45 protein-coding genes, 1 tRNA gene and 4 pseudogenes (2 of these 50 cut by a window edge) are annotated in these 57671 nt (G+C 44.0%); 22 read left to right on the plus strand and 28 right to left on the minus strand.

Annotated features, from left to right (window positions below; genetic code table 11):
* Positions 1 to 4383 carry the 5' portion of an AAA family ATPase gene (locus tag QZW82_RS11815; protein ID WP_293148256.1) on the minus strand. The gene continues 1500 nt to the left of window position 1, outside the view, so only the first 4383 of its 5883 coding nucleotides appear in the window; it begins with the start codon at positions 4381 to 4383; its stop codon lies off the left edge, out of view.
* Positions 4384 to 5350: 967 nt separating this feature from the next.
* Here QZW82_RS11815 and QZW82_RS11820 point away from each other — a divergent pair.
* From QZW82_RS11820 to QZW82_RS11845, 6 genes are all read left to right on the plus strand, one after another.
* A complete protein-coding gene (locus tag QZW82_RS11820) occupies positions 5351 to 5851 on the plus strand; it encodes a peptidoglycan-binding protein (RefSeq protein ID WP_293148258.1) in 501 nt (166 codons plus the stop codon).
* A 292-nt stretch (positions 5852 to 6143) separates the two neighbouring features.
* Positions 6144 to 6569, plus strand: coding sequence for a photosystem I reaction center subunit II PsaD (locus QZW82_RS11825; RefSeq protein WP_293148371.1), 426 nt, complete (start codon positions 6144 to 6146; stop codon positions 6567 to 6569).
* A gap of 340 nt (positions 6570 to 6909) precedes the next feature.
* Positions 6910 to 7773, plus strand: coding sequence for a GNAT family N-acetyltransferase (locus QZW82_RS11830; protein WP_293148283.1), 864 nt, complete (start codon positions 6910 to 6912; stop codon positions 7771 to 7773).
* 20 nt (positions 7774 to 7793) lie between these two features.
* Positions 7794 to 9341 (plus strand): anthranilate synthase component I, encoded by a 1548-nt coding sequence (trpE, locus tag QZW82_RS11835; protein WP_293148285.1) that lies wholly within the window; start codon positions 7794 to 7796, stop codon positions 9339 to 9341.
* A gap of 201 nt (positions 9342 to 9542) precedes the next feature.
* Positions 9543 to 10427 carry a PhzF family phenazine biosynthesis protein gene (locus QZW82_RS11840; RefSeq protein ID WP_293148287.1) on the plus strand — a complete coding sequence of 295 codons (885 nt, stop codon included), beginning with the start codon at positions 9543 to 9545 and terminating at the stop codon, positions 10425 to 10427.
* A 238-nt stretch (positions 10428 to 10665) separates the two neighbouring features.
* The gene (locus QZW82_RS11845) at positions 10666 to 11163 is read left to right on the plus strand and encodes a hypothetical protein (RefSeq protein ID WP_293148289.1); all 498 of its coding nucleotides are present in this window, start codon (positions 10666 to 10668) and stop codon (positions 11161 to 11163) included.
* Here the strand turns inward: QZW82_RS11845 and QZW82_RS11850 are convergent.
* The 4 genes from QZW82_RS11850 to QZW82_RS11865 all read right to left on the minus strand — a co-directional run bounded on the left by QZW82_RS11850 (position 11160) and on the right by QZW82_RS11865 (position 15674).
* Entirely contained in the window at positions 11160 to 11963 is an 804-nt protein-coding gene (locus tag QZW82_RS11850) for an alpha/beta fold hydrolase (RefSeq protein WP_293148290.1), read from the minus strand. The two genes, QZW82_RS11845 and QZW82_RS11850, sit on opposite strands and share 4 nt — an antisense overlap.
* Before the next feature lie 459 nt (positions 11964 to 12422).
* On the minus strand, positions 12423 to 13739 hold the full coding sequence (locus QZW82_RS11855; protein ID WP_293148292.1) for a homoserine dehydrogenase: 1317 nt from the start codon (positions 13737 to 13739) through the stop codon (positions 12423 to 12425).
* Positions 13740 to 13948: 209 nt separating this feature from the next.
* Positions 13949 to 15316 (minus strand): IS4 family transposase, encoded by a 1368-nt coding sequence (locus tag QZW82_RS11860; RefSeq protein ID WP_293148294.1) that lies wholly within the window; start codon positions 15314 to 15316, stop codon positions 13949 to 13951.
* A gap of 196 nt (positions 15317 to 15512) precedes the next feature.
* Positions 15513 to 15674, minus strand: coding sequence for a hypothetical protein (locus tag QZW82_RS11865; protein ID WP_293148295.1), 162 nt, complete (start codon positions 15672 to 15674; stop codon positions 15513 to 15515).
* 97 nt (positions 15675 to 15771) lie between these two features.
* Here QZW82_RS11865 and QZW82_RS11870 point away from each other — a divergent pair.
* Positions 15772 to 15892, plus strand: a pseudogene (locus QZW82_RS11870) (DUF4277 domain-containing protein); the annotation flags it as partial.
* Between the two features lie 557 nt (positions 15893 to 16449).
* On the opposite strand, the gene QZW82_RS11875 reads toward QZW82_RS11870, so the two are convergent.
* The 3 genes and pseudogenes from QZW82_RS11875 to QZW82_RS11885 form a co-directional block, all read right to left on the minus strand.
* Complete coding sequence (locus QZW82_RS11875; RefSeq protein ID WP_293148373.1) at positions 16450 to 16884, minus strand: CAAD domain-containing protein; 435 nt, start codon at positions 16882 to 16884, stop codon at positions 16450 to 16452.
* Between the two features lie 444 nt (positions 16885 to 17328).
* A pseudogene (gene gltX / locus QZW82_RS11880) lies at positions 17329 to 18762 on the minus strand (glutamate--tRNA ligase); the annotation flags it as partial.
* 73 nt (positions 18763 to 18835) lie between these two features.
* Positions 18836 to 18976, minus strand: coding sequence for a hypothetical protein (locus QZW82_RS11885; RefSeq protein ID WP_293148296.1), 141 nt, complete (start codon positions 18974 to 18976; stop codon positions 18836 to 18838).
* 208 nt (positions 18977 to 19184) lie between these two features.
* Between QZW82_RS11885 and QZW82_RS11890 the strand changes: the two genes are divergently transcribed.
* A complete protein-coding gene (locus tag QZW82_RS11890; protein WP_293148297.1) occupies positions 19185 to 20699 on the plus strand; it encodes a serine/threonine-protein kinase in 1515 nt (504 codons plus the stop codon).
* A 10-nt stretch (positions 20700 to 20709) separates the two neighbouring features.
* On the opposite strand, the gene QZW82_RS11895 is transcribed toward QZW82_RS11890, so the two are convergent.
* Together QZW82_RS11895 and QZW82_RS11900 are read right to left on the minus strand one after the other, a co-directional pair.
* Positions 20710 to 23370: a serine protease gene (locus QZW82_RS11895; protein WP_293148298.1), complete on the minus strand. Its 2661-nt coding sequence runs from the start codon at positions 23368 to 23370 to the stop codon at positions 20710 to 20712.
* Between the two features lie 108 nt (positions 23371 to 23478).
* Positions 23479 to 23964 (minus strand): COP23 domain-containing protein, encoded by a 486-nt coding sequence (locus QZW82_RS11900; RefSeq protein WP_293148300.1) that lies wholly within the window; start codon positions 23962 to 23964, stop codon positions 23479 to 23481.
* Between the two features lie 302 nt (positions 23965 to 24266).
* Between QZW82_RS11900 and QZW82_RS11905 the strand changes: the two genes are divergently transcribed.
* Both QZW82_RS11905 and QZW82_RS11910 read left to right on the plus strand, forming a co-directional pair.
* A complete protein-coding gene (locus QZW82_RS11905; RefSeq protein ID WP_293148302.1) occupies positions 24267 to 24746 on the plus strand; it encodes a thiol-disulfide oxidoreductase DCC family protein in 480 nt (159 codons plus the stop codon).
* Positions 24747 to 24828: 82 nt separating this feature from the next.
* On the plus strand, positions 24829 to 25038 hold the full coding sequence (locus QZW82_RS11910) for a hypothetical protein (RefSeq protein ID WP_293148304.1): 210 nt from the start codon (positions 24829 to 24831) through the stop codon (positions 25036 to 25038).
* Positions 25039 to 25096: 58 nt separating this feature from the next.
* Here the strand turns inward: QZW82_RS11910 and QZW82_RS11915 are convergent, their stop codons facing one another.
* The 4 genes from QZW82_RS11915 to QZW82_RS11930 form a co-directional block, all read right to left on the minus strand.
* Entirely contained in the window at positions 25097 to 25759 is a 663-nt protein-coding gene (locus tag QZW82_RS11915) for a Uma2 family endonuclease (protein WP_293148306.1), read from the minus strand.
* Positions 25760 to 25837: 78 nt separating this feature from the next.
* A tRNA-Asp gene (locus QZW82_RS11920) sits at positions 25838 to 25911 on the minus strand.
* Positions 25912 to 25968: 57 nt separating this feature from the next.
* Complete coding sequence (locus QZW82_RS11925) at positions 25969 to 27096, minus strand: esterase-like activity of phytase family protein (RefSeq protein WP_293148308.1); 1128 nt, start codon at positions 27094 to 27096, stop codon at positions 25969 to 25971.
* 66 nt (positions 27097 to 27162) lie between these two features.
* Complete coding sequence (locus QZW82_RS11930; protein ID WP_293148310.1) at positions 27163 to 28920, minus strand: TM0106 family RecB-like putative nuclease; 1758 nt, start codon at positions 28918 to 28920, stop codon at positions 27163 to 27165.
* A gap of 242 nt (positions 28921 to 29162) precedes the next feature.
* Between QZW82_RS11930 and QZW82_RS11935 the strand changes: the two genes are divergently transcribed.
* The 3 genes from QZW82_RS11935 (at position 29163) to QZW82_RS11945 (ending at position 34301) form a co-directional block, all read left to right on the plus strand.
* Positions 29163 to 30410: an aminotransferase class V-fold PLP-dependent enzyme gene (locus QZW82_RS11935; RefSeq protein ID WP_293148312.1), complete on the plus strand. Its 1248-nt coding sequence runs from the start codon at positions 29163 to 29165 to the stop codon at positions 30408 to 30410.
* A 218-nt stretch (positions 30411 to 30628) separates the two neighbouring features.
* Entirely contained in the window at positions 30629 to 31960 is a 1332-nt protein-coding gene (locus QZW82_RS11940; RefSeq protein WP_293148314.1) for an ATP-binding protein, read from the plus strand.
* A gap of 4 nt (positions 31961 to 31964) precedes the next feature.
* Positions 31965 to 34301, plus strand: a complete 2337-nt coding sequence (locus QZW82_RS11945; protein WP_293148316.1) for a tetratricopeptide repeat protein — start codon at positions 31965 to 31967, stop codon at positions 34299 to 34301.
* Between the two features lie 175 nt (positions 34302 to 34476).
* Here the strand turns inward: QZW82_RS11945 and QZW82_RS11950 are convergent, their stop codons facing one another.
* Positions 34477 to 35679, minus strand: a complete 1203-nt coding sequence (locus QZW82_RS11950) for a ferrochelatase (RefSeq protein WP_293148318.1) — start codon at positions 35677 to 35679, stop codon at positions 34477 to 34479.
* A gap of 461 nt (positions 35680 to 36140) precedes the next feature.
* Between QZW82_RS11950 and QZW82_RS11955 the strand changes: the two genes are divergently transcribed.
* Both QZW82_RS11955 and QZW82_RS11960 read left to right on the plus strand, forming a co-directional pair.
* Complete coding sequence (locus tag QZW82_RS11955) at positions 36141 to 36725, plus strand: hypothetical protein (RefSeq protein ID WP_293148320.1); 585 nt, start codon at positions 36141 to 36143, stop codon at positions 36723 to 36725.
* Complete coding sequence (locus tag QZW82_RS11960) at positions 36718 to 37440, plus strand: DUF3120 domain-containing protein (protein WP_293148322.1); 723 nt, start codon at positions 36718 to 36720, stop codon at positions 37438 to 37440. Before QZW82_RS11955 ends, QZW82_RS11960 begins: the two co-directional genes overlap by 8 nt.
* Before the next feature lie 171 nt (positions 37441 to 37611).
* Here the strand turns inward: QZW82_RS11960 and QZW82_RS11965 are convergent, their stop codons facing one another.
* A complete protein-coding gene (locus QZW82_RS11965) occupies positions 37612 to 38079 on the minus strand; it encodes an aspartyl protease family protein (RefSeq protein WP_293148324.1) in 468 nt (155 codons plus the stop codon).
* 158 nt (positions 38080 to 38237) lie between these two features.
* Here QZW82_RS11965 and QZW82_RS11970 point away from each other — a divergent pair, with 158 nt between their 5' ends.
* Complete coding sequence (locus QZW82_RS11970) at positions 38238 to 39086, plus strand: alpha/beta hydrolase (protein ID WP_293148326.1); 849 nt, start codon at positions 38238 to 38240, stop codon at positions 39084 to 39086.
* A gap of 108 nt (positions 39087 to 39194) precedes the next feature.
* The gene (locus tag QZW82_RS11975; protein WP_293148328.1) at positions 39195 to 40277 is read left to right on the plus strand and encodes a pentapeptide repeat-containing protein; all 1083 of its coding nucleotides are present in this window, start codon (positions 39195 to 39197) and stop codon (positions 40275 to 40277) included.
* A gap of 230 nt (positions 40278 to 40507) precedes the next feature.
* Here the strand turns inward: QZW82_RS11975 and panD are convergent, their stop codons facing one another.
* From panD to ggt, 3 genes are all read right to left on the minus strand, one after another.
* Positions 40508 to 40951, minus strand: coding sequence for an aspartate 1-decarboxylase (panD, locus tag QZW82_RS11980; RefSeq protein ID WP_293148330.1), 444 nt, complete (start codon positions 40949 to 40951; stop codon positions 40508 to 40510).
* Positions 40952 to 41987: 1036 nt separating this feature from the next.
* Complete coding sequence (locus QZW82_RS11985) at positions 41988 to 42917, minus strand: choice-of-anchor L domain-containing protein (protein WP_293148332.1); 930 nt, start codon at positions 42915 to 42917, stop codon at positions 41988 to 41990.
* A 413-nt stretch (positions 42918 to 43330) separates the two neighbouring features.
* A complete protein-coding gene (gene ggt, locus QZW82_RS11990; RefSeq protein ID WP_293148334.1) occupies positions 43331 to 45058 on the minus strand; it encodes a gamma-glutamyltransferase in 1728 nt (575 codons plus the stop codon).
* A gap of 1528 nt (positions 45059 to 46586) precedes the next feature.
* Between ggt and QZW82_RS11995 the strand changes: the two genes are divergently transcribed.
* On the plus strand, positions 46587 to 47618 hold the full coding sequence (locus tag QZW82_RS11995) for a glycosyltransferase (protein WP_293148336.1): 1032 nt from the start codon (positions 46587 to 46589) through the stop codon (positions 47616 to 47618).
* Between the two features lie 543 nt (positions 47619 to 48161).
* On the plus strand, positions 48162 to 48935 hold the full coding sequence (locus tag QZW82_RS12000; protein ID WP_293148338.1) for a DUF1350 family protein: 774 nt from the start codon (positions 48162 to 48164) through the stop codon (positions 48933 to 48935).
* 15 nt (positions 48936 to 48950) lie between these two features.
* Here QZW82_RS12000 and QZW82_RS12005 read toward each other — a convergent pair whose 3' ends face one another.
* Positions 48951 to 49460 (minus strand): anti-sigma regulatory factor, encoded by a 510-nt coding sequence (locus QZW82_RS12005; RefSeq protein WP_293148340.1) that lies wholly within the window; start codon positions 49458 to 49460, stop codon positions 48951 to 48953.
* A 111-nt stretch (positions 49461 to 49571) separates the two neighbouring features.
* Entirely contained in the window at positions 49572 to 49703 is a 132-nt protein-coding gene (locus QZW82_RS12010) for a hypothetical protein (RefSeq protein ID WP_293148342.1), read from the minus strand.
* Positions 49704 to 49994: 291 nt separating this feature from the next.
* Between QZW82_RS12010 and QZW82_RS12015 the strand changes: the two genes are divergently transcribed.
* On the plus strand, positions 49995 to 51131 hold the full coding sequence (locus QZW82_RS12015) for a SpoIIE family protein phosphatase (protein WP_293148344.1): 1137 nt from the start codon (positions 49995 to 49997) through the stop codon (positions 51129 to 51131).
* 134 nt (positions 51132 to 51265) lie between these two features.
* On the opposite strand, the pseudogene iscB reads toward QZW82_RS12015, so the two are convergent.
* The 7 genes and pseudogenes from iscB to QZW82_RS12050 form a co-directional block, all read right to left on the minus strand.
* Positions 51266 to 52555: pseudogene (iscB, locus tag QZW82_RS12020) on the minus strand (RNA-guided endonuclease IscB).
* Between the two features lie 247 nt (positions 52556 to 52802).
* Complete coding sequence (locus QZW82_RS12025) at positions 52803 to 53129, minus strand: STAS domain-containing protein (protein WP_293148351.1); 327 nt, start codon at positions 53127 to 53129, stop codon at positions 52803 to 52805.
* Between the two features lie 231 nt (positions 53130 to 53360).
* Positions 53361 to 54017, minus strand: coding sequence for a helix-turn-helix domain-containing protein (locus QZW82_RS12030; protein ID WP_293148353.1), 657 nt, complete (start codon positions 54015 to 54017; stop codon positions 53361 to 53363).
* Positions 54007 to 54138: a hypothetical protein gene (locus QZW82_RS12035; RefSeq protein WP_293148355.1), complete on the minus strand. Its 132-nt coding sequence runs from the start codon at positions 54136 to 54138 to the stop codon at positions 54007 to 54009. Before QZW82_RS12035 ends, QZW82_RS12030 begins: the two co-directional genes overlap by 11 nt.
* A gap of 43 nt (positions 54139 to 54181) precedes the next feature.
* Entirely contained in the window at positions 54182 to 54730 is a 549-nt protein-coding gene (dps, locus tag QZW82_RS12040; protein WP_293148357.1) for a DNA starvation/stationary phase protection protein Dps, read from the minus strand.
* Between the two features lie 111 nt (positions 54731 to 54841).
* Positions 54842 to 55102 (minus strand): sulfiredoxin, encoded by a 261-nt coding sequence (locus QZW82_RS12045; protein ID WP_293148359.1) that lies wholly within the window; start codon positions 55100 to 55102, stop codon positions 54842 to 54844.
* Between the two features lie 29 nt (positions 55103 to 55131).
* Entirely contained in the window at positions 55132 to 55269 is a 138-nt protein-coding gene (locus QZW82_RS12050; RefSeq protein WP_293148361.1) for a hypothetical protein, read from the minus strand.
* Positions 55270 to 55556: 287 nt separating this feature from the next.
* Between QZW82_RS12050 and QZW82_RS12055 the strand changes: the two genes are divergently transcribed.
* A complete protein-coding gene (locus tag QZW82_RS12055; protein ID WP_293148363.1) occupies positions 55557 to 57080 on the plus strand; it encodes a hypothetical protein in 1524 nt (507 codons plus the stop codon).
* A gap of 51 nt (positions 57081 to 57131) precedes the next feature.
* Positions 57132 to 57671, plus strand: a pseudogene (locus tag QZW82_RS12060) (IS701 family transposase) (it continues 727 nt past the right edge of the window).

The raw sequence follows: 57671 nt of genomic DNA on the forward strand, positions 1-57671 counted from the left end.
AATTGGCGCGCACAAAACTGACTTCGGTTGCTGATGCTGAATGTATGTATCGAATTGGTAAAGTGTTTCTTTAGTTGCATCGATTAGTACCAGAGGTTCCTGAGTTCTTGCTACATAATTGACGATAGAAAGAGGGACTTTGTAGTTATTTTTGACTGGGTGCAATTCTTCAAATATTGCATAATTCTGCGGGTCGCTATCCGACACTTCAACGAACAAGTATCCGTCTCGTTCCAAAAGAATACACCCGGTTTGAGCGCCTGCATTTTCTAAAATAATATGCAGCAGTTTTTTTAACAATTTTTCTAAGACGATTTCGCTAGAAATAGCCTGAGAAGCTTTGATTACTGTTTTCAAATCAAAAATATTGGCATCAGTGGCGGTAGTCGCAGTTGTATTTATAGCGATCCGATCGTCGCTGATTTTGTTAAACCAATCTGGATGAGATTGTTCTAGTTGATGAACTTTGGCGGTTGCACCCCACTCGACATAGCAAAAACGGGCATCATTGAGATAAATTTTGGCGAGATTGGCACGATTTTGTGTTATGTAAAATCTGGCAGCTAATTCATTGGCTAGGGCAGCATTTTGGACGAAGCCATTTTTGAGGGCGGAGGCGATCGCCCAATCATAATGTTGTGCTGCTGTATGGCTGTCTCCTGACAACCTCGCGATTTCTGCCTGAATTAATGAATATTTGTGCAGATAATTTGCAGGACAGTGTTCTGCCAAATCTCGAAAATTCTCCAGACTAATATTGAGCTGTTTTCGGTATAGTTTGTAGTCTGTATTATTGGCGTTTGTGCAACCAGCAGCTAGGGCGATCGCGTGATGGAACCGAAAAACCGGGTTGACAAAATGACCGGCACCGCCTTTCAAAAATTCCGCGCCGAAGAGAGCATATTCTAAGGCGCGATCGATTTCGCCAAACCAATTAGCATGGGTGAGCTTGTAAAGATAGATGACAAAAGTAGTGGTAAGATCGGCTGAGGATTTGGCAAATTCTAAAAGCTGGTGTTCGTCGATGAAGGTTTCCGGCTCTGGGTAGGTTTCTGGTGAGCTAGTCAGTTGGGCGATCGCATTTTTGGTCAGCAAGTGATAAGCTAGCATATTGCGATCGACCTTTGAGAGCGCTGGAATAAATTGATCGGCAATTTCTGTAGCTTTGATCAAAGACTCGTTGCCAAAAAAGCAGACCCATAGATAATTAATCGAAGCATATCCCGACCATTGATAACTACCTGTTTCTAAACCGCTCTTGAAAGCTTTTAGCATAAAAGGCTTGCACTCATCGATATATTTCATATAATGTAAAGTTAAAGCCCCCCACATATGAAAAATACAAGTACCTAACTCTTTATTGTCACAGCGTTCGTAGAGATTGAGCGAGAGTTCTCCGGCGGCGCAGCCCGCCTTGATTTCGCGATATTTGTTGACCAAAGTAAAGGCGTACAAAGTATAACCAAAGGCGGAAAATGGTGAATTTCCGTACATAATGCTCGTTTGTACAAACTTCATCGCGCAGAGATATTGAGCGTTGGGACTGGTAAAATAGGCGATCGGGAAAAGTTCTTTTAAAATTCGATGAGCGGCCAGTTTTAGCGGATCGGTAAGTTCTGGTAAATCTGCTAATATATCGATCGATCGCCCGATCATCCTCTTCGTCTCTGCTAATTCTCGGGCTAGAAATTCATCATCCGGGTAAGGTTCAATCTCAACCCCCAAACAATTTAACGTTTCAATCCCTAACTGATAAGCGGCAGATAAGTCATTCTTCATCCGCAGACAAGTTATTTGCAATTCTGCGATCGCACACTGTTCCAACAAAGTATGAGTTTTGGTCAGAATCTGGTCAAAAACTGCTAGAGCTGCATCATTGTTGCTATTTAAATATTCTGCTTCACCCAGCTCTAAATTTAGCGCGAAACTCAAGCTATAATTATCTTGCCAACTTGAGACAGGCAAACAGTCGCACCCAGCTTGGAAAAAAGTAAGCGCATCTTCAAAAGCCGAAGCAGCTTTAGCAGTTTTACCTGCTTGTAAATTTAATTGTGCTAATTCAGAAAGTTCTTCAGGATTAGCAATGAATTCGCGAGCAAAGTTCAAATGATTGACAATATCAAAAATCTGTTCTTGACGTTCAGCTTCATTGCTCCCCTCCAACAACAAACGTCCCAGCTTCCAGTGAACGGATTGTTTTTGCGACTCAGGAATCATCACATAAGCGGCTTGTTGAACCCGATCGTGCAAAAACTTGTAGCGCACTTTGCCAATTATTGGAGCCAACTTTTCTAATTCCCATTGCTCAAATACTTGTGGTACTAGATAGGCGTCATCTACAGGCAAAATCAACCCTACTTCTAGCGCTTCCCACAAATATTGTGCTGTTTTAGTCAAAGATTGTTCGCTCACCACAGATAATATATCCAGACTAAATTCGTTGTTTATACAAGCAGCTAATTGTAAAATAGCCTGACTTTGTTCAGACAAATGTCGAATTTTATGAATCATTAAGTCAACCACATTTTCCGAAATATTATGCTGTTTAATTTCTTGGGTATCCCATTCCCATTCGGCAATTTCTATATTAAACATCAAAAATTTTTCTTGAGACAATGACTTCAATAACTGCTTTAAAAAGAAAGGATTACCGTGAGTTTTTTCGAGCAGCAATTGTGCCAAGGATGCGACCTTTCTAGGAGAACAGTTTAAGCTGTCAGAAACCAATCGATTTACTTCATAAATTGCTAAGGGTTCCAGGTGAATATGGGCGATCGCAATTCCTGTGGCCCTCATTGCCTCATTTGCCAACATAAAGGGATGGCTCGGACTTACTTCGCTATTTCGATAAGCAAGAATAAGCAGGAAGTAAGGATTTTCTTCGGTGCAGTTGTGTTGATACAAATTAACGCTTCCAGCATCCATCCACTGACAGTCATCGAGAAACATTACCAAGGGATGTTCGGCTGTTGCAATTGCTTGGATAAACTTCTTCATCACTCCGTTGAAGCGGTTTTGAGATTCAATAGCACCGAGTTCGGGTACGGGAGGTTGTTCGCCCAAAATCAATTGTAACTCCGGGATAGCATCGATCGCAATTCGAGCATTTTTCTGCAAAGCGTTGAGTAGTCTTTGTCGCCATGCTACTAGCTGAGTTGGGCTTTCCATCAAAATTTGCTGCACGAAGTTACCCATAGCTTGAGTGAAACAAGCGTAGGGAACATTCCGCTTAAACTGGTCGAATTTACCGGAAATGAAATAGCCGCGCTGCTGCGTTATATCACGGACAATCTCATGAACTAATGCAGATTTACCGATGCCGGAATAGCCACTGACTAGGACAATTTCACCGCTGCCTTTGCAGACACGATCGAAGACTTCTAATAATTGCGCTATTTCTGTGTTTCGTCCGTAGAGTTTCTGAGGAATTGACAACTGACTCAGGGCATCTAGTTGTCCGGGAATAAAGTTACAAATTGTCCCTGAATTCTTTATTTGATTTTGGCAGCGTTCTAAATCTGCCAATAATCCTGTGGCAGTTTGATATCTAAGTTCGGCATTTTTTGCCATGAGTTTTGCCACAATTTGGGTCAACACTATGGGAATTTCTGGGTTGAGTTGTTGCAGGGGAACTGGTGGTTTGGCTATGTGACAGTGTACCATTTCTAACGGGTCACTGCTGGTAAATGGTAATTGTCCTGTCAGCAATTCGTAAAAGGTGACGCCGAGAGAGTAGAAATCGCTGCGGTAGTCGATGGAACGGTTCATGCGCCCGGTTTGTTCGGGGGACATATATGCCAGGGTTCCTTCTAGGCGATCGGAATTTTTTGAGTGTGTTTGTTCTTTTCTCAACCGCGAAGCGATGCTAAAATCAGTAAGTTTTACTTGCTTTGTTTGGGGATTTATGATAATATTATCCGGTTTAATGTCTTTATGTATGATTTGATTTTGATGCAGCAATACTAAAGCTTTTGCCAAGGATACGGCTATATTTAAAAAATCGGCAATCGATAATTGGTAATGCGTGGCATTCGCCTCTAGATTGTCGGTTTCGGACTCGGCTAATTCTGGTTGATGTTCTAAGTTTTCGATCCAATATTTCAGGGATACCCCTCCGATATCTTCTAATACTAACACTAAGCAAAAAGGATGGATTTCGAGTCGATAGACTTTGATGACATACTCTGAGTCGATATGTTTTGTGATTTGATATTCGTGTTTTAAACTGGCGCTCTGTTCTAGGGTCGGGCAGTCGGTGTTTAAGACTTTGAGAATGACTAATTGTTTTTCTGCTGTCGATATGGCTCGATAAATAACTGTGTTAGTTCCTTGGTGAATCAGCTCTTGTAAGTTGTAACCAGAAATTCCTGAAGCTGGCAGCATAGTACATATTTCCCAGTTGATTTTATAATCAATGCCTAATTAGAGCATGGCACATACGAAACTCTGATGAATGGCGGGCGATCGCTACTTTACAAACCCGCAGGTTGGATCGATGTATCGAACGATCGCACAATTTAAAAATTACTTACGTATTTAGCAGGTATTTGTTTTAAGAGGTCTAGCGACCTAGAAATTGCAACCCTTGATTTTTTTATTGTGGAAGTGTTACAGCCTTTAAATGAAATCATACAGCATCCCACCATCATTGTAAATGACTTTATTAAATTTTAATAATAAAAGTTAGGGCGTAGATAAATAGCTGGTCGCGGGTCGTTGGGGAAAGCAATTGCAGGATTGGGAGATTTCTGGACATAACAAAGAATCACAGAAACACTTGGTTTTTACACTTGCACAATCAATATGATTGTAGGTACATATTGTGGACATTACCGAGGACTTTAATATCATTTGATCGTACAGGCTGTGGATATTACTTAGCTATAAACTATTTTTGTAGGCAGTTAGTAATGTAGATCAACAAAACTTGCGTAAAAACTCGGTTTTTAAAGAAAATATTGGTTCGCTGGCTGGAATAAAGTTACAAAGTTTTCAAAGCAGAACTCGCCTCCGCTGCTATACCCCTCTCACCCCGCGAGATAGCTTTTACAGGTGATGCAACCAGGCGGTGTTGGGCCTTAGGATCGAAAGTATCAAAGCAGATTCAGGACGTGCTTGCGTCTTAAACCCGGCTTTTAGGCAAAATAAAGGGTTGGGCGGCAGAGCACTACCGGGATATTGGGAGCGTTAAGTCGGAAGGGCCACAAGTCTGGAGAGGGCTTGCAGTCGATCGAATCTGTTGAGACATGGGCGGGCGTCAGTGTTGATTCGTGAAAAGTTGAGGATGCCCATATTTCGCCCGGAAAAACTTTTTTGCGATCGGAATACTCAAACCTAGAGGAAAATCAATATGTCATTTACAACCAAGATGAAATCTACCCAACAAGCTATTACTAAGCCACAACTGCAATTAGGTTCTCAAGGTCAAGCGGTATTGGAACTAGAACAAATGTTAACCAAGTTGCGGGTTTACCGGCAGCCTGTAAAAGGAATTTTTAACTCATCAGTTGAATTTGCGGTGAAACTGTTTCAGTATCGGGTTTTCTTGTCGCCGGACGGCATTGTCGGGCCGCTGACTTGGGAGGCGCTTTATACTGAAGCTCCTGTGAATATGCCGGTACTTAAATTCGGCAGTTCTGGGGAAGCAGTCACTACTGTTCAAGAAGTTCTGACCATTTCCCAGCACTATCGGGGCTCTATTGACGGTCAATTTGCCACTTTGACGGATCGGGCTGTTCGCGCATTTCAAAAAAGCTTTGGGATCGAGGCCGACGGGATTGTCAGCCAAGAAACTTGGACTGCTTTGAGTCAAATTCCGCGCGGCTATGACCCTAATTGGTTCTTGACTTAGGCTTCGATAAATTGTGCGATGTGTGTGTGGGGAATTGGGGGAATGTGCGATGCTTCGGGTGCGCTATCAGCACCCGAAGCATTCCTATTTTTTTGATTGTTTTTTCGGGATTTGTGAAGATAGAATTCTATTTTAGAACTTTGGTTAAAAATCCCAATTATCAATTATTAATTACTAATTACCAATTATCAGAAAAGATCGATCGCCAAAAAACTGTTAACTTTCCTTACAATTTCGAGAACAGGGTACAGTGACGATGATAGGATGCCGTAAAAATCCTTTGGATATATCTATGGCAGAAGAACTGACTGGACAACCCCCCATCTTCGGCGGCAGCACCGGCGGCTTGCTGACCAAGGCGCTAGTTGAAGAGAAGTATGCTATCACTTGGACTAGCCCCAAGGAACAAGTGTTTGAAATGCCTTCGGGTGGCGCTGCAATTATGCGTCAAGGCGACAACTTGCTGTATCTGCCCCGGAAGGAGCAGTGCATCGCTTTGGGCGGCCAGCAACTGCGGGCGAAATTCAAAATCTCGAACTACAAAATTTACCGCGTTTTTCCTGACGGTTCTACTGAGTACCTGCATCCCAAGGATGGCGTGTTCCCTGAGAAGGTGAACGAAGGTCGTGTTGCTAATGGTAGTGTTCCTCGCAATATTGGCAGCAATCCCAATCCGATCAAGGTGAAGTTCACAGGTAAGAAGACCTACGATCCTTAAGCGATCGCTCTATTGCTGAGCAAAACATAAGTAATATTGCTTATTTGGGACTCAGTTAAGACTGATCCCCCCTAGCCCCCCTTAGGTCGGGGGGGACAAGAGTATTCTCTTTCCTCTCTCTTGTTAAGGAGAGGATAAGAGTATTCTCTTTCCTCTCTCTTGTTAAGGAGAGGATAAGAGTATTCTCTTTCCTCCCCCGACCTAAGGGGGATTGAGGGGGATCGGGACTCGGTTATAAACGAGAATACAAAGGTTTTTAGGGTTAATTGGGCAGCAATGGGCAGGGCTCAGCTATACTTCCAACTTCCCATCTAATTAAGAATTAATCGTTAAAGTAAAAATGAATGTCGCAATCAGGCGATCGCAGATTTCTGATATCGATGTTTGCGCTCGCATTAATTATGAAGCTTTTAAAAGTATTTCCGATCGCCACTGCTTCCCTCACACAGATTTTCCGACGCTAGAGTTTTCAACTGAGATTATTGGCCTTTTGATCGAAAGTCCGTCGTTTTTCGGCATAGTAGCCGAGAGTGACGGTGCGGTTGTCGGCTGCGGTTTTATGGACGAACGCAACCCGATTCGCGGTATTGGGCCAGTAAGTGTAGATCGCACTTTTCAAGGCCGCGGTGCAGGGCGGGAAATGATGAAAACCTTACTGGAACGGGGACAGGATGCTGTAGGCATTCGTTTGGTGCAAGAATCTTTCAACATGGGCTCGCTGTCGCTGTACTCTTCTCTGGGCTTTGAGGTGAAGGAAGCTTTCGTGTTAATGGAGGGGAAGTTTCGCAGCCCGCCGCAGTATGGGTTTGAGGTGCGGCCGATGGCTAGTGAGGATGTGGGCGAATGCGCGGCTTTGTGCGAAAAAGTCTGTGGGTGCGATCGAACTTCCGACATTGAAGACGCCCTAAATAACTATTCTCCCTTAGTTGCGTGCCAGCAAGGTCGGATTGTGGCCTATACTTGTGCGGTGTCTGCTTTGGGTCACAGCGTCGCCGAAACCGAGGCAGATATGCAGGCTTTGCTCTTGGGGGCTGCTGCGTACAGTTGCGAAGAAGTGCTGGCTTTTCACTTGCCGCTGAGGTATGGAAGTCTGTTTCGCTGGTGTTTGCAACAAGGGCTGCGCGCCGTCAAGCCGATGGCGGTGATGGCAGTTGGCGAGTACCAATCGCCGGAGGGATGTTGGTTTCCGTCTTTTGTTTATTGATTGTATAGCAAAGTGAGTATATGATATTTCCCGATTTCTCACAATTCTGCGAACTGGCAAAACAAGGCAATTTTGTACCCGTGTATCAAGAATGGGTGGCTGATTTGGATACGCCTGTGTCTGCGTGGTATCGGGTTTGCGCCGGTCAACCTTACAGTTTTCTGCTGGAGTCGGTGGAAGGTGGGGAGAAGGTTGGGCGTTATAGTTTGTTAGGGTGCGATCCGCTGTGGATTTTGGAGGCTAGGGGCGATCGCACAACTCAAGTTTACCGCGACGGTTCCCAAAAAGTATTTGCGGGCGATCCGTTTGAGGCTTTAACCGAGTGTTTGCAGCCTTACAAGCCAGTGAAATTGCCCCAGTTACCGCCGGGAATTGGCGGGTTGTTCGGTTTTTGGGGTTACGAGTTAATTAAGTGGATTGAACCGCGAGTTCCGGTGCATCCGGCGGGCGAGAATGATTTGCCGGATGGATTGTGGATGCAGGTTGATAATTTGTTGATTTTTGACCAGGTGAAGCGGAAAATTTGGGCCGTCGCCTATGCGGATTTGCGCGAGACTGGCGTTGATTTGGCCCAGGCCTATGGGGTGGCGTGCGATCGGGTTTCTCAGTTAGTTGATAAACTGAAATCGCCACTTTCACAACAATCTACTCTGATAGAATGGACTCCGCCGAGTTACGGGCAAGATGCCAGTTCCACAACTGAAAATACAGAATTAGCTTACAGCAGCAATACCACCCGCGACAAGTATTGTGAAAATGTATTGAAAGCCAAGGATTATATCAAAGCCGGAGATATTTTTCAGGTAGTAATTTCGCAGCGGCTGGAAGCAGAATACAGCGGCGATCCTTTTGCACTTTACCGCTCTTTGCGCCTGATTAATCCTTCTCCGTACATGGCTTATTTTAATTTTGGAGATTGGCAGATTATCGGTTCCAGTCCAGAAGTGATGGTGAAGGCAGAAAATACTGTTGACGGCAAAAAGATTGCTACTTTGCGGCCGATTGCGGGTACGCGCCGCCGGGGTCAAACTCCCCAACAAGACGATGCTTTAGCTGCTGAATTACTGCAAGATCCGAAGGAAATTGCGGAACACGTGATGTTAGTTGATTTGGGCAGAAACGATTTAGGCAGAGTTTGCCGGAATGGTACTGTCAAAGTTGACGAATTAATGAAAATTGAGCGTTATTCTCACGTGATGCACATTGTGAGTAATGTAATCGGAGAATTGGCTGAAGATAAGACAGCTTGGGATTTGCTGAAAGCTAGTTTTCCTGCTGGTACGGTTAGCGGTGCTCCGAAGATTCGGGCGATGGAAATTGTCCACGAGTTGGAAGGTTGCCGTCGCGGCCCGTATTCTGGGGTTTACGGGTATTATGATTTTGAGGGACAGTTGAATAGTGCGATTACAATTCGGACTATGGTTGTTCGTTCTCAGGGAGGTGGCAAACATTCGGTTTGTGTGCAAGCCGGTGCTGGTTTGGTGGCGGATTCTAACCCGGATATGGAGTATGAAGAAACTCTCAATAAAGCACGGGGTATGTTGCAGGCTATTCGCTGTTTGAAGTAGCAAGTCAAAAATCTTGTCGGTGTCGATAAGAGTCGGCGATTAAAATCGCGTCTATACAAACAATGTCCGCCTCCGCGGACAAAGAGAAAAAGAGAAGATGACGTAATTTTAACCGTCTGGTATTCAACCCGCGGAGGCGGGTTTTGTTTGTATAGACGCGATTTCAATCGCCCGGTGTTCTAAATCTTAAAAGAGGGAAATATGAATTTTTATATAGTTGACGTGTTTGCCGAGTCAAAATATGCTGGCAATCAGCTAGCTGTATTTTGTGGCGCGGGAGTTGCGGAACTCTCAGAGGCCGAAATGCTGCTGATAGCGAAGGAAATCAATTATTCGGAAACCACGTTTATTCGATCGCCCGAACCGCAAAATAACGGCTATGACGTGCGTATCTTCACGCCCAAGAAGGAATTACCGTTTGCCGGTCATCCGACGCTGGGGACGGCGTTTGTGTTACAGCAAGAGGTAATTGGCGAAAAGGTCGATCGGGTAATTCTCAATTTAGCCGTGGGTCAAATTCCTGTCACCTTTAATTATCGCAACGAATCCGCAGATATTTTATGGATGCGACAAAACCCGCCAACATTCGGTCAAGTTTTGCCAACCGAAACTCTCGCCAACGTCCTAAATTTACAATCCGATGAAATCGATACAAACTTCCCAATTCAAGAAGTTTCTACCGGAGTACCGTTTATAATTGTCCCTTTAAAAACCCTCGCAGCCGTCAAAAAAGCTCAAGTCAAATTAGATAAATATTTTGAACTAATTAATACCACAGAAGCCAAAGAAATTTTGATATTCTGCCCAGAAACTTACAGCGACATTAATGATTTAAACGTCCGAGTTTTCGCTTATTCCTTAGGAATTCCCGAAGATCCGGCGACGGGGAGTGCCAATGGCTGTTTGGCTGGATATTTGGTACAATATGCTTATTGTGGGGAATCAAAGATTGATGTGAGAGTCGAACAGGGTTATGAGATTGGTAGACCTTCGTTGCTGTTTTTGAAATCTCAAAAATTTCAGGAAAAAATAGAAGTTTTGGTGGGAGGTAAAGTAGTGATGGTGGCGAAAGGAGAATTTGTTTAAAATATTCAAATATAGCTTCCTATATAGGTTCGTAGTGAGGACTTTAGTCCTTCTTTGTTGCGGACTAAAGTCCTCACTACGAACGATTCAGCTATAGGTTCGTAGTGAGGACTTTAGTCCTTCTTTGTTGTAGACTATAATCCTGACTACGAACCTATTCAGCTAATATGAGGTAGCTCATATTCATTGCTGTCGGTTACTGGCATAGTGAAAGCATCATTTTTCTGAGATACTTCCAATGTTACCAACATTTTCGCGCAGTTTAAATTTATCCCTTGACGATTCCGAAGCCCTGCTTGCACTTCCATTAACCAGCTTGCTGGATTCACCGGAATTCAATCAACTCTTGGAAAGTCTGGATACTGCTTTGCTTAAAGAAAGTTTGCCTACTGCTGGGGCTGTATTATCCCAAAAACTCCCAGCTTTTTATGATTGGTTGCAAACAGAATTGGGAATTAAAAATGTCCCAGATAGTCCAGATCATGCTACGCAATGGGTAGTCAGTTTTCTAAAGAATCAAGAGAGTTTAACTCGTTTAGTTGAGATGCACAAATCGATTCCAAGACTTGCATTAGATCGATCGATTCCTCGGTTAGTTAGCGCCTTTGATGGGGTTCAACCCACCGCCGTCAAAGAAGAGTGGCAAAAAGCGATCGCAGCGCTTTGTCTGGTACTCGCCGTCGCAGCGCGGGAAAACCAGTCACCGGGCGCATCAAAGGCTTTGGTAGGGGTTTAGGTAAAGCGGTTTTTGCGGAAAATTTGCAGTTGCGCGCGATCGATCTCAACGACTACCGGCTTTTTCTTGTTGAGGACGATCGCATTATGCCGATTTAACAACAGCCACTGAGCCAACATTACCACCAAAACTCGCCTTTTGCGAAACTTACCTTCAAAACGGGCCATTCGGACGATCGCCTCTTCGATTTTATACCACCAGTTTTTCCCTTTCTGAGAAATCACAAAAATCCTTCCCGGTATGTAATCGCCTCCATTTGCCCAGAAAGCATACCTTTCGCCTAAACTAAAGTAGTGAAAAACATTTGTAGCGGTGCAAGTTTGAGCTAACTTTTCCGCAACCCCCAAAGAATTGAAAATTACAATGGAGCGAATATAATCCGGGTATTTTGCTACAATTTGCTGAGCAACTTTGCCGCCCAAACTTTCTCCGATGACATCCGCCGGATTTCCGCTGCGAAATTGCTGTTTAAGCCAATCTATAGCGCCTACAGTTTCCGCAGCTTTTAACTGGCGTTCTAGTTTTGCCACAAATACATCGGGCGTATCTTCCAAAACGCGATCGAAAGGATACCACGAACCGTATCCGCGAATCACGAGCACGGGCGGATTATTCCCAGAAACCGGAAGGCGACTTTCAGCATAAAAACCAGTGCGAAAGTCTTCAAAGACTTTTTCTATGGTATAATTTTCATCAACAACTTGCCCCTCTGCGTGCCGAACATAAATTGACGGATTGCTGGGATCCTCAGTATCGTGGAGTTGGGGTTTGGCAAACTTTTCGTAGAGGGAATCTAGCAAGTGCCTTCCTGTAGGGCGATCGACAAAATCCAAGTTTATTGATCCATACTAAATTAAAAACAATCTAAAAATGGTTCGTAGTGAGGACTTTAGTCCGCATTCATGAATGACTAAAGTCTGAACGCTCAAACCTCTATTTCGCGTTTTAAAAGGTTCGTAGTGAGGACTTTAGTCCGCATTCATGAATGACTAAAGTCTGAACGCTCAAACCTCTATTTCGCGTTTTAAAAGGTTCGTAGTGAGGACTTTAGTCCTCAGGAAAAGAAGGACTAAAGTCCTCACTACGAACCTCTACTTCACGTTTTAAAAGGTTCGTAGTGAGGACTTTAGTCCTCAGGGAAAGAAGGACTAAAGTCCTCACTACGAACCTCTACTTCACGTTTTAAAAGGTTCGTAGTGAGGACTTTAGTCCTCAGGGAAAGAAGGACTAAAGTCCTCACTACAAACCTTGTGCAATTATTACAAAACTCGCAACGTGCTCGCAATACTATCGACTGCTTCCATCGCGCGAATTTCATCGAGTGCTTGTTGAAAATTACCTTCCCGAACATCGTGAGTCACCACAACAATTTCTGCTAAATTGCCGTGAATTCCCGTTTGCACAATTGACTCCAAACTCACTTGGTGGTTGCCGAAACAAGTGCCAAGTTTGCCAATTACCCCCGGAGTATCCCGCGTCAGAAAACGCGCGTAAAAGCGAGTCACAAGTTCCTGCATTTCTGCTATTTTGCAGTAGTGTTGGTGAGTGCAACTCAGCAAAGGATGGGGAATCGGCACAGTTTCGGTTTTCAGGATAGCAGCCACATTCAAAATGTCGGATACTACCGCGCTGGCTGTGGGCCCAGCCCCCGCACCGCGACCGTAAAGCATCAATTGCCCGATCGCATCTCCTTCGACTAAAATTGCATTGTAAACGCCGTTCACACTCGCCAGCGGATGAGCTTTTGGCACAAAAGTAGGATGCACCCGAATCGAGAGGAGTTCCCCTTCTGCATCCCCATTATGTTCGGAAATTTTGCTAGTTTCTTGAGCAATAGCTAGCAATTTGATCGTAAATCCCAGCTTGTCGGCGTAGTCAATATCAGCCGCGCTAACTTGCCTGATACCTTCGCAGTGAATATCTGCTAAATTGATGCGTCCGCTAAAAGCTAACGAAGCTAAAATAGCAATTTTATCAGCAGCATCTAATCCATCCACATCTGCTGTGGGGTCAGCTTCAGCATAACCTAATTGCTGAGCGTCCGCGAGCACTTCGCCAAAGTCTGCGCCTTCACTCTGCATCCGCGTCAGGATGTAATTAGTTGTGCCGTTAACGATACCAGTTACACTTTTGATGCGGTTTGCACCCAAAGATTGTTTGAGGGTTTGAATGACCGGAATGCCGCCACCCACAGCAGCTTCTAGCATTACATAAACGCCTTTTGCGTTAGCAGCCTCGAAAATTTCATTACCGTAGCGGGCGATAACTGCTTTGTTGGCGGTGACTACGTGCTTCCCGTTGTCGATAGCTTGCAGAATGAGCGATCGCGCCGGTTCCAATCCGCCAATCAGTTCTACTACAATATCAATTTCCGGGTCAGTGGCGATCGCCTCTAGGTCAGTTGTCAGCACATTTTCTGGCAATTGTAAAGACCGAGTTCGAGAAATATCGCGCACTCCCACCCGATAGATTTCCAATTCCTGCAATAGCGGATGGCGCCCATCTGCGGAGAGCAAAATCTCTGCTGTGCCCGCGCCAACCGTACCCAAACCTAGCAAACCAATTTTGAAAGCCACGACTTTGACCCGTAGAAAATCACTTAATCTACAATCATTGTATGATAACAGCGCATTCATAGAATACCCAGATACCCGACTTCTTTAAAAAGTCAGACTCTATATCAGATCGTGTCGAGTCAATCACTCGCAATAAAAACAGTTCGTAGTGAGGACTAAAGTCCTCATAATTAAAGGACTAAAGTCGAATGGCACTGAAAAAGGCTTAATCACCTTCGTAGTTTAGCTTTCAAGACAGAGCGAGGTTCCTGCATTCGAGAATACGGTTTCGGCCTTCGTTTTAAAACTCTGGGCTCAGAACGCCCAGGTCGAATCGTAAGTAAATTAGTTGCCACCTGTTCCAAAAGTAATTGACGCCATTGTCGCTGTTGGCGTTTTCCTGTAGTTGCCAACAGCGTCAATAACAGATTAAACTGTTGCCTAGTTGATTGGAATGAGAGTTGAAAAACTGTATTTTCTGATGAAGATACAGCCTGCCACATAATGGTACGTAATAAATTGTAAGCTAATAAGTGTGTCCAGATTTCTTTTCTCACCATCACCGGAGTTTTAGCTGTTAACATCTCCATTTTTAACGTGGTTTTGAGATAGCGTAAATTGACTTCGGCTGCTGACCAACGTAATCCATATAAAGCAGTCAATTTTTTGACAGTGTACCGCTTGGCATCCACCAATGTTGTGACTACAATTATCCGCTCATCTCTAAAACCACGGTGCTTAATTCGCAAGCATACTTCTCGGACAATGAAACTAGACGGCAATGCCTCGAATTCCTCATTGGTCATGTGGTTGGGACGCTGTTGAGGCTTATTCCAGACAACTTTATGGTCGCCTATTCCTAACTTTTTGCCCCGTCTAAAGTCTGTTTTGCGGAGATGATTTTTACGAAAAACAGCGTCGGCTCCTTGCTGTTTTACTAAAACTAAATCGACATAATTACCGTAAGCTTGATCTGCTAATACTACATCCTCGGGGACTAAATTTCCATAAATCAAACGGCTCATCACAATCTCACTCACCGCCAAGGATGCTATGCCAGCGGATACCACAGCCCCAGTTAGTAATGAAAACATTACCACCATTTTCGCAATGGGAAATCCACATCCTGGTTTTTGATTGCTGTGTTGCGGATACTCGGCTTGATTTTCATCCGTATCACTCATCAATACTGTTGTCCCATCTAATACTCGCACTCGTCGTCCACACCATTGTTTTTCTATGCTCCCTTCTTTTTCTAAGGCCTCTGCGACTATGGGTACTAACTGTTGAACAAGTTGTTCTGGTAGTCGTTTACGAGCTTTACTATATGCCCCTGTGTCAGAAGAAGGAGGCTTGGCTCCGGCTGCACTCAGCCACGTACTCATCCGCTTCACGGCTTGACTCAAACTTTTGTCGGGATCTAGTACCTGGGATACCATCGCCCACAGGGTGACGGATGGTGTGTAGATGCTTTGGTAGTAGGTGATCTTCTCTTTCGCTAGAAGCTCTTGGATTAAGGCATCTGGCAGCAGCTTTTCCCAAGGTGAGGCAACGCTTTGCAAAAATTGTTGTTTGAGAATGGACGCACGATTTGACATAATGGAAAGACATATTTTGGTTTGTAAGGCAATTATCTATGTATATCTTGCCTTACAGATTTTTTTTTGGTCACTTTTTCAGTGCCATTTGACTAAAGTCCTCACTACGAACCAATATGATTGTGATTGTTATATTCAGAAACGATCTCACAAATTAATCCAGACCTTACATCAGGCTTTGCATGGTCATTTAAATTTATGTATCCATATTTTCTCCCAATTCTCGAAGCCGCTGCGCCAATCTTTCGGATCGCTGCCTTTCTGAATTAACTTGCTGTTCTAGTTGCACATTTTCCTGTTCTAGCTGCTGTAGATGTGCTTCTTCTGCTCGAATTAAATCTTCTAATATAGCAGTCATAAATGAGTCGTAAAGTTTTTTGCCCACCCCAACCCTCCCCGCGAGTTCGGGGAGGGAGTAAGAAATTTACAAATGATTTAGGATTGCTATAGACGAGATGGAATTAGTAGAAGAATTCAACTTTCATAGTAGGAACAAGAACCCAAGAAATCCTGAACCCAGCACAAGTCATGAAAGCAATGATTTTGAATAAATTAGGATTTTTAAGCGCGCCATTATAGCCTTTCTCAAAAAGATGAGGTATAACTGACAGCTTATATAACCGCTTAAACCAAGAGGGCCCAAGCCCAACAACGTCCGCGAATCTTTGTGAGAACCGCTATATACATATTCGAGTAATTTTTCGTAGAAAAAGCAACATCACATCTAATCGGAAAGGTAATATTACCCGAACATCTAAACAGCGACGCACCAGACAATTCATAACGGGGATGAATAACCAGGATTTGGTATGAAACGATAGTTAAGCAAACAAGACAAACAGTTGTTTTGTTTACAGTCTGCTCGCTATGGCTGGTGCGTCGCTGTCAGATTCTCGGTTTGTATTGAGGGATTTTTGTCAAGCGATGCACCTACTTCTTCCTTCATCCTTCATCCTTCTTCCTTCTTCCTTCTTCCTTCATCCTTCTTCCTTCATCCTTCTTCCTTCATCCTTCATCCTTCTTCCTTCATCCTTCATCCTTCTTCCTTCTTCCTTCATTAAAAAACCCGACACTGACAACATATTTAAACTTGTCAGTATCAGGTACAAAATCAACAAATTACCAACAAAAATTTAGGACTTTTTGCCAAAAACTTGTTCTTTCAAAGCTTGAATTTCTTGACCTAATTGTTGGCGGTTGGAAGAGCGCAGCAAATAGCGGTAGATAAACCAGGCTGTATATCCGATACCAATTAGCTCGAATGTGGGTGCTAGCAGGGGGATATCGTTTAGTTCGTCTACAATGCCCAAAAGCACTTTCAAAGAAACAATCGAGGCTAAAATGACACCTACAACTGTCAAAGGACTTTTGTACTGCTCGTAAAAGCTGCCGATGTAAGCAGGAAACTCCGACAAAATTGAAATAATTTGTTCTTTGATCTGCTGTGTCTGATCTGGTGGTTCTTCGGTAATGATAACTTTTGTGCTACCGCTCGAACTGTCTGCTTCATTTTCAGCAGGAATTTCGGTGATGATAACTGTTGTTTCTGGTTCGTTTGATGAAGTCATTTCTCCACTCGCAATAGTTTTTTGCTGATTGGCGGCAGGTATTTCAACTGCTGCTGCGGCTGTTTCAACTGCCGAAATATCGACTGCTGAAACCTCCGTTCCGACTGTTGAAACAGCCGGTGTTTCGACTGCTGTAACTTCCGCTGCTGGTTCAAGAGTCGGCGTTTCGACTGCTGTAACTTCCGCTGCTGGTTCAAGAGTCGGCGTTTCGACTGCTGTAACTTCTGCTGCTGGTTCTACCAAAGGCGTTTCGACTGTTTCAAGAGTCCGTGTTTCGACTGCTGAAACCTCTGCTGCTGATAGCTCAACCGCCTGTGTTTCGACTGTTGAAACCTCGACTGCTGGCTGTTCCCCCTCGGAAATTTCGGCGGGAGTTTCGGCTTTGGGTTGTTCTAGGCTAGGAGTTTCGGCCGCAACACCAACTGCCGGCAAATTCAAGTTGCTAATGGCATCAAGCAAGCGGGTTTTAGCCGTCCCCCGCTGGTGAAGGATTACCCAAGATTCTATCAGGTCGGGGCCGTGCATTGCACCTGTCAGAGCGGCTCTGAGCGATCGCATAATCAGCCCTTTGTTAAGATTTTTCTCTTTACTGAGCTTTTTAGTGATTTTCTGAGCTTCTGCTGCTATTAGGGTGGGATGACTTTCCAGAGCTTCTTGAACTGCTTGTAAAGCCTGTGCAGCGCCTGATTGCTGCAACTGTGCGAGTGCTTCTTCTTCGTATTCCAAAGTTGGCAAGAAGAACAACTTGCACATACCGACAGCATCGGTTAAGCGAACGAGACTCGGGCCGATTAAAGCAGCTATTTGTTCGAGCCAAGGGCGATCGGCCTTAGAATCAAACTCATAACCGGCTTTCTGCCAATAAGGTATCAGCAAATCTGTCAATTGCGGCACAGGCATCTTGTGCAGGTATTGACCGTTAAGCCAGTTCAGTTTATCCCAATCAAATTTTGCACCGGCTTTGTTGACTCGATCGAATGTAAATACTGCCGCAGCTTCGGACAATGTAAATATTTCTTGCGTTGAATCCGGCGCCGTCCAACCCAGCAAAGTCATGTAATTGACTAAAGCTTCGGGGACGAAACCCATATCTTTGAAGTCAGAAATCGAGGTAACGCCGTCGCGTTTGGAAAGCTTTTGCCCTTGCGAGTTCAAAATCAGGGGCGTGTGGGCAAATTCTGGGATTGTCGCGCCCAAAGCTTCGTAAAGCAATATTTGTTTCGGAGTATTGCCGATGTGATCTTCACCGCGGATGACGTGGGTGATGGCCATGTCAATGTCATCGACAACTACGGCGAGGTTGTAAAGGGGCTGGCCGATGACGCCGCCGCTGGATGCCCGGGCGATTACCATGTCGCCGCCGAGGTCGCTACCTTTCCAGGTTACGGTGTCGCGCACCATGTCATTCCAGGAAATAGTGCGATCGTCCTCAATAATAAACCGAATCACAGCTTGCCGCCCTTCGGCTTCAAAAGCTGCGCGCTGTTCCTCCGTCAGGTGGCGGTGGCGGTTGTCGTAGCGGGGGGCCTGTTTGTTGGCTTTTTGCGCTTCCCGCATCTCGTCAAGTTCTGCTGAGGTGGTGTAGCAGCGGTAAGCGAGTCCTTTGTCGAGAAGGGTTTGGACTGTTTGGCGGTAGATTTCCAGACGCTGGGACTGAAAACTCGGGCCTTCGTCCCAGTTCATACCCAGCCAGGTGAGTCCTTCGAGGATGTTGTCGGTGTATTCGCTTTTAGAACGTTCTACGTCTGTGTCTTCTACCCGCAGGATGAATGTTCCGCCTTGGTTGCGGGCAAACAGCCAGTTAAATACGGCGGTTCTGGCGGTACCGATGTGGAGGTTTCCGGTGGGACTGGGGGCTAGACGGACTCTGACGTTCATTTATCTTTTTGCTTTGAGATTGGGGGCAATTTACTGGTTGGGGGATTTGCTGTGGCTGTGACTACAAATTTTATTATATTTTGTTGCCGATGTGAAATTTGCGATTGCCGCTGCTTTGCCTCAAATAGTTTAATAATAAGGCATCGAGCGTTCTGGCTACACTTTCCGGCAAGGCAGCAGATGGAATAATGATACTAGCATTAGGGGCTGTCATTCCTTAATTAACCTTTTGGACTATTTTTCAAGGCAGGAGTAACTGCCCGCCGACTGGCAATGCGGGCCCAGTATTCGTCTATACTGAAGAGGATGCTATGAGATAGTTCAATCGCGATCGGTCTATTCACTTAAAAATTCCTGTAATATTTTCGATTTAGCCTTGCCAGTCTTTTCGACATCATCGGTTTTCTTAGCATAAAAAAGAGATGAATGCAACTGTTCTACGAGACCGTTATCACATTGTTAAACCTCTGAGTGCTGGGGGGTTTGGGCAGACCTTTTTAGCGGAAGATTGGGATTTGCCGAGTCACCAGATATGTGTGGTAAAACGCTTTCAGCCTCAGTCTAATGAACCGTTTGTTTTACAACAAGGTGCGCGGTTATTTAATCAAGAGGCAGAAATTTTACACCGCTTGGGAAATCACGATCGCATTCCGCGTTTATTAGCGCATTTTGAGGAAAATCAAGAATTTTACATGGTTGAGGAGTTTATTGAGGGGGATGTGTTAAGTAATGAGTTGACTCGCGGGATGCAGAAGGGCGAAGATCAGGTAATTTCGCTGTTGCAGGACATTTTAGAAGTTTTGGCGTTTGTTCACGGTCAGGGTGTAATTCACCGGGATATCAAGCCGGCTAATTTGATTCGGCGTCAGTCGGATGGAAAAATTGTTTTAATTGATTTTGGGGCTGTTAAAGAAATTGGGTGTTTGTCTGTGAATATGCAGGGTCAACTTACGCCTACAATTGCGATCGGCACTCACGGTTATATTCCAGATGAACAGGCTAATGGGAAACCACGTTTTAGTAGTGATGTTTATGCGGTGGGGGTAATTGCGATTCAGGCGTTGACGGGTTTAAATCCCGAACCGAATTTTGGGGGGTTTCCTGAAGATGCGGTAACGGGGGAGTTTCAGTGGCGGGATGCCGTGTCCGTGAGTGGCGAATTGGCAGATGTTATTGATAAGATGGTGCGTAAGGATTGCCGACAGCGTTATGCTTCTGCGGTGGAAGTTTTGCAGGGTTTAGATGTTTTTTTGTCGAATACAAAAAGTAAAACTTTGATTTCAGCAGCACCTATTTTAGCATCAACTCAAGTTTCTCAACCCCCTGTTTCTTTTATGTCTATTTTATCTTGGTTTCGCTCTCGGAAAGAGACCACTGCGCTTGCAATCGCACTCACTGCGGTAATCATTGCACCGTTTAATGAAGACTGTCGTAAGTTTTTTGTTAAATTTATGTTTAGCTATTCATATTATGAGGATGAAAAAATCAAGATCAAGTATCCTGCTGAATGGCAGCCATCAACTTCTGTCACTGGAATAACTCCTGATAGGATAGTCTTCAAGTCGCCTAAAGATAATGGATTTCAAGAAATTGTGACTGTTTATTCTGAAAAATTATCTCCCCAGATGTCGTCGTCTCAAGACTATTATGAAAAAATATTGAAGCCGGAAATCAATAAACAAGTTAGCAAAGATCTACTCCCAAACACTCCACAAAAAACAAACTTGGCAAACAACTATCCAGCACAAATGCTTGTTTTTATTACAAAACAAAAAGACTCGGCTGGAAAAAACGTTGTCCCAATAAAGCATAAATTCATTTGGACTGTGAAGAATAATCAAGCCTATATTCTGACCTATAAAGGTGAAGATAGCAATTTTTTAGAAGATGAACAAAAAGTTATTGAACCCATGAAACAATCTTTTGAAATTCGTTAATTTCCAAAACTCACTCAGTATTTTTTTGAAGCCTTTTTAGGTTATTTTTGGGTTCTTCGCAGCTTAAGGTTCCCTTGCCACAATGTTCTGATGATTTTTGGAAATCAGCAATGGCTATATCTATATCCTTCATATTTTCATGAGCAAGCCCCCTACTGTTGTAAGCGTAGGCATTTTTAGGATCTAATTTAATCGCTGCATCGTAATTTTCAACAGCTTTTTCATTCTTGTCTTGTTCCTTATAGACATTCCCGATATACACATAGATATCAGCATTTTTACCATCTAGCTTAAGAGCTTCATTGTAATTATCAAGAGCTTTTTTATAATTTTGCTTTTGATTATAATATATATACCCCAGAATTATATGAGTATTGGAATCCTTATAGCCTAACTTAATTGCTTTATTATAATTTTCAAGAGCTTTATCGTAGTCCTTTTTGCCGTCACCATAATATATATCCCCAATTTTGCGGTAAACCCTAGCATTTTTATAACCTAATTCAATGGCTTTATTATAATTTTTAAGAGCTTTGTCATAGTCTTTATTATTATCATATACATAACCCTTACTGCTATAGGCAATGGCATAATCAGGTTTTAATTTAGTTGCCTCATTGTAATCTTTAAGAGCGTTATCATTCTCTCCTGTGTCAGAATATACAACTCCCCTGTTGTGGTAAGTATAGGGATGTGGCCGAAGTTTTATAGATGCAGTATAAGCGTCGATGGCTTCTGGATAACGTTTTAATTCGTGCAGAACAACACCTTTCCACAAGTACAAAACAAAATCTTCTTCCTTTTGTTTTTCTGCTTCTTCAATGGCTTTTTCGTAAGCATTCAAGGCATCTTTGTACTCTCGTAAACTATAATGTGCATCTCCTTTTTGACGCCAAGCTGCATAAAAATCTGGCTTGTATTCAACTGTGTTACTAAAACATCTAACAGCTTCCCTATAATTATCTTGAGCCCTTGCCGCCAATCCCCCTGCATACCAAGCAAGATAGGAATTAGGATTAATACGAAGGACTGTGTTGAAAGCATCAATCGCATCCGAATAGTTGCCGAAGCGCCATGATTGATTACCATAGTTTATCCAATCTTCCTCCTGGGCCTCGCTTGATGGCTTTTTTATAGTTCGTGACATCTGGAGAATATTGGTAAGTTCTTTTGTTGTAGGAAATTCAGGTGTAGACGTTTCTACTGCCAACCCTTCCTGAACCCCTAAGTTATTTATCAAACTTAAAATTGTTTTACTTGGTATCCCTAAACTATAACCTATATTAACGCCATCTTGTGTTTCGGTTTTTCCATGAATGCCTATAACTCGTCCTTGAGTATCAAAAACAGGGCCTCCACTCATCCCTCCTTGCGTCATATTGGTGTAAGTCAGTTCATAGCCATCTTGCAAAGAAAAAGCATCTTTTGCATCGTATATCCGAGTTGTTTCGGGAGACAAAAACCAGCCAGCAGTCAGGAGAGAACTGGGTTTTATATAGTTTTTAGATACAGGCCAACCAAAGACGAAAATGTAATTTTTATTTTTTAATTCATAATTTCCCAGAGTGGCGACTGAATAGTTGATTTCGCTAGTAAATGAGACGACTGCAATATCTAAACCTTCTAATTTTTTCTCGGTTCCGGACTTGATCGTATATCGTTGGTTATCTGGAGCAATAATGGTATAATCCTGTTCAGTTTTTGTGAGAACATGAGCAGCGGTAAGGACGTAGTAGGTATATTTGTTTTCCTTTTCGGTTTTATTCTTGGCAATAATCACACCTGAACCACCCCCAACTTTTCGTTCGATTCGCACTGTAATTTGTTTTGCTTTTGTCTCAATCTCACTGGGTAAACCTGTTAGAGTTTGTGAAGGTGGGTTGACGAATTGCGAAGCAGTTTGTGCTAAAATTTCTACAGGCACTCCCCAACTCAAACGAAGCATTTTTTCGCGTTCTTTTTCGTTAGGGCGAGTTCCATCTTGAAACACAAATGGATCACCAAAAGGAGGATGAGAGTGTCTGCCATTTAAGCCAATTAACTCTCCCAAATGGTTCACAATAGGGCCGCCGCTCATTCCTTTTTGGATAGCATTGGTATAGCCAATTCGGTAGCCATTTTTAAAGTTTTTAGGTGGAAAAAGCTCTATAGTACCCGTTGTAAAATTCACTTTTTTATCGTCATCAAAAGGAAAACCTGTAGCATAAACTTTTTCACCAGTATTCACATACTTGCTTTGATTAATATTTTTTAAATCAGGAAAATTTGCCGTCTCATAGTTTGCATCAGAGAAAAACTCTAATAACACCAAATCATTATTGTCACTAAATTTAACACTTTCAACAACTGAGCCGGAGTAAGTTTTTTTGTCTGGGGTTTCGATCCGATAAGGTGCTTCATCTTCACCAAGAATGTGAGCATTTGTCAATACGGTGTAACGAGAACCATCTTTACGAATCAAGGTTCCTGAACCTCCGCCGGATTTATTTGTAGTCACGCGCACGGTGATCGATTCAGAGAGTTCTTTTAATTCTGCTTCCGGTAATTTTGCAATTCCAGTTGACTGGAATTGCTGTACAAAACTATTAATTCGTTCGCAGCCAGACAGAACGGGTGAAATGAGCAAAAAACCGCTCAGACAAGTCAGGATAAAAAGATGTCGGTTTTTCATTTTTATATTTTTTGTGTTTACTGAAGGTGGGAAAGGAGGGCGGGAAAACACCAGCCCTCTAATTTACTATTAGTTTTGAAATGGTAACAAAGCTTGTTTAGAAAGTTTTTACGGGTTGCGAAGTTCTGTGATAGCAAGGTAAGGTTTACCACCGCTTTGTTCAAGTGGCTTACTTGCATTAGGCTGTAATTTACGAAGTACGCTCTCTACGGTATCTGGCGGTGTTACGTCAAATAGTTTCAGATTACAAGTTCCGTTTTCTTTGTCAGAAATACAAATCACTGACTGCTTGTTTTGCTTTTCTGATATAAGATATCGAAGACCTCCGTTACTTGCTGCTTGTTGAAATCTGAGAGATACCTGTTGACAGCGTGTTTCAGGGTCATATCCGGCTGCTGTAAAAATTTCTGATTTCCAGCGAATCACAGGCTGGGTCTCTTGAGAAGTCTCAACAAACGTAGTGGGAATACCATTTTTGTCCTTCTCACAGAAAAACCTTCCTTGATCCACCGGGAGTATCCTCCGATCGCAGCCACTCATCATCCCTACCAACAGACAACCAACCAAACATCCTGGGAAAAATCGTTTTTTCATTTAGAACTTCATCGGCATGGAGAGGAACAAATTATTTTCTCTGACCTTACGCTTATAATAGCAGAGCTATCAGGTCGATCGCTGGTGTCAACAAAAATTTAATAACACAGGACTTACGCACAGCGGTCAAAAAGCCGGTTTCTGAGTCAACATCTTGAGAAAAAACTAAGATTTTTGGAAGAAAACGGGTTTTTTGCGTAATTCTTATACAAGATGACCACTAACAGCAGATAGCACAATTCGAGTTGACTCTTGTAAAATACTGATGCGAGTCTGTTGTTCCTCGCGATCGCCTTTTACCCATGTCTACTGCACAAACTGAATTTCCCGAATCTTTAGAAATTAAGCCATCTTGGCAGATTGAGCTTTTGTACGACGGTGAATGTCCGCTGTGCGTGCGGGAGGTCAATTTCTTGAAAAAGCGGGACGCGGGCCGAGGTTTGGTGTCGTTTGTGGATATTGCCGAAGATGACTACAACCCCCAAGCCCACGGCGGAATCGACTACGAAACGGCGATGGGCCGGATTCACGCGGTGTTACCCGACGGTACGGCAATTAAAAATGTTGAGGTTTTTCGCCGGATTTATGAGATTTTGGGAATGGGCTGGATTTATGCGGTGACTAAATTGCCGATTATTGGGTCGATCGCAAATTGGCTGTACGGAATTTGGGCCGATTGGCGGCTGCCTTTGACGGGAAGACCTAATTTAGCTACTGTGATGAGCGATCGAACTGCACGGATCGAGTGCGAAACAGAAGGCCGCTGTCGGGTTGACAGTTGACAGTTGACAGTTGCATCGAATCTGGTCAATCCAAAAAAGATCGAACTAATCTCAAGATAAATTAATAAAGCAGCATAAAAATATGGAAGATGCAGGATATACAGTCTTCATGGGCTTCGGATTGCTCTGGGTACTGATGGGAATTGTGGCTGTGATTACCCTCTTCAAGTCCGACGGCCAAAAACTGCGGTTTGGTAAATGGGGACTGTTAGTTGCGATTCCGATCCTAGTGCCGATCGCCCTGGTTTTAAGCTATCAGATATTCCGGCCGTTTATTATTCAGCACCTTTGAGCGCTGCTGGGAGTCGATCGTCCGCCGGAGAAAAGAGTTAGTTAAATTAAGTTAAACATTATTGCTGATTTTCGGGCGATCGCAACTGCTCCCTCACCCATTGACGCAAAGACCGAATTATGGCATTGTCATCTTGAGTTTCTGCCATCTGCAAGAATTGATTGAGCATTGCTACAGAAAGGATGGGAAATGTCGGACTGCGATCGCAGGTAATATATTCCCGATTTTGCAATTGATAAATTTGGACAGTTTGTCCCCGATACCGCCAAACTTCAGGAATTTCTAACTGCTTGTAAACTATAAATCGATTAGAAGAAGGACTGCTAATATCAACTTCAATTACTAAGTCTGGGGGAGGATCGGTTGAGATGTCAAGTCTTTTCCCTAGAATGCGATCGACATTTTGGATATAAAAACATGAATCTGGTTCTGCACCTTGTGCTAAATCTTCACGATTGAGAGTCGTCGAACCAAATCCCTTAATCTTCAAGTCCAACTCTTCAGTCAAAGCTGTAACAATCCGTTTCAGCAAACAGTTAACTGTTTCATGCAAATCTGAGGGCATGATAATTTCTAACACTCCTTGAGAATAAGAAAACCGCGAGGCTCTCTTGTCTCCGGCTTCTGCTAACAAGCTTTCGTAAGTCTGCCAACTGATGTTAGATAATACCACCCGTTGCGTAGTTTTTTCTGGGGAGGGGTTAATGAGGGTAACTGTCAAAATTCCCTCCTCCTTACTTAATTCATAAAATACTAAAGCCCTAAAATTTTTATTTTAGAAAGTCTACTTTCGAGGGAACGGGACAGACGGGGCTCGAACCCGCAACTTCCGCCGTGACAGGGCGGTGCTCTAACCAATTGAACTACTGTCCCTCGTGTTTGCCTTTGTTTGAGGCACAATTTCTATTATGCAGATAACTGCACCGTTTGTCAAGAGGTTTTTTGAACTTTTATTTGGAAGCCCAAAATTTGAGTCTCTTGCAGGGGACTGAAGTTGTTGTCGCTTACCAAAATCAGACCTCTGGTACCATCGGCTAAATCGGGGCCAAATGTCAAGCCCTCAATGTTGTCTAGGGGAATTTTCAGAGTTTCCAAATCTAGCAGCAGCCGTTTTTGGGCGGGGGAAACCTCGCTGATACGTGTTTTGAGGCTTTCGATTGCTTCAATGCGATCGGCTTTTTCCAAAGAAATCTCAAAAATTCTGATCGTCGTGCCGGTTTCCAGGGAGAAAGCGCGCTCTAAACTCAGCAAGCGCTTGTCGTCGATCGCCAATAAATCCACTAAACCGTTGCTAGTTAATTTTCCCACAGGATTCGCACCAGGGGGTAGCGGTTCGGTAATGTAGGCAAAGGAGGCGTCAGGATTGCCAGTCGCAGCATCGTACCGCAAAATCCGGCACGGGCTGCCTTTTTCCAGGGAAGTTACGGCACCATCTTGAACTGTAGCGTTTTCGGTGGCGGTGAATAGGTATTTGCGATCGTCCGTTAGAGTCAAGCTTTCAAAGGCGAGATTGTTGCGGATGCCTTTGGTGCCTTTGGCGTCGGGCAAAAATAGGTCAGGAATTGGTAGCGTTTTGAGCAGTTTACCATCCAGGGAGAATTCTTTGATGAAGGGATTGATTTGGCGATCGACATCTCCCTCAGAAGAAACAAACACACTGTTGCCAGTAAAAGTTATCCCTTCTGGATCTAAACTTAATTCGGAAAAACTTTTACCGTTTTCATCCAATAAAGTCGTCACACCAGTAAATTCAATCTTTTCTTTTTCCAGCTTACCCGATGCCAAGTTGATTTTTAGAGAATAGAAACGCGCCGGAGCCTTACTGCTGCGGTCATCAGAAATGGCATAATAAATTTGTTTCTCGGCATCATAGGTAATTCCCGAAAGTCCGCCAATTTCCGTCCCCTGAAAGGGAGAACCTGTTGGAAATATTGCCCTGCCGATAAAATCTATTTTGGTAACAGCGAAAGATTGGGCTGACAAGTTTACCAAAACAGCAACAGTTGCTGCTATCAAAAAACAGGCAATAAATATAAGTAGCTTCCCTAAATTGTGCATTTTACTATCTTCTTCTCTTTCTTACTTCGCGGCCTTTGCGTCTTCGCGGTTCGTTCAATCAGAAAATCACTGCTTCTGACTCAACAAAAAATTAGTCAACCAATCTTTAACGATGTAAGTAGCGCGACAGTCGTCCTCATTGTAGCGGACGATCGCCTCCAAGAGATCGCGATCGCCCGTTTTGAGCCAATCATCGTACCAACAGACACACTGAGCACCGTTAGCCTTAGCATCGCGCCAGTCAAAACCCAACCAGCGCGCAATTGGTTTGAGTGCGTAACTTTCCACCGGCATAATTGCTTGTTGCGTCACTTGCTTGTGAATATCGACAAACCGTTTCAGCACTGGCTTCCACAAGTAAGCTGGAGTGTTGTAAAGTTTAGCTAGCCGTTTAAAAGTCTTGACTTCGTAGTCGCAAAAGTGGAAAATCGGAGCAATGGGATAAGCCCACATTAGTTCTAAAAATTGCTCCCAGATTGCACCTTCCTCAGCAGGTGATTCGGCGAGAAAACCGTGGAATTTTTCGGTTTTATTGTACCTATCGACAACTAATACTCCGTGGAGATAGTCTAGATTTAACTCCGGTTCGGCTTCGATGTCAAAGTAGAGTTCGATTGGGGCGATCGGCAAAAAGACAGATTGAGAATAAGGAATTGGCTTGCTGCGGAGAATTGGCGCTGGTTTAGAAGGTGAAGCAGGCTTATTTTCTGTATTCTTTACCAGCTCAATTTTAGGAATTACTAAATTATTATTTGCCTTTTCTGGTATTCTTATAAACTGACTAACCGCTGCTACTGCCGAACCTACATCCGTTACATCCGCTACAAAATCCGTTGCCGAACTTCCTTCTTCTCGCAACAGCGGTTGATTTAACAAGTGAGATTGAGCTTGTCGCACCACATCAAAAGCAACTCTGTCAGGAAATTCTGGATAATCTGCCAGCAATTCACAACTAGCATTTGCCAGAGATGTAACATCAGTAATTTCGAGAGTCTTTAATCTAGCATAGCGGCCGGCAGTAACTCCGGGCAATAACGAAAGATGTTTAATAGATTCGGCTTCCGCGTGACAGACAGTATACCAACCGCAAAGATTGCACTTTTGACGAGAAATGAAAACCTCCGGCTTATCTCGATTTTCAATCATCTGGATGCAGTCGTCTAAAAGCTCGAACATCTCAGGAGTTCGCCGATCGAGATTAACTTCCCACAGCCCTTTTTTTCGCAGCAGCAGCCACGCATTATCTGGCATTCTTTCTTGCACGGAAGCTAACACTTGGGCGTGAAAAGCTGCGATAATTTGATAGTCTAGTTTTGGTCGCTTGCTAAGCCAAATATCCGCAGTAGCATAACTCCAATCGCCAAACTTAGATTGTCCCGGCTGCTTGATTAATAAATGCGGGCGGCTGATGAGGGTAATATTTGAAGAGTGAAGGGTTGAGGATGAAAGATGCACCGGAGTTTCGTGAATTTCTTCGCCAAATTCGGGGAAGTATTGACTGTCAATTCCTACCAGAGAATCTGTTGCGCCGCTGATTTTGCCGAATTCACCCCGGATGAGCACTCCTCGATAAATGCGATCGACTCCTTGCTGCATTAAACTTAAGGTAGCCGCCGCCCCAGCTTGCCAATCCCCTCTAGGATATGATGGTTGTTGGTAAGTCTCGTGTTCTAGAGCCTGCTGCTGATACGTCCCGCTGTCGCGCATCAGTTTCAACAGAAAATCGCTAGGAGGATCTAATTGTTTCCAGTCTCCGCAGGTGTCTAAAAATGCTCGGAGATGGCATCGTTGATAGGAAAGTAAGAGTTTGTCAGTTATTAACATTTAGTATTCGCAGAAGGAAGTTCGGCAACGGATTCGCTCGACGGATGTAACGGATGTAAAATATAGAAAGAACAAGGCTTTTTGAGAGAGGTTTTTGACATTAATATTTATTCAATCAGTCATGCGCGCACATAGTCCATATATAGTGTTTTGTAGGGGCAATCCCCCCGTGGTTGCCCATCCATAGGATTATTGTGTAAGTTCTATCAATATTAACGCTATCAATAATTCCCCAGAAAAGTATGACAAAGGACAATCACCGGCAACAATTCCCAGCTTTGGCCAATAAAGCTTATTTTAACTACGGCGGACAAGGGCCGTTGCCTGAGACTGCTTTAGAGGCGATTTATGAGGCTTACAAGCGGGTGCAGCTTGGGGGGCCGTTTTCGGGGGAGGTGGGGGCTTGGGTGGTTCAGGAGGCGATGCTGACGCGACGGGCGATCGCTCGCGAGTTAGCTGTCCCTCCTGAAACGATCGCCCTGACTGAAGATGTCACTGTCGGCTGCAATATTGCGCTGTGGGGCATTGACTGGCAAGCGGGCGATCGACTGCTGCTTTCAGATTGCGAACATCCGGGCATTGTAGCTAGTGTAATGGAACTTCAGCGCCGTTTCAACATTGAGGTTGATGTTTGTCCGTTGGCGGCGACTTTGAATGAGGGATCTCCGGTGCAGGTAATTGCTGATTGTTTACAGCCAAATACTCGCTTGTTGGTAATCAGTCATATTTTGTGGAATACTGGCCAAGTTTTGCCTTTGGCTGAGATTGTTAAAGTGTGTCATGAATTCCATGAACCCCCCCTAACCCCCCCTTGCCAAGGGGGGGGACAAGAGGATTTGTCTGTGCAGAATCGCAAAGTTAGAGTATTAGTTGATGCGGCTCAATCTGTGGGAGTTTTGCCTTTAAATTTGATTGAGTCTGGGGTTGACTTTTATGCTTTTACTGGTCACAAATGGTGGTGCGGCCCGGAAGGTTTGGGCGGACTTTATGTAAGCGCTTCAGCTTTGGCAGATTTGCATCCGGTGTTTATCGGTTGGCGGGGAATTGTGACGGATTCTAGTGCTAAAGTGCTTGGATGGAAGCCTGGATCTCAACGTTATGAGATTGCGACTTCGGCTTATCCTTTGTATTCTGGTTTGCGAAGTGCGATCGCCCTTCAACACACCTGGGGTACGATCGAGGAAAGGTATGCAGAAATTTGTCGTTTGAGCAAGTATCTCTGGGAGCGTTTGTCGGAACTTCCCGATGTAGAATGTTTGCGGACATCTGTGCCGGAAGCGGGTTTAGTTTCGTTTCGATTGATGAATGGGATGCCGCACAAACAACTGGTTGATTTGTTGGAGAAGCAGGGAATTATGGTGCGGACAATTCTGAATCCTGATTGCGTGCGGGCTTGCGTTCACTATTTTACCACTGAGGCGGAGATTGATAAGTTGGTGGGGGCGATCGCAATTCAATCTGAGAATGCGATCGACAATAGGATAGATTAATCCAAAGAAACCGGGTTTTTTACCGAATCTGCGGACTGTAACGAAGTATTCTCGCAAAAACCCGGTTTCCGATCGCCCCTGCGTAAGTGAAGTCAGCCGGAGAACCATCGAATCATGCTAAAATAAACATCGGTGTTAGCGCAGAATTAGCAGTAGAGGGGTGAGATTACAAGGCATTGTGATAAACTAAGAGTTACAGTCTATATAATATATTCCCTATGACTAACCAGCGCCTAGCATCCTTCCAAACAGCCTTCCAGAATCTTCAGTTACTTGATTTAGTCACCGTAGAGCAACTGAATAAATTTCATGTGGAATATGGCACTGAGATTTTAGAAGAATTGGAGCATTTGGTTGAAGATTGCTCACCAGATAATAACAAAATCATTTTTACAGGGCATCGTGGGTCAGGAAAATCGACATTACTGGGTCAATTTTGCCGGAATACGCAGGCTCACTACTTTGTAGTATTCTTTTCAATTTCTGACATGATTGAAATGTCGGATGTGAATCATGTCAACATTTTGTTTGCTATGGCAGTAAAGCTGATGGAAGCAGCAGAAGAACGCCAGATCAAAATCGGTTCTACAACAAAAAAAGCTTTTTATAAATGGTTTAGCAAGCATACTCGAACTGAGGGAAGTTCATTTGAGTCGAGCATTGGGAATGAAGCGAGTGTAGAAGCTGGTCTCAATGCTTGGTTTGTGAAATTTTTTGCCAAAGTGAAAGCGACTTTGAAAGCTAACTCCGTGATTCGTGAGGAAATTACGACTGAGTTTGAGAGACGGATTTCAGACTTAATCGATACCATCAACGATATCGCTATTGCGATTCAAGCGGCGTGCGGACAAGAAATTCTGGTCGTTATTGATGGCCTTGATAAACTAGATCTAGAAATTGTCGATAAAGTTTATCGAAATAATATCAATGCGTTGTTTGGGCCTCAATTTAGGATCATTTATACAATTCCAATGGCAGCGACACGAGATTTGTCCTTGCGAGGAATTATTCAGAATGCTACGAATAATAAAATTCAATCCATGTGGGCGACAAAGTTGTTTCCCCGTGGAGAAGATAGAGTTCCCAATGCCTCTCCTGTCGCAGAAGCTGTAAAATTATTTGAACAAATTCTTTATAAGCGAATCCCCAAGGAGTTGATTGCACCGGAAGCAACTCAGATGATGATCGTTAAAAGTGGTGGTGCATTGCGAGAATTTATTCGTTTGGCTAGTATGTGTTGTGGGTTATGTTTGAAGCAGTTACGTCGCACACCAGACAACCAAAATTTGAAAATTACGCCTGAGATTTTGGAAAATGCGATTAAAGACTATCGGATTATTTTAACAGAACCTCTTGGACAAAACCGCTATCAAATTCTAGTGGATATATACCAAAATTATTTACCCCAAGATGGGATGGATCAGGATTTTTTAGAGTTATTGCACACGCTTTACATCCTAGAATATCGCAATGACGATTTGTGGTTTGGAGTTCATCCAGTGGTTCAGGAAATATTGCAGCGACGTGGCTTAATTGGAGCGGGGAGTTAATTAAATGCTTGACAGTGAAATCGTGGACTATGAATCGATCAATGAGGATAGTTACGATGGTCTTGTTTCTTTAATTGAAGCAAGTCAAGGTGTATTGTCATTGTTGATTGCCTCCTGTAAACCAGGAGATTTTCAAACTCAGATCATTAATCGTTACGAGGCTGAACTTACTCCGAATATCCCCTGTTATCGCGTGGTGTTGAATCAACAAGAACCGAGTCTAAGAGCTGCATTGGAGCAACTGGTTCAGGATTGCCCAGAGTTACAAAAAACCCACGCATCAGCCGTAATTACTGTAACGGGAACGGAGGCTTTGATGGATTTTGTGTCACAAGGTGACTCTAATAATCGATCGGAGTTAAGCCGTTTTTTCGGCTATTTGCAATGGACGCGAGAGGGGTTGCGAGAGTTTCCTTATCCCATTGTAATTTGGGTTACGCCGAAGATTTTGAGTCGTTTGAGTATAAAAGCACCGGATTTTTGGAGTTGGCGGAGTGGCGTATTTCGCTTTGTAGCACCGGCGGTGGAAGCAACGGGTGTGGTTAACCAGACTGGGGAAATTTCTCTGCTGATTGAGTCTGAGAGAAGAGAGACTTTACCGCTAGATGAACTGTTAGATCAGGTAGAAAGTCTGGAACAACAAGCTATGGAAACTCCTGCATTAGCAACGCTATACAATCGAGTTGCTAATAGTTATGCAAACCGGGTAAAGACGGGCCAAACACAGGATGATACACAGGAGATCGATCGGGCAATTCTTTTCTTTGAGAAGTCACTTGTTTTACAAAGAGAATTGAACTTACCCCAGGCGGAATCTGACACTTTGTTACAGTTAGGTGATATTTACCGTGACTTAGGATTGTGGAAACGGGTATTCGATCTATATGAGCAGTCTTTGGAAATTGCTAGGAGTTTAAAGGATAGCCTACGAGAGGCGGCTGCTTTGGGGCGACTGGGGAATCTTTACCAACAATATCCTCTAGGCGATCGTGCGAATAATTTGGAAGGGGCGATCGCATCTTACGACGAAACCCGCACCCAAGCCTATCTGCAACTGATTCAGACACTCTTGGCTTTCCCCAACGGAGACGAACCGCAGATATTACAGAATAACTCAGAATTATTAGATCGTGGATTTCTGGAAACTTGCGAGTCAGTAGCGGCAACTTTGGCAGGGAAAGGACAGGAAAATCCAGCGAGTTTCTTGCGAAATCTGGCTAGTCAGCTAGGGCAATTCTTGGATCCGAGGGATCAGGGAGATAGCGATGACTCTGAAGGTGAAAATTCGCAAGAGTATGCAAACTTTATCCTAGAATTATTGCAAGCAGAACAAGATAGCAATAGTGATATAAAAATAATTTACGCCATGCTGGCCGGACGGCAACATCTCCTCAATCACCGTTTTGCCGAAACTTTATATCAAGTGGCAGAGAAGTTAATTGCCGAAAATCCAGAAGCAATTGAGTCAATTCTCGCCACGCTTGAAAGTTTGAGTATGGATATTAGTAACTTTCCGCTGGGAAGTAGAGCGAATAATCTGGAAATTGCGATTACTGGTTATGAAATAGTTTTAACTAATCGGGAACCGGGAAGCGAAAAGTTTGCTCAAACCCAAAATAATCTGGCAGTAGCCTACAGTAACAGAATCAGGGGAGAGAAGGCTGACAATATCGAACGGGCGATCGCATCTTACAATGCTGCATTAACCGTCTACACCCGCGATGCTTTTCCCCAATATTGGGCAATGACTCAAAATAATCTGGCAGTAGCCTACAGCAACAGAATCAGGGAAGAGAAGACTGACAATATCGAACGGGCCATCGCATCTTACAATGCTGCATTAACCGTCTACACCCGCGATGCTTTTCCCCCATATTGGGCAATGACTCAAAATAATCTCGGAAATGCCTACTATTCCAGAATCAACGGAGATAGGGCTGATAATATCGAATGGGCGATCGCATCTTATAATGCTGCATTAACCGTCTACACCCGCGATGCTTTTCCCCAATATTGGGCAATGACTCAAAATAATCTGGGAGAAGCCTACAGTAACAGAACCATGGGAGATAAAGCACAGAATATCGAAGTTGCGATCGAATTTTACCAAAATGCACTACAAGTTTATACCCTTGAAGCTTTTCCCGAATATTGGGCAACGACGCAAAATAATCTGGGATTAGCCTACAGTAACAGAATCAGGGGGGATAAAGCACAGAATATCGAACTGGCGAAAAAGTGTTATGAAAATGCTTTAACAGTTAGAACTCTTGAGGCTTTCCCGCAAGAGTATACAGAAATTTTGTCTAATTTAGGTAATCTTGATGGAAGCAACCAGTAAGGGCAATTAGCTGATGATACCTACTACCCTGCCATTAAAATAGTAGAATTTTTAAAGGGTTAAATTCATTAATCAATCTCAACTCACACACTCCCACAAAAAAAACCGGGTTTTTACTTAATCTGTCGTCTTCAACGCAGTATTATCGCAAAAAACCCGGTTTCTAAAATCCTAATTAATGATTGTGTCCGTGCCCACCATGATTATGCCCATGATCCCCGTGAGAATGACCGTGATCCCCATGATTATGCCCATGATCGCCATGAGAATGTACGTGATCGCGGACAACCAAATTCGGATTCACCGCCACTGCCATTTCACTCAACAAGGCTTCAATCTGCGGATTAGCCCACTCTGCGGCCATTTTCAGGAACTCAGGATGGTCGTTTACGCAAGGCAATTTGCGGTAAGTAACTCCTTGACGCTGTTTCTGCAAACCCTCAATAATGTGGTCTACATCTAACAAAGTTTCGTGGTTTTCTGTCGCAAATCCGATCGGCATAAACACGATCGCAGTTGCACCCAAATCGATCAAATTCTTCGCAGCCAACGTCGCATCCGGCTGCGTCCATTCAATCAGCGGTGTGTCATGATTCAGCCAGCCCACCGAAATCAAAGGATAGCGATACATCAAACGTTCCCGCACGCGATCGTACAAAGCTTGACTTTCCACAATACCCGAAGTGAAGCCCTTCGCTTTGTGCGGACAACCGTGATTCATCAGCACAATCCCAATCTGAGAAGGCAAATGCGCTACTGCTAAATCGTTCTTAATTTCTGCTTCAACCAAATCCGCCATTAGCTGGATGTAAGCCGGTTCATCGTAAAAAGAAGGAATGTAGCGCTGTCCAGTTACCCAATGTTCTTTGCCATCAAAGGTTTGTGCTAAAGCCTTGTTCACCTGTTCCACAGCAATGCCACTGGTGAAAACAGAATCAACAACCAACAGCGGATAAATCAGAATTTTGTCAAATCCTTGTGCTTTAATTTGCGGGATTACTTGTTCCGGCAAAAACGGCGCGCAAAAGTTAAAAGCTTTGAATACTTTTACTTTGTCGCCCCATTTCTCCTGCAAATTTTGCTCAATCCCAGCCCGTTGCTGTTCAAAAATTGCATTGTGCGGCGACACAAATTGACCGTGTTGGTGATTCCATTCATGCAAGTCAAAAATTGCCAGAATCTTCGCCAGCGGTGGATAAATCCAATTCGGTACTGGCGCAAACTTTGCCGTCAGTAAGTTTAAAGCTTGTTCGTTGTAATTGGCAAAATCGTCGTAGCTTTCGACTTCGCCGTAACCCATCAGTAAGACAGCTACGCGATCGCTGTTTGCCGGGGCAGCAGATGTTTTGAATTCAATTTTTTCGGGAGAAGCAACCACTTTATATTCCTCAATTTGAATGATTTGGAGAGTCGCAGGAAGGATGAATAAGAATTGCGAAGAGAAACCCAGTTTCTAGACTCCCCGGAGATCCCCCTAAATCCCCCTTAGGTCGGGGGACTTTGAGTAGACTCCTGTCCCCCCTCTTGCTCCCCTCCAAGGAGGGGCTGGGGGTGGGTTCTCTTTGCTAGGGGGGATCGGAATCTGATGGGAAAGGCAAGAGAATACGCCGCAGGGTCAGAGACAAAGAGCATTAAGTTTTATGTTTTCTTAAGACTTCCTCACCTTGTCTCCAGTTTCGGTGTATCGGAGCGTTCCCAGCGTTTATTTTGGGGGGATATTCTTCAAGTACGACTCTGTTATCAGTTTAACATCCTATCCCCCTGCATAGCATATAATTAATTATGGTGTACAATAAAGTAAAGTTATGTTAAGCTCGTAATTAATTTTATGAAAGCACGATGAGACTGGTAATTTGTCCCGGAATCCACGACCCAAAACTAACGGATTGTTTCCTAGAGAGACTTTCGGAAGTTTGGGGAGATGCAGAACCCCGGCAAAATACCCAAACATTTTACCCTGTCAAGATTTTTCCCGCTCATAAACATCCGCCTTTTTCAGCCATTGACATATTGCACTTTTTGTGCAGCCAAGACTTAGCCGGAGAAAGTCTAGTATTTGTCAGCTTTTCGGCAGGAGTAGCCGGGGCGATCGGGGCAGCTTGGATGTGGCAGCAAATCGGCGGCAAAGTTGGGGCATTTTTTGCCCTAGACGGCTGGGGAGTACCCCTAGGGGGCAATTTTCCCATCCACCGCATCAGCCACGATCGCTTCACACACTGGAGCTCGGCAATTATCGGCAGCGGTGGAGACAGCTTTTACGCAGATCCAGCGATCGCACATTTGGATTTATGGCGCGAACCCCAAACGGCAAAAGGCTGGCAAATGGGCCAAACCTCCGCCGGGATTGAGAAAGCCGCACCCACAACCGCAGGCGCATTTTTAGTTCACTTATTGAAACATTACGGAGTCCAATCAGTTGTTTAATTTTAATTTATTATCCTCAGGGATCGCACCTATTGTCACAGTTTCTCGCTTAGAAAATCCTCTTTCTTCAGGCAGAACAAACAGTATTAAACAGTGGTTAATATTTAGCGCCTCAGCATTTTTAGTCTCAATTCCCGTCTTCGTGCAAGCACCATTAGTTCGCTTGTATCCAACCATCAGCTTGCTCTCAACAATTCCCTGGTTCGTGCTCAGTTTAATCCTAATTTTCCGCCCCAAAACCCAAGTTTGGGGAGACTTATTATTAGGCTTTGCCGGATGTTGGCTGGCTGGTTCCATCTATTGGGGCTGGTTTAGATGGGAACCAATTTTGCACTTACCGATAGAATCAATTGGTTTGCCCTTTGCAATTTGGTGCTTGAACAAATCCTGGGGAAAAGTTGGAGCGTATTTTTATTTAGGTTCGCTATTAGGCACTGCTATTACTGACTTATATTTCTATTTAACTGGGTTGATGCCCTACTGGCGCAAAGTCATGCACGCAGAACCGGAATTTGCGATGCCGATTTTCCAAAGTGCGATCGGGCAAATTGACACTCCTTGGGGCATTGGTTGCGCTTTAGTTTTAATCGCTGTGTTGCTAACAGTCGGTTTGCTCAGTTTGCGCCCTACCCTGCACTGGCGCGCCTTCAGCGGAGCAGTTTTTAGCACGCTTTTGGTGGATGGTTTGTTTTGGTTGGCTGCTTCTGCGGCTTGAGATTTTTGGAGATTTTCGATCGCAGAGGTGGGAAGATTGACGTGGCTGGACGCAGATTTTTTGATAAATCATTTGTAGTTGTAGGGTGCGTCAGTTTTCGGTTTAATACAAAAAATTTTGGTTTCTCAAATGACGCACCTTACTTGTTGTGGCTGGGTATTCTATTGTTTATTATCCCCCGGTTCGCTTAATATAAGTCACAGGATAATCAGGATTGCTCGGATTGCCGATTAACCGCTGATTCTTACAATCCACAAGCAAATCCAATTTCTCCAAAACCACTTGACCAATCAACACCTCATCACCTGTCACCAGAGCATCTTCGGTAGTCCTACGCCCCTCAATTTCAATTAATATAGCTTCCGTTACTCCTACGGTTTCTTGACGACCATCAGCATACTTAACAACTTGTTGTCCTATAATCCGTAAACCTAGCTGCTGTACCATTTCTGCTGAAATTACTAGGTAAACCGATCCTGTATCTACTAGAGCTTCTGTTTCGCACTCACGCAACAACCGAGGCGCGAGTAATCCACGACTAATTAGAGCTTCATCTATGGCATTTGTCAACTTTACCTGAGTCGTAACTGCCCCCATGTTCTTCATTCCATCCAATGCTAATTTATTTAATTCTTTCATATTAAATTACCTTTGAATCTTTCCCTGCTGACATTATACGATTTCTGCTAACCAGACGCGATCGCCCTCGATCAACCCAGATTTTTTGAGATGAGTATTTAGTTAACAATGATGAGTTACAATCTAAAATCTAAAATCTAAAATCCAAAATTGATATCATGGCTTTCATTTCAGTTCGCGGTGTAGAACATTATTACGAGTGGATAACAGCAGGCAATAGCGCCCAACCCAGCGGCAAACCAGTTATGGTATTTCTCCACGGCTGGGCTGGCTCAGCCCGCTACTGGGAAAGCACTGCACGGGCGATCGCCAATGACTTTGATTGTTTGCTGTACGATATGAGAGGTTTTGGTCGATCGCCCTTACCGCCATCACCTCCTGAGTCCAGTTACGAGCTTGAAACCTACGCCCACGACTTAGCCGAATTATTACAAACCCTGAATTTAAGCCGAGTCTTTCTGAATGCTCACTCTACAGGAGCATCCGTTGCTACTTTATTTCTCAACCTTTACCCCGAAAAAGTAGAAAAAGCCATTCTCACTTGCAGCGGCATTTTTGAATACGATGAGAAAGCCTTTACAACTTTTCACAAATTCGGCGGCTATGTGGTCAAATTTCGCCCGTCTTGGCTGGCTTCTATCCCGTTTGTCGATCGCATCTTTATGGCTCGGTTTTTGCGCCGTTCCTTACCAACAGCCGTCAGTTTAGCATTTCTCAAGGATTTCTTAATGGCAGACGAGGAAGCTGCGATCGGTACAATGGTGACAGCAGTCAGCAAAAGAGCAGCCGAGGAAATGCCCCAGGAATTTGCACGGTTGAGCGTGCCCACACTGCTGGTAGCTGGAGAATTCGATAAAATTATCCCCGCCGTCATGGGAGAGCAAGCAGCCTCCCTGAGCAAAAAAGTAGAATTTGTTATAATTCCCAATACAGCTCACTTTCCGATGCTGGAGGATGCCGCAACATATTTGCAGCTAATCCGAGACTTTTTGCCAGCAGCGGCATAGCTGAGTTATTGTTCATCCAATGTACGATCGGGGAAGCAAGCTTTTACAGCAGCTTTTGCTCCGATCTTAATTTTTAATTCCTAATTTCTTAAAGCGAAAGGTGGTATCATGAACGACCTCGACCAATACTATAGAGTGCTGGGACTATTACCGGGAGCTTCCCGAGAAGAAATTACTCAAGCCTACAAGGATTTAGCGTTCATTTGGCACCCCGATCGCATCCCTAAAGATAATCCTAGATTACTCCAGAAAGCTGAAGAAAAGATTAAGGAAATTAATCAAGCTCGCGAACAGTTGCGATCGATTCAGCCAAGAGGTCAAAATCAGAACACTCAGCACAAAAATACTCAGCACAAACACACCCAGCAACAAAACACCCAGCAACAAAACACCCAGCAACAAAACACCCAGCACAAACACACCCAGCAACAAAACACCCAGCAACCAAACACCCAGTACAGAAATACTCAGTATCAAAATACTCAGTATCAAAACACTCAGCAACAAAACACTCAATATAGAAACACCCAACAACAAAACACCCAGCAACAAAACACTCAGTATAGAAACACCCAACAACAAAATACCCAGCAACAAAATACCCAGCAACAAAACACTCAGTACAGAAACACCCAGCCACCACCAGCAACTCCAAAAGAACCGCGCTACTCTTCCGAGCCCTCTTCAGGAAATTATGCGGGAAATTATGCGGGAAATTATGGTGGAAACTATGCTGCAAATCCGACTGGGCCTTATTCAGATGCGTCGCGCTACCAATCGCAGCAACCGCAGCCATCTCAGTCTTACCGCCAAGCTGCGCCGCAAGCTCCCGATTTGAGCGGTTCCAACTTCAAAGGAGCTTCTTTAAAAGAAAAGGATTTTTCTGGGAGAAACTTGAGCAATGCCAACCTGAGTGAAGCTGACTTAAGCGATACTTTTCTGCACAACATCAACCTCACAGCGGCGAATTTGCAGAAAGCTAACTTGTTCAGGGCTAACCTATTGGGAGCTTGTTTGATTAATGCCAACTTGAGAGAAACCAACTTAATTGGAGCGGATTTGAGCGGTGCAGACTTGAGCGGTGCAGATTTGACGGGTGCTAAAATCGGTTATGGCGATCGCGTCATGGTAAAACTCACAGGAGCTAGATTAACAGGTACAATCTTGCCCGACGGTACCGTACACAGTTAAAGGATTGAGTTTTTCCTCAATTCTGAAGCCAAAAATCTAGTTTCGGCAAATTGTTACTCCCAACTTAGATAGTGTCACCCAAAACAACCCCCATAAAATAGGTTCGTAGTGAGGACTTTAGTCCTCTTCAAAGTTTTTTCACACAAATATTCGCTGGGAGTCTTTAATATCGGTAACAAACCCGGTTTCTGGGTTCCCATGCGTAAGTCCTACTTTTTTGTGATAAATTGTTAGGAATTCGTTGTTGGTGGTAATTCGGTTGTCTCAGATTGAAACAAAAGTTTGCCCTCGCCGGGAACTAAAGTCTGGTAGAAAAACTTTTTACAACGATTGTGTTCATCGGCAATTACTACTCGCGCCTCATGCCCGGTGCGAAATACCTCAGCGCGATCGCATTCTTCATAGGCAGCAATAATCACAAAATCTCCAGGATCGCACAAATGAGATGCTGCACCATTGAGACAAATGATACCACTTCCCGGCTCTCCTGGCAACACATAGGTTGACAAGCGGTTCCCATTGCTAACATTCCAAATTTCCACCTCCTGTAAAGGCAGAATTCCCACCTTATCGATCAATTCATTGTCAATGGTGACACTGCCTACATAATTAACATTTGCATCGGTTACGCGCACTCCATGTAGCTTAGCGTGCATCAATCTAATTCTAGCCATTGTTTTTTTCCTGTACTGTATATGTCAGTCGATTTTGTATTTTATATTTTAGATTTACTTGCAGCATTAAATTTGGGAGCTTGAACTTGAGTCTCGAATCTAAAATTGAAGAATTTCTACTGTCATATAACCAATATATAGCGGTTCTCACAAAGATTCGCGGACGTTGTTGGGCTTGGGCCCTCTTGGTTTCAGCGGTTATACAACCTGCCAGTCATACCTCATCTTTTTGAGAAAGGCTATAGCGATCGTAAATCATTTGTGAACTTCTTCTTGCTCCCTCCCCGCGAGTTCGGGGAGGGTTGGGGTGGGGTAAAAAATCTATGACTCATTTACGATTGCTATAGCAAACAATTTTCTCTAAGAGTAGCTTACTGCATCCTTTCCTTCAGTGTACTACCTGGAATACTTCCATGTCATTGTCAAATCCTTGGATTTTCACACGCTTGAGGTAATTACCTGCTGGGAATTCTCGCTCAATTGTAACTGTTTTGATTGGGGTTAGTGGTTGCCACGCTGAATTAAGAATATCTATAGCCGGCTGCGAATTTTCCACTCCCAAAATCTACCCCAAGAAATGTACAGCAAGTTGGATCTGACTTTTCACCTTTTTAGGCTTTTGGGGGAGGCTTTTCTCACAATTATTATGTCAAAACTTGGAAAATTGATTGGGTTTGCAAACTAATAATTTTACATATAGCGGTTCTCATAAAGATTCGCGGACGTTGTTGGGAAGAGAGCCCTTCTTGGTTTAAGTGGTTATATAGAACCCATTTGAGATCTTTTAAATCGCCGACGCTGGGGAGGATGAAGCATTTGGACATCAAACATCGGGTGAAAGATGAGGGATTTTCGCCCAAATGCTTCATCCCTACACCACGAAAGTTAATCTGTCTTTGATTGGCTGATGATTAAAAAGCTTGCAGCCTCAAAGATGTCAAATGGGTTATATAAGCTGTCAGTCATACCTCATCTTTTTGAGAAAAGCTATACTTAACGAGCTTGATTTTTTTTGATTGAACGCTTCGGTGATTGATTATTTCCGGCGGCGCAACTTTCGTCCAGCAGCCAGCATAGCACCTCCCGCCATCAAACCTCCGACCGTCATCGGTTCTGGAACTGGCTCAGCTTCTACCATCTCCACAGAACTGTTTTTCATCACTACAGCTACCGATTCGGGAATTGTATCAGCTTTTATCGTTCCCACAGAACCGCCTTTAATAAATACAGCCGAATCAAAATTACCGTCGCCCACATCTTTCATGCGGATGCTGAGAACATTTGTCTGATTTTGCTTGAGCAAACCCTCAAACCCTAAAACTTTAGTAAAACCGTCTAGCTTAATGATGTTAGCAGCAATACCTGTCAAACTTGGGTTGTTAATATAGTCGGAGTGATCTGTAGAGCGATTATTTGGTTCTGGAACGAGATTATTAATCGTAACTGTTTTCCCGTCGCTCAATTTTGCTAAGTTACGACCATTCAGCAACAGTTCAAAATCGTCATTGTATTCAGAACCGCCGAACTCAGGAAACTCCTCTGAACCAAATACATACTCAAAAAACAATTTTTCAGCAGTGTCGTCAGCAAAAAATCTGAGGTCTAGCTGAGTTAAATCCCCAGCTTCGCCCTTTACTCCAAAGTCCGTGTTTAGATCGCTGCCGTTGGTCATTAGGTTATGTTTCCGATTCTGGCCCGGTATATTGGTGACTTTGCCAGTGCTGAGAACAACGCCTGACTGCAAACCAAAAGGGTCATTAATAAAAGTACCAAAGGCAGCCTGATTTCCGGTAATTAAAACAGAGAAATCACTCAATCCTGCTATGTTATTTCCTAACAAATTATTTTTCAAAATCTCAGTGTTATTAGTTGCCCCTACCGAAAATGCCATTACTGGTGATGCCAAAAAGCTCAGAGCAGCAGTCAAGGTAGCTGTTAAGGCAGCAATTTTGTGATAACTTATCATATATTTTTGTTTAAAAGACTAAGATTGTTTAATGTCTAAATTCATTTTTACATTAGATAAGCATCAATGTCTAGTGCCTTTACAATGACTTTACATATACGTAATTTTACGGCTTGGATGGTTAATATTTTGGGTATTTCTTAGCAATTATTCAATCAATAAACTTCAGGATAAAATACTAATACCAAAATATACGTACACAGACTAATAATTTGAGGAAGTAGGCACAGGATACCCAAGAAACCTGGTTTTTATGAGGTTTACGATCGCCCTTGACCAAAGATTTTGCTGAACAACCGGGGTTTTTGGGTAAATCCGCAATTGATATCAAGTGGGGTCGATCGACCTCACCTGATATCAAAACTAATGACTGATGACAAATGACTGATGACTTCTTGACTAATGACCGATCGCTAAAACCCCCTTGCTTCTCCTTCCCCGCGCGGATCGGCAGCCCCTTCCAACCAACCGTCATCAGTCTGGACGATCGCATTTGCATTTCCCCAGCCGGATCGTTCGACAATCTGATGTCCCCGCCTCCGCAACTCCTCAACCGTCCCAGCCTCAAAACCTCCGCGTTCCACCATCAGGCGATCGGGCTGCCACTGATGGTGCACCCGAGGCGCAGACACAGCTTCGCCCACATTCATGTCGTAAACCAACAGGTTGAGGACAATTTGCAAAACCGTGGTAATAATCGTGCTGCCTCCAGGAGCCCCCGCAGCAAGGCGAAATTTGCCATTTTCCGTCACGATAACCGGTGTCATGCTGGATAAAGGAGTCTTCCCGGGGGCGATCGCATTTGCCTCACCGCCCACCAAACCAAACAAATTTGGCACTCCCGGCGCAGCAGCAAAATCATCCATCTCATTGTTGAGCAAAATTCCCGTACCCGCCGCCACAACCCCAGCCCCAAAACCGCCATTTACCGTAAACGTCAAACTAACAACATTGCGCTCTTTGTCAACTACCGTCAGGTGCGTAGTTTCCGGCGACTCGTAGGCAAAGCGGCTCAAAGTTTTAGCATCAACAGCTTTTACTTCGCTCGAAGGTTTGGCTTTGGAAATTTCGATTTGCGATCGGCGAAATTTCCCATAATTCCTGCTAGTCAGAGCTTTGACAGGTACGCTGACAAAATCTGGATCGCCCAAATATTCGGCCCTGTCAGCGTAGGCAATCCTCATCGATTCCGCCAGCAAATGTAGTGCATCCGGGCTTTTCCTTCCCAAAATCTTGAGATCGGTATCGCCTAGAATATTGAGGATTTGCAACAAATGAACGCCACCGGAAGAAGGAGGTGACATCCCGCAAATTTCGTAAGTGCGAAACTTGCCACAAACCGGATTTCGCCAAATCGGCGTATAGTTTTTCAGGTCTTCGAGAGTGATAATGCCACCATTTTTAGCCATGTCAGTGGCGATCGCCCGCGCAATATCTCCGCGATAAAAACTTTGGGGATTTTGTGCAATTTGTCGCAATGTCCGCGCCAAATCTCGCTGTACCAAAACCTCCCCCGGTTGGTATAAAACGTCACCGCGTGTAAAAATCTCCCGGGCTGCCCGATTCTTGTTAATCGCATCCTTTCGTTGCAGAGTAGCCTTTGTGAAGCGGGAACTTACAGGAAAACCGTTTTCCGCAAGGGCGATCGCCGGAGCCACCACCGCCGCCCAAGGTAACTTACCGTACTCGCGGTGCACCGTATAAAGTCCAGCCACAGTACCCGGAATGCCCGCCGCCAAATGCCCGTCCAGACTTGCCCTTGACCGCACCTTGCCTTGCTTGTCCAAATACATATCGCGCGTTGCTCGTTTGGGCGATCGTTCCCGGAAATCCAGCGCTTGCACAGTTCCCGTTTCCGCCCGCCGCAGCAGCAAAAAACCTCCGCCGCCGATACCCGCCGAAAAAGGCTCCACCACCGAAATCGCCAAAGCCGTAGCAGCCGCCGCATCCACCGCATTGCCTCCCTGTTCCAGCAAGCTGTGCCCCGCAGCGCTCGCCAGGGGGTGAGCCGAAACTGCCATTACCTGTTTGCTGCGCTGCTGCTGCAAGTTTGGCTGTAGCTGCTGGTGGCACCCACCTAACAGTATTACTGTTATGAAACAAGTATAAATACGCACTTTGTCCCTTGACTTTGACAACATTTCCCCCCGCTTTGTCGGTGAATATTACAGTGAAAATTAAATAACATCATCCTAAAGACATAGATTTAATTTCACTTCAGATCAGAATCATTAACACCCACAAGTTTACCCAAATTCAAATATGTTCAGTAGGGTAATTGTTAAACACACTATATTCCAATACCGTTTACTGGTATACCGCCCTGGGGGGTCAAACCCTATGAAAAATAGATATGGAGATTGCTTGGTTCCTCTCTTCGGACTATCTTAAGTAAACCGTATTGCACTATGTTCTAATTTAAATTATCATAAATATTAAGGATTATCAAAAACACTCATAGCCAAAAGTGTTGCAGATGAGCGGTAAAGATGCTAGCAGAGCTACATTAATTATTTTTTTAATAAACATTCCGATCAAAAATTTGGCTATTTTCAAGGCTCAATGTCCTATCTGCATAATAGGCTGGATTTTTTTTGCGTTGCTGATTTACGGTATGAAAAGCTAAATAGTTTTGTCATAGAAACCATTATCCACAAAGCTTTTGGATTTTAAACTTATTTTTTTCATACCCTGATTAAGCAACGTCGAATTTCACTAATTATAGCGGTTCTCATAAAGATTCGCGGACGTTGTTGCCAAGAGAACCCTATACGTTTAAGCAGTTATATTTGATAAAGGCTATAGCTATTGGCCTGCTACATATAGCCTACCGAACTCTGCCACTTTCTCGCAGTAGGTGAACAGTTAACTGGACTCAGCTAGAGATTCGACTTCTATAGTAGGTAATTCCCGCCTGTTTATTGACAAATCGACTGGTGCAGAGATTATGTACCAGTCGATTTGTTAATAATAAAAATTGGTTCTTTGCATAGGCCCTCTAAAATGCGATCGCCCTGACAAAAGCCCTCAAAGGATTGAACAGAGGGGAATTCGCCAAAAAAATTAGCTGTCAAATCGGCTGCGATACCCATATTGAGGGTTTTCCCCCCGCTAGGCTGATCCCACTCAGGCTTCCAGCCTGTTATATTGGCTATAGGTAAATAAGCGCAGTACAACTGTATTAATCAAGAGCCCAAGCAAGTAAGTAGCGGAAAACACGACTAAAACCCAAATTTTCCCACTATTCCCTACCCAACTCTGTTTCTCTTCTTTCCCCCAAGGCAAGGAGTTTGATATAGGAAGTTAATTTGCTTAATTTTCTGTAATAAAACTTAATAAAGCTGTATAATCTTTTGCGGAAAGCACTGTTGATTCTATGTAGATAGATCAACGCTCGGAAACAGCATCCTATTTTTCCCCTTGCTGGCATACACACCAGGGGGTTGAAGCTGGAATCATCAAAGCGATCGGGAAATTATGGTTTGCAACTTAACCGCTCAAATGCGATCGAGCTTTCATCGCACTAGATCCCAGTCAGTGCGTTTCACAGCCAGCAATTTTCAGTTTCAGCGGAAAATCCTTACTTGCTTCGTATTCTAATTTCAGGGATCATATGTGGCGAAGACTATACTTCGGCGAACAACTACCAAACCACAACTAATTCAAGTTATGAACAGCCCAAAAGTCAGTGTAATCATTCCTGCATTCAATGCAGCCGAAACCCTGGCCGAGGCCGTTGCCTCCGTAGTTAATGGCAGCCACAAGCATCTAGAAATTTTAATTGTTGATGACTGCTCGACGGACAATACTAGCAAAGTTGGTGCTAGGCTGGCCAAGCAAGATTCGAGAATTAAGTTCTATAGAAATCCCCACAATTATGGGGTTTCCAAGTCAAGAAATTTAATGATCAAGCGGGCAACCGGCAAGTATGTAGCGTTTCTAGACAGTGACGATACCTGGGAACCCAACAAGCTAGAAGTTTGTTTGAAGATGCTCGCAGACAATCCCGAAGTCAAAGCAGTTGCTCACGCTTTGCGGTATTTAGACAAGCATGGCAACAAGTTGAGTTACGTTCCTACCTATCCTACAACTAAAGCAGAAATGCAGGCGATTAAGCAGACAGGCGAAAGTCCTTGGGTTTTCCCGTCTTCTGTGGTAGTCGATCGCTTCATTTTGCTCAAAGAAGGTGGCTTTGCAGAAGATTGGGAGGTAGGAGAAGATACAGAGTTATTTACCAAAATTGCTCAAAAGCACGGCTTGCTAGCCGCGACAGCACCTTTGGGAAATTATCGAATTAGAGGAAACTCTCTCACAGACAAGCACTGGCTGAAAAAGCGCATAGCTTCTGAATGTGTCAAGGAAAACCAACTGCGGCGCTTGCGGGGAGAAAAAGAGTTATCGCTCAACGAGTACGAACAGTTGTGCTTTAACAATTTGCCCCTTTTGCCAAGGCTCAACAAATTTCGAGAAGTTTTGGCACTGCACTACATGAGAAAGGTGGGACAAAGTTGGTTGAATCGGGAGATTGTACTGACTCTGATTTATGGCATCGCTACGACAGCCCTCAATCCTCAAGCTACTCTGAACAAGTGGAAATGGATGAAATCTCACGAGAAGTTGAGCCGTCAAACGACAGAAAGCACCCGTCATGCAGCAGAATTTAATCCCCAGCGATCGTCGGAAGTCAGCGGTTTTTCCTAAAGGCTCTTGTATTTGTATGCAGGTTTTAATCCAAGACGGTTCGATCTGAACCGTCTTGGAGATAAAAGCCTCTGAAAAATAGATACGCTCGATCGCTCTGGCGTCGCGCGATCGCAACAAAGCGTTAACCATCGCCTATAGTGTTATATTCAGCCGCCAGCCTCAACCCAAGCGAGCCGGAAATAGCAGCCTGTGTCCGCCGTGCTATTTGCTGCCAAAACAATTAAAATAGATAAGGTGTAAGTAAAAAGCCAAGTTTTTTGAATCAAAAAATGGGTAGGAAACCTATTGGTTAGGCAAAAAGTAAAAGCAAAAAAGTAACAAAAATCATGCTTTCTACCTTTTTACCAGAAAGAATTGGTTGAAAGCCCCTGGCTTTGAGGGAGAAATTAAAATCAGACTATTCATTACTTCAATCCTCTGACTTTTAGGTAGAGGTCGCTTTTAAACTGTCCCAGGTCAACTGTCAACTGTCAACTGTCAACTGTTGAACTGATACCTTCAGAGAACGATCGCCTTTTTACTTTGAACTAGACTAAATTTATGGACTGGCAAGAAATTTCTGGCAACTGGGTATTAATTCCCTCAAACTCAAAACCGATCGCGATCGTACATTTTCTCGGCGGCGCATTTGTAGCGACAGCACCGCAACTCACCTATCGGTGGCTGTTAGAGGCTTTGGGGAATCAAGGATATGTGGTAGTAGCAACGCCTTTTGTCAATACTTTGGATCATATTGCGATCGCCCGGGATGTCCTCAACAAGTTTGAAAATGCCCTCGATAGGTTGCGCGCCAAGAAATTGCTCAAATCTTCCTATCTGCCTGTCTACGGCATGGGGCACAGCATGGGATGCAAACTGCACTTGCTGATCGGCTCGGTGTTTGACATAGAAAGAGCCGGCAATATTCTGATCTCTTTCAACAATTATGCAGCATCCGAAGCAATCCCGATCGTCGAGCAAATTTCCCCCGTCTTTAACGTAGAGTTTACCCCTTCCCCGGAAGACACCAACCGCCTCGTGCAAGATAGCTATCAAATCCGGCGCAATCTTTTAGTCAAATTTAACAGCGACAACATCGACCAAACCCTGCTGTTAAATGGTCTGCTAAAACAAAGATTTTCCGACATGATTACAGTTCAGACACTGGCCGGCAACCATCAAACGCCCTTGGGTCAAGATGTTAGCTGGCCTGTCGGTCAAATTTTTACACCCTTCGACGCTCTTGGCCAATGGGTAAAACAAGAAGTGTATCGAGAATTAAATCAATTAAAACGGACAATTCTGCTGTGGCTAAACCCTCTGTCGCGCGTTTAAAAGCCGATGAGCCGATCAACCCAAAAGTTCGTCCGGCAACTGCAAAATATCATCTTCGTCGTCCGTCTCGGGGATAGGAGTATAGTTTTTGACGATCGACAGACAGTTACGACCCTCAGCCGTTCTCGTATAACTGAGACTGTCTGCGATGTCTTTCATCAACTTGAGGCCCCGCCCGCCCGAAGCTTCAGGATCGATCGTTTTCGACATATCTTGAATTTTTTGCTCTAAATCAAAGGGAGGGCCCGAATCCCAAATTTGAATCTCTACAGATTCAGCAGACACCACCACGTTAATCTCCACCGGCAAATCCGGCCGTTTGCCCTCGTGGGCGTGACGCACCGCATTTGTAAAGCCCTCAGCCAAAGCCAACTGACAGCGTATCCACACACTTGTAGGAATTCGCTGCTCGTACAATTTTGCAAACCAGGACAAAACTGGCTCTAAAGCACTCTGGCCAGTATTGACTTGAAGATCCGCTTTCTTTAGGACTTGCAACTTTTGGGAACCTTTTAATTCAATCACGCTCTGCCACTAATAATGATCGTTCCTTAAAATAGAGGCAAATATTATACTGCCTGTACTTTACGTTGTTAACTTTTTTTGCCAAAATGCGGGCAACTGCTAGCGCCAACATCACCCATCCCAGTTATTCAACCGCAGCGTCATTTTCCACTTGCTCGATCGGCTGCTGACCGTGTAAAACCAAGCAAAATTGAATGGGAGTTCGATCGTACTAGCTTGTGCTGCTAAGAAAATAAATGTCAAATCGAGTAATTAGCTGTTTACGATACCAGAAGTCGCGCCCCGATGTCAATTCGCGCCTGCTGCCCAAAAAAGTCCATCAAAGTTTATGTTCTGAGTATAAACTGGGTGAAGTTCGACCCAACCAAAATTTGCATCAAATTTAAAGGTAAATTGAACTCGATGGCTGGCCGGCAAAAGCATTTACCTGAAAAGCGATGTTATTAGACTATACTCAATCTCAGACAATCGCCCTCACAGGATACATTTTAAATGACCCCCAGACCTTTGAAAGACTTGTAGTACCCGAGTGCCATGTTTCAAATTCTGGTTATTGACGATGATACGGCTGTTCAAGAACTGCTGAGAAGAACCCTGAAAAAACAGGGTTACGAAGTGACAGTAGCAAGCAATGGCGAAGACGGCGTGGCCCAGGCGCAAAAATTGCGTCCGGCGCTGATAATTTGCGATTGGATCATGCCGCGTTTGACGGGCATTGATGTTTGCCGTCGAGTTAAGGCAGATCCGGAACTGTCAACTACACAATTCTTTTTGTTGACTTCTTTGGGTTCGATCGCCGATCGAGTCAAAGGGCTTGACGCCGGTGCCGACGATTTTATCTCCAAGCCGATCGAACTCAACGAATTGCAGGCGAGAGTACGCGCAGGATTGCGGCTGCACCAACTCAGCCGAGATTTGAAAATTGCCAAGCAAAGCCTGGAAGCAGAGTTAGCCGAAGCAGCGGAGTACGTGCAATCGCTGCTACCCGATCCGATGACGGAACCTGTCAGCATCGAGGCAAAATTCATTCCGTCCCGGCAGTTAGGCGGAGATTGCTTCGACTACAACTGGCTGGATGCCGATTATTTGGCGATTTACTTGCTCGACGTAGCCGGTCACGGTTTGCGGGCGGCACTGCCTTCTGTGGCGGTGCTGAATTTGCTGCGATCGCGTGCACTGCCCAACATTGACTACTACAAACCGAGCGATGTTTTGCGGGCCCTCAATACCACCTTCCAGATGAGCTACCAAAATGACAAATATTTCACCATCTGGTACGGCGTTTACAACCGCATTACTCGCCAGCTAACTTACGCCAGCGCCGGCCATCCCCCGGCCGTGTTGATTTCCCAGTCCCCTGCGAGCACTGCTAAAATCAAGCAATTAAAAACCCCCGGAATGCCAGTTGGGATGTTCCCCGACGCCCCCTATGTCGATAATTGCTGCGATGTCGAGGATTTAAGCACTCTCTACATCTTTAGCGACGGGGTATACGAGATTCACCAACCTGACGGCAATATCTGGGGGCTAGACCCTTTCATCGACTTGCTAGCATCTTACAACGGTGCAACTGCCGACCAGTTAGAACTCGTTTTGAACTACATTCAAAAGTTGAACGCTAAAGCAGTTTTTGATGATGATTGGTCTTTGCTGAAGATCAACTTTGGCTAGCTGACATCTTGGATCGCATTTGCAACCAAATGGCAAGAAGGCAGCAGCCAACTCAATTTGGCAAGGGGTCGCCCGTTATACCCGTAGGGTTAACGGGTGGGGAATTGCTACTAGGAAATAAAAGCGAAGCAACATTATGTTGAAAAATTGTACTCATAGCCATCAGAAGAGTGAACGGTCGTCAAATACTTGGGATGAACATCAAATCGTCTGTCAGGCAACAGCAACATAAAACTTGGTCTAAACCTGATAGCAATTCGTCCCGTGTATTTTCCTGCATATTTACCAGAGGGAATATCGGCTTTAACAATGTCCCCAGTGGTAAACCCCATATAAAATTTAGCTTTTGGTGCATGACGTGCAGGAAAACCGTATTTATCGGGTCGGCATCTCTGTCTAGTTCCGTGTCCTTTTGCAGTTACCTTGAGAGGCTTGATTCCCCGAACTAATAGCTATTCTGGAGTAGAATCCCCTACACAAGTGGCATCTGTCCAGTGCTGCTTCTCAATCCCTCTGGTTTGACGATTAAACTTTGTCCGACCACCAGAACCTATTTCTACAGGCAAGTCTGTAGATTGAAGCCTTCTATAAAGTTCCCAACGAGTAGTATTAACAGCAGCCGCATCTTTAAGTGGTGATGAAGCTTGAGCTAAAACCCGCTTGAGAAGTAATGGTTTTTTCTTCAGGAACTCTTCGATAGATTTGTTGCCCTTGGCTTGGTTACAGGAATGACAGCTAAGACAAAGGTTACTGACCCTGTTAGAGCCTCCTTTACTTCGAGCCAGGATATGCTCAATTTCAAATGGGACATTCTCAACGCCACAGTAAGCACATTTCCTGTTCCACTTTTGGAGCAAATACTCTTTAACCTCAAACCCAAATAGCTCACCCCGTTGGTACTCGATCCCACTAATTTCGGGGTTTTGCATTTGTTGTAGGTCAAATCAAACTAGCTCTTGGGAAATTGCGGTAATTGGGCAGATTTTTCTGATGCGCTTCACCCAGGTTTCAATGTTAGCAATTCGACTTTCAAGAGACGGTGGCAGCCAGCCATGTTTGCGGGTTCGGTTTAAGCAACGAGGTTTGCGGTAACGAGTTTTGCGGTTGCGGCGACCCCTTCTTAAAGACCTGCGAGACTCGATGGAGTCTTTAATCTGCTGCCCTCTGTGAGTTATTTCAAGAGCATTTGTAACGCGCCCTGTTGGCTCTTGAACGACAGCAAAACCAGTCGTTTTGCTGCCGGGGTCTATTTTGATGCGGTGCGGGTGAGTTGTTGATTCTTCAAGGGTTCTGTCTGGTAGCACGATGGTGAAAGGGCAACGTTTAAATACTTGAGCCCTCCCTTTGTTTAACAGTTCTCTCGCCCGCGCTTGATGGCAGGGGTCGAGAGGTTTTAGGTTTCGATCTAGTACAAAAACTCGCATTACTTTGAGCCTCTCATTACTGGTTAAGTTTGCCTCGACAATGTTATTAAGTCTTGTTAGGTACAGCTCACTGGCTTAACTCATTACACCTGTTTAAAGCTGTACGAAAGAGCTACAAACTGGCACGTATCTGTAGGTTTCATGAACCCAATAACGTAGTTCTTCCGAACTGAGTCTGGTCAAGTTAGAGCTTCTTATAAGCTCCCGTCATACCCGGAACGGGTTGACGGTGAGTTCTTGACAAGAGTTAGTTAGTGGAGAGAATTTTGCTATTAAAAGCATCCCGGGTAGGAAAGATCTCGAAAACTCGATCCATGCTGGTGAGTTCAAATAAAATGCGGATTTGCTCGTTGATAGAACAGACGACTAATTGACTCCCAGCGGCCCGGACTGTTTTGAGCGCCAATACTAAAGCGCCCAAACCAGAACTATCCATAAAAGTCACATCTTGGAAGTCTATCAATACCACATCGGCTCCCGCTTCCACTAGGTCGCTAATCTCTTGGCGGAATTGACTTGCCTTGGTGCCGTCTAAAATGCCAGAGGGCTGAATAATTTTAACTACAGGACTCATATTTTGCGATGGGAATGTCAGAATTGCTAGCCAGACTAGGCTAAGTATAGCTGCGAGATGGACTCCGATCCAAATAAGAGAAAGGGAAAATCAGAGAACGGGAGAATATTGTTGAGTGCAAGAGATGGCGCTCTTTGCGGATGGGAACGCTGATGGGACTCGCAGCGCTGTACCACCGCGAGCGAATTGTGAGATGGGGAAAATTTTTGTTCTGCTGAATGCAGAATGGCATCAAACTAAGCTAACTTTGGCACGGTAGAGGAGTTTATCGCCTTGTGTATAGCCTGTGTAGCGGACTTTGACGGGTTCTCCGGCCTGGGCTGTTCCTTCGATGAGCTGGTGCTGTTGCGGGTTGTAGGGAATCTCTGCTCCGACAGGGGCGATCGCCTCTATGCCCCAATGCTGCAATAACTGCTCGACGGGGCGCAGCAACGGCAGCAGTTTCTGGGCCCGCAAGTTATGATTTTCCTGAGCTTTGCTCGCAGCAGTCGGCCACTGCAACATCCAAGATTCTAAAATTTGCACGCTCGATAGCTGGAATTCCTGCATCAAAGATTCTCGCTGCTGTGCGATCGCAACTTGGAGGCGCTGATATTCTTGTTCTAAGGCTGTGGGTGGTGCCTTTTCTAGGGCTGTGGGTGGTGCTTTTTCTAACTCTACAAAGTCTGGCGCCAAGGTTGCGAGCAGTTCAGTTAAGGAAATTTGCAAAGCTTGACTGATTTTGAGCAGGATGTCGGCTCGGGTTTTCAAAGCTAAGCCGCGACGCAGGCGGATGACCTGAATTTCGGGAACTCCTGCTTTTTGGCTGAGTTCTCGATCGCTCGAAATCCCGGCCTGTTGCATCAGCCGTTGCAGTTGAGGAGCATAATCTGGAATATTAGCTGCCACGAAAATTCATCCAAATCAATAAATGGACATATTCTCGATCGTAAACTGTCACGAGCCTTAAGGAAATACATCTTTGGGGCGGGTGAGCAGCAACTGCCCACAACAGAAGTGGCACAGGCATGGAGCCTGTGGCGGGCAAGATGCCCACCCCACAACAGAAGTGGCTATTTGACGGCAACTTTCTGGGCGACGGCTGTTGCAGTTGTCGCAGAACCTTGCAAATGTGCTTCTAGGAACCACAAACGCTTGTCAATTGCCCGGGAGATTTCGGTGTACAAGTCGGCTGTATCGGCGTCGCCGAGTTCTGATGCTTTATCGATCGCAACTCGTAGATGTTGGGCGTAGGGTGCGTAGCGATCGGCTAAAGCAGTGACGTATTCCTTACCATCTAGAATGTCGAAAGGAAATTCTGGCAGGATCGAATCTGCGGCTGCTGTGCGGGCTGTTCCGACAGCTAAACCGCCCAAAGCAGTGACTCGTTCGGCAACCGTATCGACGTATTCTTCCAGTTCTCCCGCCATTTCGTCAAACAGTAAGTGCAACTGGTAGAAATCCATGCCTTTGACGTTCCAGTGAGCTTGCTTGACTTGAGTTTTTAAGTCCAGAGTAGTTGCTAGCGTGGCGTTGAGCAGCGCGACTATTTGAGAGCGGGTGGCGGCTGACATATCGATGCGCGTCGGGTAAAGGTGTTGTTTGTGGTTGTTGGTTGTCATAGGTTTTTAGGTTGTGGGTAGTGATTGTCGATCGAATTTCTGAGACTGTTTTGACAGTTTTGGCAGTTTTGACAGTTTTGGGCGATCGAATATTTGCTTCTCGTGAATTGGTCAGGCTAGGTGCATCTGCAACACAGCACGGGGAGCTCGGCGGATTTTGCACGGGATAGTTTCTAAACCGAGACGCTGGCAAGCTTCATACCGGTGGCAGCCAGAAAATCCGTAATACTGGCCATCTACTTCTAGCACGTCGATGGGTTCGTTTAAACCTACCTCGCGGATGGATTCCATGAGGGCGGCTACTTTAGTTTGGTCGTTGACTCGGGGCAAGGGGCGGCGAATCTGGTTGAGGGGTATGGCTTCGATCCTCATGGTGGGTATCTTTTTTGCTTCTTGTTAAATCATACTCGTAATGACTTCGACTTGGCAAGCAAAATGTCGGGAAATTTTGAGATTGGGAGAACGGGGGCGTGCGATCGACCGTTAGCTTTAGTGTGGGGGAATGGAGGGCGATCGAATGCGGGTGGGAGAATCAGCATTAAAAATTCCTTCCCATCACCTGGGTAGCTCAATTCATTGTCCGTGTATTGACGTTTGAATTCCCTAAAGTTATAATTTTATGAGGCAAAGCCTAGGGGTAGTCGTTACGACTGCCGCATCATAACCGCTGAAAAATAACCGCTGAAAAGGCGGTTTTAGCGTTTTTTTAGACAGCGGATTTCATTGCCATGTAATGGTAGGTCTTGAGGAATCTTTCAGCAATTTTTGAAGTCCACTAGAAGACTATTAATGATAGCTTCGTAGCTCTAACCATACCATTTAATTAATGAAAATTATAAAGCAAATTGCACAGAATTTAAAGCAAGCCATCTCAGACAGAGATCAAAAGCTAGCTTTAGACTTGTTTCGAGCGGGATTACAACAAAGTGAGGCGGATTTTGTAGATCAACTACGAAAATTTGGTGTACTTCGATGCTCAAACTATGATTTCCAATCTCAGATACTTAATTCTTTGATAAATGAAACTGGGAAAATAAACATCAGCCAGGATAGCCAAGTTTACTTTGAATCTATAAAATCGCTTCTTTCCATCTCAAGAAATATTCAAACCTTATTTAAGGTTTTACTTAAAGAGGTTGATTATCTTGAGATAAAAAGTTACCTAGTTGCAGTTGATTCATTGTTCTGGCCACTTTATGATCTTCAAGCAGTTGATTCATTGTTCTGGCCACTTGATGGTCTTCAACAAGACCACGTTAATCGCTACTCTGTATGTAAGGAAGAGCTAGCTTCAGCCTTTTCTTTATATCTTTATCATAGCCATGACAAAAAGGTTATAGATAAATCAAATATTAATAAAGTCAATGAAAAACGCTTAAACGATGAATATTACCTTACCAAATTAGAGGATTTTAACAAATTAATTTTTTTTAAAGAGTCTGAAGTGCTTGTAGATAGTTTTGGTTATACAGTTACACAAAATGATGCAAAAATTATTATAAAAGCACCTGACCCAAAGTTTGAGATGAGCCGTTGTCTCGGCTACATAAGACAATCAATGCAAGAGATTGCTAACTCGTTTGATTCTTTGTCCGAATTATCAGAAATAACAGAAAGATACCCCTCTATATTGGAATTTTCAAAGGCGTATTATCAAAAGTTTAAAGACTCTACATTTAAGATTATAGACAGTCCTTTAAAACGAATTGTCATGCAATTTAACCCTCAAAATTTAAGTAAATTTTTGGACACTAACAGTCTTTTTTTGGAAGAGGATATGATTCTCAAACAACTTGAAACTAATTTATTTATTGACTATGAAAAAGTAAATGAAATCCCAGTTTCCCAAAGCTTATCATTATTCGACATCATTAAAGTACAACGGTTATTTGCATTTATGTTATTCGTTCTTACGGAGTATATAGACTCTAACAATCTCTTTAAGTCTAAGTTATTTTGGCGATCTATGCCTGTTTTACAAGCCAATGAACTCAAAGATTTATTGGCTAGTTTTTTGGGAGAACAAAAGGCAAAAGAAATTTTTGAGTTATTTACTTGGAGATTAGAAAGCAAGAATATATTTGATTTACAAACATACCCATTTATTAATGTTGAAGATTGGATACTTTTACCTCTGGGAATTTTAACTAACTCTGAGCTTTGTAGAAACGTTCTTCAATCAACTGGTTTTAGATTTGATTCAAAATCATCTGAAGATCCAATTGTTCTGGAGATGGAGAGATGCTTAAAACCAGTATCATCAATATTTGAAACCAATTTAAAATATTCTTTTAAGGGCATTGAAGGCGACGTAGATGTCTTAGCGGGACTTAAACATAAAATACGGTAAAAATAGGTTATAATGGTTACAGAGCAAGCATCTAAGGTTAAAAAATGACCGATGAAAGAGACAACCCCCGCTGCGATGCCCCCCTGCTTCGATAGATGGTGTCAAAGATTTGACGATATTTTTGGTCATCTTGCCCAAAAACGAGAGTTTAGGAACTATTTAGGGGGATTATTGGGAGAAAGTGAACGAAAAAACCTGTCGCAGATGGCAGAAAATGCTGTGGGAGTAACTTATCACAAATTACATCATTTTTTAACAACAGCGCCTTGGTCATTCAATGAACTCAATCAACGTCGTTTAGACGTAATGAATCAATGTAATCAAACCAAGATTAGTCGAGGATTTAGCCTGATAATAGATGATTCAGGTCACCGAAAAAGTGGTAATTTTACCGACGCTGTAGGCAGACAATACATCGGACAAATCGGAAAAACTGATAATGGGGTAGTAGTAGTTACCAGTCATCTATATGATGGTAAGAAGAGCCTGCCATTAGATATTGAATTGTATAAAAAAGCCGACTCATTACCCTCCGGAAAAGATGATCCAGACTTCAAGAAAAAGCCAGAAATAGCCATAAATTTAATCGAC

Source organism: Microcoleus sp. bin48.metabat.b7b8b9.023 (assembly GCF_013299185.1).
Classification (GTDB): domain Bacteria; phylum Cyanobacteriota; class Cyanobacteriia; order Cyanobacteriales; family Microcoleaceae; genus Microcoleus.

Excerpts from the sequence above, each read along its gene's own strand:
- QZW82_RS11820 (WP_293148258.1), top strand. The coding sequence starts at position 5,351 with ATGTCATTTACAACCAAGATGAAATCTACCCAACAAGCTATTACTAAG.
- QZW82_RS11825 (WP_293148371.1), top strand. The coding sequence starts at position 6,144 with ATGGCAGAAGAACTGACTGGACAACCCCCCATCTTCGGCGGCAGCACC.
- QZW82_RS11830 (WP_293148283.1), top strand. The coding sequence starts at position 6,910 with ATGAATGTCGCAATCAGGCGATCGCAGATTTCTGATATCGATGTTTGC.
- trpE (WP_293148285.1), top strand. The coding sequence starts at position 7,794 with ATGATATTTCCCGATTTCTCACAATTCTGCGAACTGGCAAAACAAGGC.
- QZW82_RS11840 (WP_293148287.1), top strand. The coding sequence starts at position 9,543 with ATGAATTTTTATATAGTTGACGTGTTTGCCGAGTCAAAATATGCTGGC.
- QZW82_RS11845 (WP_293148289.1), top strand. The coding sequence starts at position 10,666 with ATGTTACCAACATTTTCGCGCAGTTTAAATTTATCCCTTGACGATTCC.
- QZW82_RS11860 (WP_293148294.1), bottom strand. The coding sequence starts at position 15,316 with ATGTCAAATCGTGCGTCCATTCTCAAACAACAATTTTTGCAAAGCGTT.
- QZW82_RS11865 (WP_293148295.1), bottom strand. The coding sequence starts at position 15,674 with ATGACTGCTATATTAGAAGATTTAATTCGAGCAGAAGAAGCACATCTA.
- QZW82_RS11875 (WP_293148373.1), bottom strand. The coding sequence starts at position 16,884 with ATGACTTCATCAAACGAACCAGAAACAACAGTTATCATCACCGAAATT.
- QZW82_RS11885 (WP_293148296.1), bottom strand. The coding sequence starts at position 18,976 with ATGACAGCCCCTAATGCTAGTATCATTATTCCATCTGCTGCCTTGCCG.
- QZW82_RS11890 (WP_293148297.1), top strand. The coding sequence starts at position 19,185 with ATGAATGCAACTGTTCTACGAGACCGTTATCACATTGTTAAACCTCTG.
- QZW82_RS11895 (WP_293148298.1), bottom strand. The coding sequence starts at position 23,370 with ATGAAAAACCGACATCTTTTTATCCTGACTTGTCTGAGCGGTTTTTTG.
- QZW82_RS11900 (WP_293148300.1), bottom strand. The coding sequence starts at position 23,964 with ATGAAAAAACGATTTTTCCCAGGATGTTTGGTTGGTTGTCTGTTGGTA.
- QZW82_RS11905 (WP_293148302.1), top strand. The coding sequence starts at position 24,267 with ATGTCTACTGCACAAACTGAATTTCCCGAATCTTTAGAAATTAAGCCA.
- QZW82_RS11910 (WP_293148304.1), top strand. The coding sequence starts at position 24,829 with ATGGAAGATGCAGGATATACAGTCTTCATGGGCTTCGGATTGCTCTGG.
- QZW82_RS11925 (WP_293148308.1), bottom strand. The coding sequence starts at position 27,096 with ATGCACAATTTAGGGAAGCTACTTATATTTATTGCCTGTTTTTTGATA.
- QZW82_RS11930 (WP_293148310.1), bottom strand. The coding sequence starts at position 28,920 with ATGTTAATAACTGACAAACTCTTACTTTCCTATCAACGATGCCATCTC.
- QZW82_RS11935 (WP_293148312.1), top strand. The coding sequence starts at position 29,163 with ATGACAAAGGACAATCACCGGCAACAATTCCCAGCTTTGGCCAATAAA.
- QZW82_RS11940 (WP_293148314.1), top strand. The coding sequence starts at position 30,629 with ATGACTAACCAGCGCCTAGCATCCTTCCAAACAGCCTTCCAGAATCTT.
- QZW82_RS11945 (WP_293148316.1), top strand. The coding sequence starts at position 31,965 with ATGCTTGACAGTGAAATCGTGGACTATGAATCGATCAATGAGGATAGT.
- QZW82_RS11955 (WP_293148320.1), top strand. The coding sequence starts at position 36,141 with ATGAGACTGGTAATTTGTCCCGGAATCCACGACCCAAAACTAACGGAT.
- QZW82_RS11965 (WP_293148324.1), bottom strand. The coding sequence starts at position 38,079 with ATGAAAGAATTAAATAAATTAGCATTGGATGGAATGAAGAACATGGGG.
- QZW82_RS11970 (WP_293148326.1), top strand. The coding sequence starts at position 38,238 with ATGGCTTTCATTTCAGTTCGCGGTGTAGAACATTATTACGAGTGGATA.
- QZW82_RS11975 (WP_293148328.1), top strand. The coding sequence starts at position 39,195 with ATGAACGACCTCGACCAATACTATAGAGTGCTGGGACTATTACCGGGA.
- panD (WP_293148330.1), bottom strand. The coding sequence starts at position 40,951 with ATGGCTAGAATTAGATTGATGCACGCTAAGCTACATGGAGTGCGCGTA.
- QZW82_RS11985 (WP_293148332.1), bottom strand. The coding sequence starts at position 42,917 with ATGATAAGTTATCACAAAATTGCTGCCTTAACAGCTACCTTGACTGCT.
- ggt (WP_293148334.1), bottom strand. The coding sequence starts at position 45,058 with ATGTTGTCAAAGTCAAGGGACAAAGTGCGTATTTATACTTGTTTCATA.
- QZW82_RS11995 (WP_293148336.1), top strand. The coding sequence starts at position 46,587 with ATGAACAGCCCAAAAGTCAGTGTAATCATTCCTGCATTCAATGCAGCC.
- QZW82_RS12000 (WP_293148338.1), top strand. The coding sequence starts at position 48,162 with ATGGACTGGCAAGAAATTTCTGGCAACTGGGTATTAATTCCCTCAAAC.
- QZW82_RS12015 (WP_293148344.1), top strand. The coding sequence starts at position 49,995 with ATGTTTCAAATTCTGGTTATTGACGATGATACGGCTGTTCAAGAACTG.
- QZW82_RS12025 (WP_293148351.1), bottom strand. The coding sequence starts at position 53,129 with ATGAGTCCTGTAGTTAAAATTATTCAGCCCTCTGGCATTTTAGACGGC.
- QZW82_RS12035 (WP_293148355.1), bottom strand. The coding sequence starts at position 54,138 with ATGCCTGTGCCACTTCTGTTGTGGGCAGTTGCTGCTCACCCGCCCCAA.
- dps (WP_293148357.1), bottom strand. The coding sequence starts at position 54,730 with ATGACAACCAACAACCACAAACAACACCTTTACCCGACGCGCATCGAT.
- QZW82_RS12045 (WP_293148359.1), bottom strand. The coding sequence starts at position 55,102 with ATGAGGATCGAAGCCATACCCCTCAACCAGATTCGCCGCCCCTTGCCC.
- QZW82_RS12050 (WP_293148361.1), bottom strand. The coding sequence starts at position 55,269 with ATGCTGATTCTCCCACCCGCATTCGATCGCCCTCCATTCCCCCACACT.
- QZW82_RS12055 (WP_293148363.1), top strand. The coding sequence starts at position 55,557 with ATGAAAATTATAAAGCAAATTGCACAGAATTTAAAGCAAGCCATCTCA.